Origin of the sequence: Pseudomonas morbosilactucae (assembly GCF_023241665.1) — a bacterium.
Classification (GTDB): domain Bacteria; phylum Pseudomonadota; class Gammaproteobacteria; order Pseudomonadales; family Pseudomonadaceae; genus Aquipseudomonas; species Aquipseudomonas morbosilactucae.
This window is the reverse complement of the sequence record NZ_JALQCX010000035.1, coordinates 1-55,647: the sequence shown is the minus strand read 5'-3', so window position 1 is coordinate 55,647 and position 55,647 is coordinate 1. Positions and strand designations below refer to the sequence as shown.

The window sequence follows — 55,647 nt, the reverse complement described above, 5'->3', positions numbered from 1 at the left end:
CCGGTTTGCCCAGCACCTCGAAGGCCCCTGCTTCAAGGGCCCGGGTTGTGCTGTCGTGCTGGTCGCTCGTGCTGATCAGGGCCAGGGGCGTTTGGGGTTGGCATTGCTGAAGGTGGGGCAGCAAGGTCAACGCGCTGCCATCGGGCAGCTGCGGGTCGGCCAGGCACAAATCAAAGCGTTCCCTGGCCAGCCAGCCACGGGCTTCGTGAAGGCTGCGGGCGCCTTGGCTCTGGAGCTTCATCCTGCCCAGGCTGATTTCCAGGCTGGCGCGGGCGTGTGGATCGTCATCGACCACCAGGACTTTTGGTGCTGAGCCCGTGTACATGCCTGTGTTCATCCGTGAGCCAAGCTGCTGGGGGGAAGTGCTCGCCCTCCTGGCGAGACTTGAAGTTTAGGTGCGCACAGCGCTGCTGCCTTGGGTTTGGTACTCAAGGGCGGGAGTTTTGTGTGGCCAATTGTTCTGTGCGCCTGGTCGTTTGGCGAGGGAGCGCTGAGGGCGGGATAGAGGATATAGATGCCGGCCAGTGAATAGCCGGCAGCACTCAGCGTGGTGGTGAGCCGGGGCCTTGTTCCAGGTGGGCTTGGCTGCAATACCACTGTTGTTGCAAGCCCAGGGCGCGATCGCGGGGCAGGTGCACGCCACAGTGGGCGCAGCGGACCATCGGCGTGGCATGGGGCTCGTTGGGTGGGTTGACGCTGGCGCTCGGGCGTTTGAACTTGCGCCAGAGCCACACCGTCGCGGCGATCAGAATGATCCAGAACAGTAGACGAACCATGACAACCCGCTTTATGAGAAAGGATGGCGCAGTTTAGCCAAGGTCCTGACGCGCGCACAGGACAATAAAAAACGCGGGCATAAAAAAGGGAGACGCTAACGCCTCCCTTTTTGCCAACGCTTGGGTGTCAGTCGAACACACCGAAGGTCATGTAGCTGAACCACGAGCGGTCGCTGTTGTTGCCTTCGGCTTCATGCTGCTCTTCTTCTACCGCGTCGCCGTTGTTTTTAGGCTTGAGCTCGGACGGGATGGAGTCCTTGGCGTCCTGGTACTGCTTCATCACGTCCTGGTTGGCGCGGGTTTCTCCCGGCGGCAGCGGTGGACGGGATTCGATCAGGCCCAGGGTGGCCTTGCTCAGCCAGGAGCGGTTGTCGGCCTCGGCCACCGTCGGCACGAATTGACCGTCCACCAGGCTTGGGTGGTTCGGGTAGTTGAGCTTGAGGGTTTCCAGGCTGGTGGCGGCCAACTCGTCCAGATGCAGACGCTGATACGCCTCAGTCATTACCGCCAGGCCGTCACCGACCGAAGGGGTTTCCTGGAAGTTCTCTACGACATAACGACCACGGTTGGCAGCCGCTACATAGGCCTGGCGGGTCAGGTAGTAGTCAGCCACGTGGATTTCGTAGGCGGCCAGCAGGTTGCGCAGGTAGATCATGCGCTGCTTGGCATCGGGGGCGTAGCGGCTGTTCGGGTAGCGGCTGGTGAGCTGGGCGAACTCGTTGTAGGAGTCGCGGGCGGCACCAGGGTCACGTTTGGTCATGTCCAGCGGCAGGAAGCGAGCCAGCAGGCCGACGTCCTGGTCGAACGAGGTCAGGCCCTTGAGGTAGTAGGCGTAGTCGACGTTCGGATGCTGCGGGTGCAGGCGGATAAAACGCTCGGCGGCGGACTTGGCAGCCTCAGGCTCGGCGTTCTTGTAGTTGGCGTAAATCAGTTCGAGCTGAGCCTGGTCGGCGTAGCGACCGAACGGATAGCGCGATTCCAGAGCCTTGAGCTTGGCGGTGGCGCTGGTATAGCTGTGGTTGTCCAGGTCGGTCTGCGCCTGCTGGTACAACTCGACTTCGCTCAGGTTTTCGTCAACGACTTCCTTCGATGAGCAAGCAGCGGTCAGTGCGAGGATGGCGATCAGCAGCAGGTGTTTCACTTGCATGGCGGCTTGCGTCCCTATGACGGCCGCTGTCTTGGGCGGGGCCGTCCTGTTATGATGAGCGCCCCGTTGAAAGCCTCGGGGCAAAAGACGCCGTATTTAACCACAAGCGCGCAGCCGAAACCAAAGGCTGTGCCGACGCCTAGTCTGAGCATGTCCGATAAAATTGAACTTCGCGCAGAGGTGCCGTCCGAACTGGGCGGCCAACGCCTCGATCAAGTCGCCGCACAATTATTCGCTGAGCATTCGCGCTCGCGCCTTTCCGCCTGGATCAAAGACGGCCGCCTGACTGTGGACGGAGCCGTTATTCGGCCGCGTGACATCGTTCATGGCGGTGCGATTCTTGAGCTGACCGCCGAGCAGGAAGCTCAGGGCGAATGGATCGCTCAAGACATCGAGCTGGATATCGTCTACGAAGACGACGACATCCTGGTCATCAATAAACCTGCTGGCCTGGTGGTTCACCCGGCGGCCGGTCACGCTGATGGCACTTTGCTCAATGCTTTGTTGCACCACATTCCGGACATCATCAATGTGCCCCGTGCTGGCATCGTCCACCGCCTGGACAAGGACACCACCGGTTTGATGGTGGTGGCCAAGACCATTCAGGCGCAGACCCAACTGGTGACCCAGTTGCAGAGCCGCAGTGTCAGCCGCATTTATGAATGCATCGTGATCGGTGTCGTGACTGCCGGCGGCAAGATCAATGCGCCGATCGGTCGTCACGGCCAGCAGCGCCAGCGCATGGCGGTGATGGAAGGCGGCAAGCAGGCGGTGAGTCACTACCGTGTGCTGGAGCGTTTCCGTTCCCACACCCATGTACGGGTCAAGCTGGAAACCGGGCGTACCCACCAGATTCGTGTGCACATGGCCCACATCAATTACCCGCTGGTGGGCGATCCGGCCTACGGTGGTCGCTTCCGCATCCCGCCTGCGGCCAGCATGACCATGGTCGAGTCGTTGAAAAACTTCCCGCGTCAGGCGCTGCATGCGCGTTTCCTGGAACTGGATCACCCGACAACCGGTGAGCGCATGAGCTGGGAATCCCCGCTGCCCGACGATTTTGTCTGGCTGCTGTCCCTGCTCAAGCAGGACCGTGAGGCGTTTATCGGATGAGTGACTGGCTGATTCCTGACTGGCCCGCGCCGGCCGGGGTCAAAGCCTGTGTCACCACCCGTGGGGGCGGCGTCAGCCTGGCGCCGTTCGACAGCCTCAACCTGGGGGATCATGTCGATGATCGCCCTGACGCCGTGGCTGAAAACCGTCGCCGCGTGACCGAACATTTCAAAATCGCGCCGGCCTGGTTGCAGCAGGTTCATGGCGTGGCTGTGGCCCATGCCGACCCTGGCGTGGTGGCCACTGCCGACGCCAGTTGGTCCGCCACACCCGGCATTGCCTGTGCGGTGATGACGGCCGATTGTTTGCCCGCCTTGTTCTGTGACCGCGCCGGTACTCGTGTTGCCGCTGCCCATGCCGGTTGGCGCGGGTTGGCAGCCGGTGTGCTGGAGGCCACCCTTGACCCGTTTGATGTGGCACCGGCCGAAGTATTGGTCTGGCTGGGGCCGGCCATTGGTCCGCAAGCTTTTGAAGTGGGGGCCGAGGTGCGGGAGGTATTCGTTTCGCAACTGGCGGCAACCGCCGAAGCCTTTGTGCCAAGCCAGAACCCCGGGCGCTTTATGGCCGACATTTATCAGTTGGCGCGCCTGCGTCTGGCGGCCTGTGGTGTTACCGCTGTGTATGGCGGTGGTTTTTGTACGGTAACCGACCCACGTTTCTACTCTTATCGCCGCAGTCCGCGCACTGGGCGATTTGCCTCCCTGGTTTGGCTGCAAAGCTAGACTGTTCTGACGTACGTCAACCTGCTGACGCTTGAAACTCCCAGAATCGACCGCATCTACAGAAACATCTGGCAGGTTTCTCTATTTAGGTGTGTCCATCGCTCCGGCCTGCTCAAAAGGAAGGTGACTAATGCGTATAGACCGATTAACCAGCAAGTTACAGCTGGCATTGTCCGATTCTCAATCTCTGGCGGTCGGCCTCGATCATCCGGCCATTGAACCTGCGCACTTGATGCAGGCATTGCTTGAACAGCAGGGCGGCTCGATCAAGCCGCTGCTGATGCAAGTGGGCTTTGACGTCAACAGCCTGCGCAAGGAGTTGGCCAAAGAACTCGACCAACTGCCAAAAATCCAGAACCCCACCGGCGACGTCAACATGTCCCAGGATCTGGCGCGCCTGCTCAACCAGGCCGATCGCCTGGCCCAGCAGAAAGGTGACCAATTCATTTCCAGCGAACTGGTGTTGCTGGCGGCCATGGACGAAAACAGCAAGCTTGGCAAGTTGCTGCTGGGCCAGGGCGTGAGCAAGAAGGCCCTGGAAAACGCCATCAACAACCTGCGTGGCGGCGAGGCGGTGAATGACGCCAACGTCGAGGAGTCGCGCCAGGCTCTGGACAAGTACACCGTCGACCTGACCAAGCGCGCCGAAGACGGCAAGCTGGATCCGGTGATTGGTCGCGACGACGAAATCCGTCGCACCATCCAGGTCTTGCAGCGCCGGACCAAGAACAACCCGGTGCTGATCGGCGAGCCCGGCGTGGGTAAAACCGCGATTGCAGAAGGCCTGGCCCAGCGCATCATTAATGGTGAGGTGCCGGACGGCCTGAAAGGCAAGCGACTGTTGTCCCTGGACATGGGCGCGCTGATCGCCGGTGCCAAGTACCGCGGTGAGTTCGAAGAGCGCCTGAAATCCCTGCTCAATGAGCTGTCGAAGCAGGAAGGGCAGATCATTCTGTTTATCGACGAACTGCACACCATGGTCGGCGCCGGTAAGGGCGAAGGTTCCATGGATGCCGGCAATATGCTCAAGCCCGCGTTGGCTCGTGGCGAGTTGCATTGCGTTGGCGCCACCACGCTCAACGAGTACCGCCAATACATAGAGAAGGACGCGGCCCTTGAGCGGCGCTTCCAGAAGGTCTTGGTGGACGAGCCGAGCGAAGAAGACACCATCGCTATCCTGCGGGGCCTGAAAGAGCGCTATGAGGTTCACCACAAGGTGGCAATCACCGATGGCGCGATCATCGCCGCGGCCAAGCTCAGCCATCGCTACATCACTGACCGGCAACTGCCGGACAAGGCCATCGACCTGATCGACGAAGCGGCCAGCCGTATTCGCATGGAGATCGATTCCAAGCCGGAGGTGCTGGACCGTCTGGAGCGGCGCTTGATTCAGTTGAAGGTGGAATCCCAGGCACTGAAGAAAGAAAGCGACGAAGCGGCGATGAAGCGCCTGGAAAAACTTCAGGAAGAAATTGTCCGTCTTGAGCGCGAGTATTCGGACCTGGAAGAAATCTGGAATTCGGAAAAAGCCGAGGTTCAGGGTTCTGCACAGATCCAGCAAAAAATCGAACAGTCCCGCCAGGAACTGGAAGCGGCCCGTCGCAAAGGCGATCTGAACCGCATGGCCGAGTTGCAGTACGGGGTGATCCCGGATCTGGAGCGCAGCCTGCAAATGGTCGATCAGCACGGTAAGAGCGAGAACCAGCTGCTGCGCAGCAAGGTGACTGAAGAAGAAATCGCTGAAGTCGTTTCGAAGTGGACCGGTATTCCGGTGTCGAAAATGCTCGAAGGCGAGCGCGACAAGCTGATGAAGATGGAAAGCCTGTTGCACCAACGTGTGATCGGTCAGGAAGAGGCGGTCGTGGCGGTGTCCAACGCGGTGCGCCGTTCGCGCGCCGGGTTGTCGGATCCGAATCGTCCGAGCGGCTCGTTCATGTTCCTCGGCCCGACCGGTGTGGGTAAAACCGAGCTGTGCAAGGCGTTGGCCGAATTCCTCTTTGATACTGAAGAGGCGATGGTGCGGATCGATATGTCCGAGTTCATGGAGAAACACTCTGTGGCTCGCTTGATCGGCGCACCACCGGGCTATGTGGGCTATGAAGAGGGCGGTTACCTGACCGAGGCGGTACGGCGCAAGCCTTACTCGGTGATCCTCTTGGACGAGGTCGAGAAGGCGCACCCGGACGTGTTCAACATCCTGCTACAAGTGCTGGAGGATGGCCGCTTGACCGACAGCCACGGGCGTACGGTGGACTTCCGCAATACCGTGATTGTCATGACCTCGAACCTCGGCTCGGTGCAGATCCAGGAACTGGTCGGCGATCGTGAGGCGCAACGCGCAGCGGTGATGGACGCACTGACTTCGCACTTCCGTCCGGAATTCATCAACCGGGTCGATGAAGTGGTGATCTTCGAGCCTTTGGCGCGGGATCAGATCGCGGGCATTACCGAGATCCAGTTGGGACGTCTGCGCAGTCGTCTGGCCGAGCGTGAGCTGAAGCTGGAACTGAGCACGGAGGCGATGGACAAGCTGATCGCCGTCGGTTACGACCCGGTGTATGGGGCTCGTCCTCTAAAACGGGCGATCCAGCGCTGGATCGAAAACCCGTTGGCGCAACTGATCCTCTCGGGTCGTTTCATGCCGGGAGAAACCGCAACCGGCGTTGTGGTCAACGATGAGATCACGTTCGACTGACGGTTCATGTGGCTGATGTCATCAAGGCCTCGCATTGCGAGGCCTTTTTTTCGCCAGGCTGTTGAAGTCTAAGGAAAAGGCTTGTAAAGTGCGCCCCGCAGTCAGTCACCCACAAGGGTTTCAGCTCACTGAGCAGAAATCTGAAATAAGTTGCAAATCATTAACTTGAAAGCAATTTAGGGGGTTGACAGAGGTGTTCTAGGTTGTAGAATAGCGCGCCTCAGACACACGAACGCAGCGATGCGAACGAGGTCTAAGAGCTGTAAGTTTCACCGTTGTAAATTGAAATATGTAGTTCCGTGATAGCTCAGTCGGTAGAGCAAATGACTGTTAATCATTGGGTCCCAGGTTCGAGTCCTGGTCACGGAGCCAATTTCAAACCGGGGTATAGCGCAGTCCGGTAGCGCGCCTGCTTTGGGAGCAGGATGTCAGGAGTTCGAATCCCCTTACCCCGACCATTTTTGGGTCGTTAGCTCAGTTGGTAGAGCAGTTGGCTTTTAACCAATTGGTCGTAGGTTCGAATCCCACACGACCCACCATTTTTGAGACCAGCTCGCTGGAATCAGATCTTAAGAACAGAGGCCAAAAGCGCTGTTCGAAGAAGGCGCCTTTTGAAGGTGCCTTTTTTTTACCGGGGTATAGCGCAGTCCGGTAGCGCGCCTGCTTTGGGAGCAGGATGTCAGGAGTTCGAATCCCCTTACCCCGACCATATTAAAAATCCTCGTATCGAAAGATACGGGGATTTTTTTTGCCTCGAGTTTCCTGGTTCCAAGTCACGACACATCAATTGATGTGGGTTGCGGGCCAGCCCGCTCCAGCAAGGTCTGCCGGAGTGGACTGGCCCGTCCTGCCTACGCCATCAATGCAGCTTCAGGCGCGGGTCGGTGCCTCGGCCAATGCGGCTGCCCAACATCAGCATGGCCGTGCGGAAGGCGCCATACAGGGCCATCTGGTGCATGCGATACAGCGACACGTAGAACATCCGCGCCAGCCAGCCTTCGAGCATCACGCTGCCAGTCAGGTTACCCATCAAGTTGCCCACCGCGGAAAACCGCGACAACGAAATCAGCGAGCCGTAATCGGTGTAGCGGTACTCCGGCAGTTTCTGGCCTTCGAGCCGCAGCTTCAGCGATTTGGCCAGCAGCGATGCCTGTTGATGCGCGGCCTGGGCCCGTGGCGGTACGTTGCGGTCTGTACCGGGTTGCGGGCAAGCGGCGCAATCGCCAAAGGCGAAGATGTTCTCGTCGCGGGTGGTTTGCAGGGTCGGTAGCACCTGCAGTTGGTTGATGCGGTTGGTTTCCAGGCCGTCGATGTCCTTGAGGAAGCCCGGCGCGCGGATGCCGGCTGCCCAAACCTTCAGGCTGGCAGGAATGACCTGGCCATCGGCGGTGATCAGGCTGTCGGCGGTCACTTCGCTGACGGAGGCGTTGGTCAGTACGGTGACCCCGAGTTTCTCCAGGGTTTTATGCACCGGGCCGCCAATACGTTCCGGCAGGGCCGGGAGTACGCGTGGGCCAGCTTCGATCAGGGTGATGTGCATGTTTTCCGGCTTGATCTTGTCCAGGCCGTACGCCGCCAGTTCATGGGCCGCGTTGTGCAGTTCGGCGGCCAATTCGACGCCGGTGGCACCCGCACCGACGATGGCGACGCTGATCTGCTCCAGTTGATCGGTCTGGCCTGCATGGGCACGCAGGTAATGGTTCAGCAGCTTCTGGTGGAAGCGTTCGGCCTGCTTGCGGGTGTCGAGGAACAGGCAGTGCTGGGCAGCGCCCTGGGTGCCGAAGTCATTGGTGGTGCTGCCGACGGCGATCACCAGGCTGTCGTAGCCCAGTTCCCGGGCGGGCAGCAGCTCTACGCCGTTTTCGTCGTAGGTGGCGGCCAGCTGGATCTTCTTCTGCTCCCGGTCGAGCCCGCTCATACGGCCCAGCTGAAACTCGAAGTGGTTCCATTTGGCTTGGGCGACGTAGTTGAGTTCGTCTTCGGAGGAGTTCAGGGAGCCGGCGGCCACTTCATGCAGCAGCGGTTTCCAGATGTGCGTCAGGTTGGCATCGACCAACAGCACGCTGGCTTTACCGCGCTTGCCCAGGGTCTTGCCCAGGCGGGTCGCCAACTCCAGGCCGCCGGCGCCGCCGCCGACGATGACAATACGATGAGTCATAGGGAGATCTCGCAAGGCTAAAAGAAATCGGGGCAGTTACCCGAGCGAGCGCGAGGCAGCTCATAGCGTCAGGTAACTGATAAAGCGGCTCAACAGGCCCAGTGCGACAGTGACCGTCACGACCACCACCAGGAGCAGCCAGGGCCTGAAAGGCCGGCGCTCGACTTGGTGCTGGGACAGTTGCAGGTACTCTTCGACATGGCGTTGGTCGTCGGGGTTCAGGCGGCTGCTCATATAAAGCCTCGTCAGGTAGACGTTGCGACATGTGGGGACGTTACAGTGCGGATCGAACCGTCATTGAACGCAGCATAGACGCTGGCCGGAAGGGGCTGCTCGCCTGACCGGGGAATCAGGGGAATGATTGCGCTTTGTATCATTGGCGCAGCGCCTGCGCCATGCCTGTGAGCTCCCTTTTTTGCGGTTTTTGACCGCAGCTTCAGGAGAAAGGAGGGCAGGGCGTCAGAGGCTGATGCCGACGTCGAACAGGATGCTGCGTCCCAGGTTGCTGCGCAGGAAGTCCGGGGCATCGGGATGGGCGAATAACACCCGGGCGAAGGTTGGCCCCACCAGGGACAGCGAACGCCAGCCCTGGCGCAGGTATTCGGTGGGCGGCGGGAAGTGGCTGTTGAGGTCCAGGGCTTCACGCTTCAGGCTGGCGAAGGCAATGATGTCCAGCTCGCCCAGGTCCATGCCGCGTTCTTTGTAGTTGTGGGCTTTCTTGCGCAGGGTCGGGGCCAGGCGTAACAGCAACTCGTTGGCGGGAATGCGCTTGGGTTTGACTTCGCGACGTACCAGTTGGCTGAGGGAAAAGGCACTGCGTCGGCGTTGCAGCTCGTCGCGCCACTCGTCGTTCAGGCGTCGGCCTTCATCGAGGACGAAAAAGACTTCGAAGCTGGCATCGCGAAACAGCACGTCGGGCGGCTCCTGGCCGGCCGGGGTGAACTCGTCATTGCGGTAGGGAATGTTCAGGCCTTGCAACAGGCGCTGGCAGACCCAACGCTCACGCTCCCATTTGCGGGCATTGGACAGGAACGCGTTGGCTTGTTCGGCCTGAATGGTGAGTAGGCGCAAATAATCTGATTCATCCATGAGGCAAGCTTAGCGCCCAAATGCCGATTGCTGAAAGAACCGCACGCAGTCGGTCACACAGCGGCGGTGTAGACTGCTGGCCGGTACCCATGAGCGATGAGGAGTTGATGGTGAGATTTTTCGCAATCCTATGGTTGAGTCTGCTGCCCCTGTGGGCCCAGGCCCTTGAAGTCGGTGAGCGGCTGGCGCCGTGGACCTTGCTCGATCAGTTCGACCAGGCCTACAGCCTCGATAACCAGACGCAAATCCTCTTGGTGGCCCGCAGCATGGATGGCGCCAAGCTGGTGAACGCAGCACTGGCGGATCGTCCCAAGGGGTATCTGGAGGCACGCCACGCAGTGTTCGTCGCGGATATCCAGCGCATGCCGGCACTGATCGCCAAGATGTTCGCAGTGCCCGCCATGCGTGACTATGCCTACCGCGTGTTACTCGACCGTGACGGACGTGTGGCGCCGCGTTACCCGGGGGCGGCAGACAAGGTGCTGTGGCTGCAACTGAACAATGGCCACCTGCAAGCGCAGCATGAGTACGCGACAGCGGCCGATCTGCGGGCAGCCCTGGATCAGCTCAAGCCATGATCAGCGCGGCGCTGCTGTCGCCGCTCACCTTGGGGGCCGGCTGGTTGCTGTATGTGCCGGTATTGGCCTGGGCAGTGCTGCGGGTGCGTTGGGTTGAGTTGTTTACCGACAGCCGGCGTCAGCATTTGCTGTTCGGCACCGTGTTCGCGTTGTTCATGTTATGGCTGGTGCGTCGGGATTTTGATACCGGGGTGTCTTACCACTTCATTGGCATGACTGCCGTTACCCTGCTGCTGGACTGGCCGTTGGCGATCGTCGGCGGTCTGCTAGCCCAGTTGGGCCTGGTGGCCCTGGGGCGCCAGGACCTGGCGGCGATGGGCGTCAATGGCGCGTTATTGATCCTGTTGCCGGTGCTGGTCACCGAATGCTGCGCGCTGCTGGTGGAGCGGGCGCAACCGCGCAATCCCTTCGTCTATATCTTCTGTTCCGGCTTCTTTGCTGCGGCCTTGTCGGCCCTGTTGTGCCTGCTAATGGGGCTGGCGTTGCTGTGGTTTGACGAGCGTTTCGCCTTGCCGGAATGGCTGGAAGATTTTGTCGGCTACCTGTGGTTGATGATCTTTCCCGAGGCCTTTATCAACGGCATGTTAGTCAGCGCCCTGGTGGTGTTCTGCCCTGAGTGGCTGGAAACCTTCAACCGCACCCGCTACCTCTCTGCGCCTTGGAAGGATGACGATCCTCGTCCTTGATCCATATCAAATACCCGCCTTGTGCACGGTCCCATGCTCTGGAAAATTTTCCGGAGGTCGGTCATGGGTGTCTACCAGTGGGCAAGGCAGGAAGTGTGCAGCAGCCTGGACAAGGCCCTGCAGGAAGGGTTTGATCCGGGGCTGAGCCTGCGCGCCCTGCTCAGCGCCGTGGTGCAGCAGAGCAAGAGCGTGCGCAGTGTCGAGGACCTGGCCGACGAGTTGCAATTTCTCGCGGAGAACCTCGACGACGATCAGGATTACGGCTTTATGCGGCCTTGAGGATCAATGGGCGCGGGGTGGCAGTTCTTCGGAAAACAGCTCGTCTTCGGCATCCGGGCTGACCGGAATCTTGTGTTCTTCCGCCGCCCAGGCGCCCAAGTCGATCAGTTTGCAGCGGTCCGAGCAGAACGGCCGGTTGACGTTGTCGGCCTTCCATTCCACGGGGGCGCCACAGGTTGGGCATTCTACGGTCAAGGGTTGGCTCATGATTGGCCTCCAGGCAAAGTCAGGTAAAAGTGATGCAGGCGTTCGACCTCGCTGTGTAACCAGGCAAGGTCGCGGTCGTTGACCAGCACATCGTCGGCGTGGCGCAGGCGTTCCTCGCGGCTGGCCTGGGCCTTGAGAATCGCCTGGACCTGCTGCTCGCTGATGCCGTCGCGCTGCAAGGTACGGGCGATTTGCAACGGCTGGGGCACATCGATCACCAGCACCCGCTGGGTCATCGCATGCTGTCCGGACTCGATCAGCAGCGGTGACACCAGAATCGCGTAAGGCGATTGGGCACGGGCCAGGTGGGCGACGATTTCCTCGGCAATCAAAGGGTGCAGCAAGGCTTCCAGCCAGCGTCGTTGTTCCGGTACTTCGAAAATCAGCTGGCGCAGGGCCGCGCGGTCCAACTGGCCGTCGGCTTGCAGCACGCCGGGGCCAAAGTGCTCGGCAATCCGCGCCAGGGCCGGGCGCCCGGGCTCGACCACCCAGCGCGCCGCGTGGTCGGCGTCGATGACATGGATACCCAGGTCGATAAAGTGCTGGGCCGCAGCGCTTTTACCGCTGCCGATGCCACCGGTGAGCCCCAGGATCCAGGGTTTGCGTACAGGGTTAGTCATTTGAAACCGACAAACTGCCAATAGAAGTCGGTCATTTGACCACCCCAGAGCAAGGCAATCCAGCCGGCAATGGCCAGAAAGGGGCCAAAGGGAATGGGCGTCGAGCCTTGTGCATTGCGCAAGCGCAGCATGACGGCCCCCAACAGAGCGCCCACCAGGGATGACAGCAGAATGGTCAGCGGCAGGATTTGCCAGCCGCCCCAGGCGCCGAGCATGGCCAACAGTTTGAAGTCGCCGTGGCCGATGCCGTCCTTGCCGGTGATCAGCTTGAACAGCCAATACACCGACCACAGACAGAGGTAGCCGCAAACGGCACCCCACAGCGCGTCATGCAGGCTGACGAACAGCTCGAAACTGTTGGCGATCAGCCCCAGCCACAAGAGCGGCAAGACCAGCGCATCCGGCAGCAGTTGGTGCTCGGCGTCGATCAGGCTCATGGCGATCAGCCCCCAACTGAGCAGCAACAACAGCCCGGCCTGCCAGCCAAAACCGAAATGCCAGGCGACAAAGGCCGAGAGCAGGCCGCAGGCCAGTTCCGTGAGGGGGTAGCGCGGGCTGATGGCGCCTCGGCAGTGGGCGCAGCGTCCCCGCAGCAGCAGGTAGCTGAGCAGCGGAATGTTTTCCCAGGCACGGATGGGCTGCGCGCAATGCGGGCAGTGGGAGTGTGGCAGCAGCAGGTTATAGGTGGGAGCCTGTGGTTCGGGTGGCAAACCGAGGATTTCGTGGGCCTGGCCGCGCCAATCGCGCTCGAGCATCTTGGGCAGGCGCCTGACCAGGACGTTGAGAAAACTGCCCACGATCAGCCCCAGGACCAGGGCGAACAACACAAAGGCCAACGGAGCGTTGGCCAGGACTTCACTCAAAGGCATGTTCAGATCGCTGTACCGAGTTGAAAGATGGGCAGATACATGGCGACGACTAGGCCGCCGACGAGAGTGCCCAGAATGATCATGATAAAGGGCTCCAGCAGGCTGGCCAGGCTGTCAGCCAGGTTATCCACTTCGGTTTCATAGTGTTGCGCGACCTTTTCCAGCATCTGCTCCAGGGTTCCGGATTCTTCGCCGATGGCCGTCATCTGGATGGCCATGCCGGGAAATACACCGCTGCTGCGCATGGCGAAGTTCAACTGCATGCCGTTGGCGACGTTCTGCCCGATGCGTTCGATGGCCTGCTGGAACACGTGGTTGCCGCTGGCTTGGGCCACCGCGCTCAAGGCCTGCAGCAAGGGCACGCCGGCGGCAAAGGTGGTGGCCAGGGTACGCGCATAACGGGCCACCGCAGACTTGTACAGCAAGGTGCCCAGCAGAGGCAATTTAAGCAGGCCGCTGTCCAGGGCATCACGCAGGCGTTTTGAGCGTCTGTGGGCATGGCGCAGGCCCAGCAGGGTACCCAGGCCGCCGAGAGCCAGCATCCACCAGCCGTGCTGCATGAGCTGCGAGAGTGCGATGACCCATTGAGTAAAGGCCGGCAGCGGGGCGTTGATGCCCGCGAACAGGCTCTGGAATTGCGGTACAACCTTGACCAGCAGAATGGCGCTGACGACCGCCGCCACGGCGACTACCGCCAATGGGTAGATCAGACTTTTCTTGACCCTGGCCTTGAGGTTCTCGCTCTTCTCCTTATAGGTGGCCACGCGCTCCAGCAGGGTATCCAGGGCGCCGGCCTGCTCACCGGCCTCCACCAGGTTGCAGTACAACTCGTCGAAGCAGCGTGGGTGTTTGCGCAATGCCGCGGCCAGGCTGTTGCCGGCTTCGATGTCTCGCTTGAGGGCCAGCACTAGAGGGCGCATGCCCGGCGTGTCCAGGCCTTCAGCGATGATGTCGAAGGCCTGCAGCAGCGGCACCCCGGCTTTCATCATGCTGGCCAGTTGGCGGGTGAACAGCGCTATGTCCCGGGCCTTGATCCTGTGCGATGGACGCAGCAGCGGTGCGGATTTGCGCCGGACCCGGTGGGGGGTGATGCCCTGTTGGCGCAGCTTGGCCCTGACCAGGGCTGGAGTCTGGGCACTCAACTCGCCGGCGAGGGGGCTACCGCTGCGGTCGCTGCCTTGCCAGGTGTACACACTGATTCTTGCCGTTCTTGGCGTCATGGTTCGGTCCTGTGTAAAGCCGTGCTCGTCCGTGAGCGCGGGGTGGCGAGCGTGTTTGGCAGACCGCCCGGCGATTGCTTTAAAGCGTAGTTGCAGGCGCCCCCGGAACGGCGCAGCGGGGTGACGGAAATTGTCAGTTTGTGCGAATCCTTGCGTGACACGGCGTCCTTAGAAAACCGTGAAAGCCTTGTTTTACGTGGCTTTCATGGCTGGCACAGGCCGTGCTTTGGCCCCCATGCAACTCATAAAACCTTTGTTTAGGCATGGAGCCTGTCTATGAAGCGTCAGTACGGTTTTACCCTGATCGAGCTACTGGTCGTGGTGGCCATTATCGGCATCCTGGCAACGGTGGCCCTGCCGCTGTATTCCAAGTACCAGGCCCGGGCCAAGGTGATGGCGGCCCTGGCTGAAGCCTCGGCCCTGAAGGTCCACTTTGAGGATGTACTCAACCAGGGCGTCGATCCGACCCTGGAACTGCTGGGCGCTATGGCCCAGAGCGCGAACTGCCTGATGACCGCGACGGGAGCGGCGAGCAGTGGAGAGGGGACGATTGCCTGCACCCTGCTCAATGCCCCAAGCCCGGTATTGAACAAGACCCTGACCCTTACCCGCTCGCCGGTGACGGGGTGGGCCTGTGCCACCTCAGTCGCCGTGGATTACGTGCCCAAGGGCTGCAGCGCAGAGAGTGCTTGAAGGCTTTTCAGTCTTGAGGTTCGACCGATAAAAGGTGGCGCCGCCACAGCGGCTCCACCAGCCCTCGGAGAAACCGCAACTTGCATGCAGATTGGCAGCCGGTCATGCAAATTGCATGATTCCGATTTTTTGTGTTTTTTTTAAGTTATTGATTTATATGTATTTTTATAGCGATCAAAAGTTGGCACAGCGCCTGCAATATCCCTAGTAACCCTGAAGCCAGGACAACGGCTCAGGCTTTCTAAAAGAACAGGAGTTACTCGTATGAAGAAGTTCGCTATCGCTGCCGCAACTGCTACCGCTCTGACCCTGACCATGGCCAACGCAGCATTTGCGCAGACCACTCAACACACTCAGTCACCTATGGTTGTAGCTGCTGGTGAAGTCGACAAGGCCAAAGAGGCGACCTCTGACACCTGGATCACCACCAAAGTGAAAAGCGACCTGGTTACCGAGAAAGGCATTCCTGGTACCGACATCAAGGTAGAGACCAACAAAGGCGTTGTGTCGCTGTCGTCCACTGTTGCGGTCACCGATGCCCAGAAAGCCACCGCTGTTGCGATCACCAAGAAAATCAAAGGCGTTAAAGCGGTTTCCGCTGACGGCCTGAAAGCCGAGTAAGGCGCACGCTTCTTGCCTGGACAGGGAGAGGTCGCGGTAGGCAATACCGGCCTACCGCTTCTCTAAGGTTCATGCGAAGACCACAAGGATGTGGTCATTACAGGCCCCGGCACCATGTGCCGGGGCCTGTTCTATTGGCGTCGGAAAAGTCCGGGGCCGGCTGGCTGGTCGCTTAGGGTTACGTCGCTCTTAGGTTTAATGAGCGTCCCGGTTTTACTCAGCGTCCAAATGCAACGGGGTCACGACGCGACCATCACTTTCCGCTTGCCCCAGGTTGGCGTCGATGAAGTACACACGGTCGTCCGCGAGTTGGCCTTTATCCACCAGGAAGTCCTTGATGCTGCTGGCCCGCTCTTGGCCCAGTTGGCGCAACAGCACGTCGCTGGAACTCCAGAACTGAATCACCCCTTCGCGCAGTTTGGCGCTGCGTTCGTCGCGGCCCAGTTGAGCCCATTCGGCCGGCGGTTGCTGCTTCAGGCGGGTGCGGTAGATGCCTTCCAGCAGCGGCGCTTTTTCATTCTCCGGCACTTGCAGCAGGGATGCCTGCGCCGGGACTTTATCGCCACGACGCTGGAGCATCTTGTAGTAGTTGTACTGGTACTCACGCTCAAGGCGTTGTTCGGCGATAAACGGGCCGTCGCTGCTTTGCGCGCTGGTGCCTTCGATCTCCAGGCGCAGGGTCGGCCGTTCCTTCAGGGCTTTGGACAAGGTGGTCAGCGCCGACTCGGACTCTTTACTCAACTCGCTGGAACCCGGGGCGAAGGACACGTTGCCGAGGTCTTGCGCACCGCCCCCGCCGATCAGCCCGCCAATGAACTTGAACGGTGCCTGGGCTGCCCGCAGGACCAGGTTGCGCAGGGTCTGCCAGACGATCGGCATGACGCTGAACTGCGGGTTATTGAGGTCGCCGGAAATCGGCAGCTCGATGGAAATCTTGCCATCGGTGTCCTTGAGCAGCGCCACTGCCAGGCGGATCGGCAGGTCCACCGCATCGGGGCTGTCGACCTTCTCACCCAGTTGCAGTTGTTCCACCACCAGCTTGTTTTCAGCTTTGAGCTGGCCCTTGGTGATCATGTAGTGCAGGTCGAGGTTGAGCCGGCCTTTGCGAATGCGGAACCCGGCGAACTTGCCCGAGTAGGGGGTCAGGGTGGTCAGCTCGACCCGTTTGAAACTGGTGGCGATGTCCAGTGCTGCCATCGGGTCGAAGGGGTTGACGCTGCCTTTGATGGTGACCGGCGCATAGCGGTCGACTTTGCCCTTGACGTCGACACTGGCCGGTTCGGCTTTGCGGCTGTCGATGGTGCCGATCTGGCCGTTGAGCTGTTGCACGGCGGTGGCGAAGTTGGGCGTCAGGCTTAGGTCGGCAAAGTTCGCCGAGCCGTCGTTGATGGCGATTTCACCGATGTGGATGCCCAGCGGTTTGCTGCTGCCCGACGACTTCTTAGCGCTGGACGAGTTGGCGCTGCCAGCCGGTTGCGGAATCAGCAGGTCATCGACGTTGGTGGTGCGGTCGTCGTTGATGATGAAACGGGCATAGGGCTGGATCAGGTTGACCCGGGTGATGTCGAGGCGGTCACCGTGCTGATAGTTGAGGCCTTCGACCACCACCTGTTTCCACTTCACGAAGTCGCGGGTCTTCAGGGTGTCCAGGGTGTGCAACTGATTGATCTCGGCGCGGCCGGTGATGCTGAAGGTCAGCGGCTCCAGTTTTTTCAGGTCCACCGCAAGGTCGCTGCCGAGCATGCCGCTGCGCAGTTCCAGACGAATGAACGGGCTGATGTAGGACTGGGCCACCCGCAGGTCGATGTCTTTGCTCTGTACCTTGAGCTTGGCGCTGACCGGCTGCAGGTTGACTTCGCCGGTGGCGAGAATCTTACCCTGCTTGCCCAGGCCGGTATCGAGCTTAAGGGTGAAAGGCGACTGGTTGAGGCTGTCGAAATTTTGCAAGTCGAGGTTCAGCGGCCCGACTTCCAGGGCGACTGCGGGTTTGGCCTGGCGATCGGCCAGGTGCACCTGATAGTTGCGCAGTTGCACATCCTTGAGCAGCACTTGCCAAGGCTTGCTCGGCGCAGCGGGAGCCGGCTTGGGTGAGTCGGCGGCGGCCGGGGTCGGCGCCGGGGCCGGTTTGGCCGGTTGGCTGGCGAAGAGCTTCTGCCAGTCCAGTTGACCGTCGGCTTCCAGGGCGGCCCAGGTTTCCAGTTTCTGGCTGCGGACCTTGCCGACGATCACCTGCTGCTTGGCCAGGTCCACCGTGGTTTCACTGACGTCCAGGCGCTCCAGGCGTGCCAGGGGGCGGCCGTCTGGCGCCTTGATGGCGAATGGCGCGACGCTCAGGGAGGTGTTGTCGAGCAGCAGTTCGGTGTTCTTCGACAGGTTGAATTTATAGTGAGTATTGAAATTCAGCACCCCGTCTTCCAGTACCAGCGGCACCGCATCGCGGACGTAGGGCCACCAGGCTTTCATCTTGCCGTCGGTGACCTTCAAGGTGCCTTCAGAAGCGATGGGAGCCAGGCTGAAGTTACCGGCCCAATCGATCTGTCCACCTTCGGGACCGGCCGCCACCAGGGTCATGTCGGCGCTGTCATCGGGCAGGGTGCTGAGGTTTTTCAACTCGAAGTCGAGTTTGTCGTAAAGGAATTCGATGGGCTCGCTGGGGCGCAGGTCCTGGAAGTGCACATAACCGCCGGCCAGCTTGATGCGCTCGATTCTCAGGGGGAAGGGCTTGGCTTCCGGATCGGCCGGGGTCGGTTCGCTGGCTGGTAGCTTGAACAGGCTCAGCAGGTTGAGTTTGCCAGCCTTGTCGAAGAGGATCTCGGTCTTGGGCTTGTCCAGTTCGACATCCGCCAAGTGCAGTGCGCGGGTCCACAGGCTGTCCAACTGCAAATTGGCGTACAGGCGTTCGAAGGCCACATGTTCCTTGCCCGGTTCGCCCAGGGTCAGGCCCCAGACGGTCAGTTCAAGGCTGAACGGGTTGAGTTCGATGCGTTGGATATGGGCCGGTGTGGTCGCGTAGTTGGCCAACTGCTGGTTGGCCACTCGCAAGGCGATGCCCGGCAAAATCAGAAAGCCCAACAGACTGTAAAGGGCCAGGGCAGTCAACAAGGCGCCGATAGCGCGAATCAATCCTTTGGTCATGCGAGGCTTCATCTGTCTGATATCGGAAGTGCCTTGGAGTATGGCACGCGTTTCCGGTTCCGAAACAATCCCTTGGATCAGGATTGTTCAGATTTCACGGACCGTATTCACAACTGCAGGATCAAGGTTTTCAAGGGGGGCTGTTGGTCGTTGGAGGGGAAATCCAGGCCCGGGGTCAGCACCTGGCAGTCGCGGACCGGGCGCCCGGCTTTTTCCGCACAGCGCAGCACTTGGTCACGCCAATCGTCCATGGCGACTTTTGCCAGGTTGTTGCAGCAGATCAGCACCCCGTCCTCGGCCGTGGCCAGCAGTGCCGGCTTGAGCAGGCTCTGATAGTCACGCAGCAGGTCGACTGTGCCGAACGCACTCTTGGCCCAGGCGGGCGGGTCCAGCAGCACCAGGTCGTATTGGCGCTGCTCCAGGCGTGGATAGCTCGGCAGTTTGTGCCCGCGCCGCTGGGTGATGGGCAGGCCGGCCAATTGGCGAATAGCCGGGAAATAATCGGACTGCACGAATTGCATCTCCGGCAGCGCGGGGTTTAGCGCACCGTTCTCTCGGCCTACTGCCAGGTTGCCTTCGGCGAAGTCCAGGTTGCACACCTCCCGCGCACCGCCGGCCGCAGCACTCAGGCCGACGCCGCAGGTGTAGGCAAAGAGGTTGAGCACGCTTTTGCCGGCGCTGTGTTGCTTGACCCAGCCCCGCGCGTTGCGCAGGTCGAGGAACAGCAGCGGGTCTTGCCCGGCATGACGGCCGCGGACCCGATAATTCAGGCCCCACTCGTGACCGACCAGGTCTTGCAGGGCTGCGTCTTCGGCGCGGTACACGCTGTCTTCGCGGTCGATGCGCGAGTTGCCTCGGGAGCGGTCGTTGTAGACTAGCAGGCTGGGCAGGTCCAAGGCCTGTTCGACCGTGGCATGCAGCTCCAGCAGCGCCTCGCGTTCCAGGGGCTGGTGGAAGCTTTGCACCAGCAGTTGCGGGCCATAGCGGTCGATGGTCAGGCCGCCGGCGCCTTCCTGGCTGCCGTGGAACAGCCGGTAGCAGTCGGTGCCTTGCTGATGCAGCTCGGCGAGCAGGTCCTGGCGATGATCGAGGGCGGCGCGCAGCGCCTGATTCAAGGAAGACATGCGTGGCGCCTTGCGATGGATTGGGCGCGGCAGTTTAACAGCGTCGGCGAGTGGGGCGATGTTTTTGCAGCCCTACAGCCCCATGCGCCGCTTTGCTCGTTGTACCGAACCGTTGCGTACCGCCCAGCGCAGCATCGGCGCGCTGCGATTGACGCTGGCGCGAATCAGTTTGCGTTGCAGAGGGCTCTGGGTGATGTCGAGCATGGTGCTGGCCCAATCCGGCAGCAGGTCGATAGCGGCTTGCATCATCAGGGCGCCGAAGGGCTTGGCCAACTGGCTGGGGGCGGGCGCAGCCAGCAGCAGGCGCAGCACCTCGCGGCTGCGCTCGTCGCACAGCAGTTCGGGGCGCAGGCGTTGCAGGTAGTCGGCCACCTCCCGGCGCGAGCGAGGAACCTCCCGGGCACCCAGGCGTTCGGCAATCAGGGCGATTTCGGCGTAGTAACGATCCTGGTCGGCCGCCGATAACTGTGGGTTGCGGTAACGCAGGTGAGCGGCAAGAAAACTGCTGACTTCGGCGACATGCACCCAGGTCAGCAAGTCCGGATCGCTGGCCGCGTAGGGCCGGCCATCGGGGGCCGTGCCGACGATGCGCAAGTGAATGGTGCGCACCTTGTCGATCAGCCATTCGGCGTCCTGGCGCGAACCAAAGGTGGTGCCGGAAATGAACTGGCCGGTACGGCGCAGGCGCCCGAGCATGTCCTGGCGAAAGTTCGAGTGGTCCCAGACACCGGCCAGGGCCAGCGGGTGCAAGGCCTGCATCAGCAGGGCACTGATGCCACCGATCAACATGCTGCTGAAGTCGCCATGCACCTGCCAACTGACCGAGTCCGGGCCGAACAGGCCGGGGTCGCCCTTGGGGTTTTCGAGGTCAAGTTGGCCCAGTGACAGGCCGGACAAACTCATCACCTGGTGTTCGATGCGACTGCGGATGAATTCCATAAGGGTTCGATGCGTGGCTGGAAAAGTAGGCGCGGCTTGCACCGCGCCGCCATCAGATCAGGCGTTCAGGCGTTTGTCGATCAGCCCGTCGACCACGCTCGGGTCGGCCAGGGTCGAGGTGTCACCCAGGGTATCGAGTTCGTTACAGGCGATCTTGCGCAGGATGCGCCGCATAATTTTGCCCGAACGGGTTTTTGGCAGGGCCGGAGCCCACTGGATCAGGTCCGGTTTGGCGAAGCTGCCGATTTCCCGGCTGACCAGTGCCAGCAGTTCCTTCTTCAGTGCCTCGTCGGGTTCAACGCCCTGCATCGGTGTGACAAAGGCATAGATGCCTTGGCCCTTGACGTCATGGGGGTAGCCCACCACCGCCGCCTCGGCGATGTTGTCGTGCAGCACCAGGGCGCTTTCCACTTCTGCGGTACCGATGCGGTGCCCGGACACGTTGATCACGTCGTCAATACGCCCGGTGATCCAGTAGTCCCCATCCTCATCGCGGCGGGCGCCGTCGCCGGTGAAGTAGTAGCCGGGGTAGGGGGCGAAGTAGGTTTCGACCATGCGTTTCGGGTCGCCGTAGACGCTGCGGATCTGCGCCGGCCAACTGGCCTTGATCGCCAGGATGCCGCTGCCGGCGCCCTGGATTTCCTGGCCCTGGTCGTTGAGCAGCACCGGTTGTACGCCGAACATCGGGGTTGAGGCGCAACCGGGTTTGATCCGGGTGCTGCTGACCAGGGGGCTGAGCATGATGCCGCCGGTCTCGGTCTGCCACCAGGTATCGACGATCGGGCAGCGCTGCTGGCCGACGGCATTGAAGTACCACTCCCAGGCTTCCGGGTTGATCGGCTCGCCGACACTGCCCAGCAGGCGCAGGCTGCTGCGCGAGGTTTTTTCCAGCGGCCCGGAGCCTTCACGCATCAGCGCACGCAAGGCGGTGGGCGCGGTGTAGAAAATATTGACTTGGTGCTTGTCCACCACTTCCCAGAAGCGCGAACTGCTGGGGTAGCTGGGCACGCCTTCGAACATCAGGGTGGTGGCGCCATTGGCCAGGGGGCCGTACAGAATGTAGCTGTGCCCGGTGACCCAGCCAACGTCGGCGGTGCACCAGAAGACTTCGCCGTCGCGGTAGTCCAGCACGTACTTGAAGGTCATGGCTGCTTGCAGCAGGTAACCGCCGGTGCTGTGCAGTACGCCCTTGGGTTTGCCGGTGCTGCCGGAGGTATAGAGGATAAACAGCGGGTCTTCGGCGTCCATCGGCTCGGCGGGGCATTGGTCGCTGGCGTCGTTGACTGCCTGTTGGTACCACAGGTCGCGGCCCTGCACCCAGTCCACGGGGTTGTTGGTCCGTGCGACCACCACCACGCTGCTGACATCCGGGCAACTGAGCAGGGCTTTGTCGACGTTGTTCTTCAAGGGCACGAACTTGCCTCCGCGCACGCCTTCATCAGCGGTGATCACGGTCCGGCAATCGGCGTCGCGAATCCGGTCACGCAGGGCTTCGGGCGAGAAGCCACCAAAGACCACTGAGTGCACCGCGCCGATACGGGTGCAGGCGAGCATGGCGTAGGCCGCTTCGGGAATCATCGGCATGTAGATGCATACGCGGTCGCCTTTCTTCACGCCACGGCTTTTCAGTACGTTGGCCAGGCGGCAGACCCGTTGGTGCAGTTCTCGGTACGTAATGCGCTGGGAGTCGTTTGGGTTGTCACCCTCCCAGATGATCGCGGCCTGATCGCCGCGTTTTTCCAGGTGACGGTCGATGCAGTTGTCGCTGACGTTGAGTTGACCACCGCTGAACCAACTGGCGGCACCGGTGCGCATGTCGTGGCTGTGGACCTGAGTCCAGGGTGTGCTCCAACGCAGGAAGCGCTTGGCCTGTTCGGCCCAGAAGGTGTCGGGCTGCTCAATCGACTGGCGGTAGAGGCTTTGGTAGTCGTCTTGGCTGAGTTGTGCCGCCTGGCGGACGGCATCGGCGTGTGGATAACGGCTGATATCGAACATGACGGATCCTTATTCTTGTTTTACGACAAGGCATAAGGGTGCGCAGAAAGGCGGGCAAGGTTCAAGGGGGAGGGTTGCAGGGGCCGGCTGGCCGGCCCCTGCAAAGGTAAAGCGCGGATCAGCCGCGGTGGCGACCGCGGAAGTAGTTGATCAAGCCTTGGGTGGAAGCATCTTCGGCCGGGGTTTCTTCGCTGCCGGTGAGGCGGCTGTAGACGCCCTTGCCCAGTTCCTTGCCCAGCTCCACGCCCCACTGGTCGAAGGCGTTGATGCCCCAGATCACGCTCTGTACGAAGACTTTGTGTTCGTACATCGCCACCAGCGCGCCCAGGCGCCGCGGGCTGATGCGCTCGACCACCAGGGTGTTGCTCGGACGGTTGCCCGGGATCACCTTGTGCGGTGCAAGTTTCTGCACTTCGTCTTCGCTGAGGCCTTTTTCACGCAGCTCGGCTTCGGCCTCGGCGCGGGTCTTGCCGAGCATCAGCGCCTGGCTTTGCGACAGGCAGTTGGCGTACAGCCATTGATGGTGATCGGCCACCGGGTTGAAGCTGACGATCGGCACGATGAAGTCGGCCGGGATCAATTGGGTGCCTTGGTGCAGCAACTGGTGGTAAGCGTGCTGGCCGTTGCAGCCGACGCCGCCCCAGATCACCGGACCGGTGTCGGTGGACACGGGCGTACCGTCCTGGCGTACGCTCTTGCCGTTGGATTCCATGTCCAACTGCTGCAGGTGCTTGGTGATGTTACGCAGGTAGTGGTCGTACGGCAGGATCGCGTGGGCCTGGGAGCCCCAGAAGTTGCCGTACCACACGCCAAGCAGGGCCAGCAGCACCGGCATGTTCTGTTCGAACGGAGCGCTCTGGAAATGCTGGTCCATGGTGTAGGCGCCGGACAGCAGCTCCTTGAAGTTGGACATGCCGATGGCCAGAGCGATAGGCAGGCCGATGGCCGACCACAGCGAGTAGCGCCCGCCGACCCAGTCCCACATCGGGAAGATGTTCTCTTCGCGAATGCCGAAAGCCACTGCCGCCGCATTGTTGCTGGAAACGGCGATGAAGTGCCGGTACAGCTCGGCTTCTGAACCGCCCTGGGCCAGGTACCAAGCCCGGGCTGCCTGGGCGTTCTTCAGGGTTTCCAGGGTATTGAAGGACTTGGACGAGACGATGAACAAGGTGGTTTCAGCACGAATCTTCGCCGACAACTCATGGAACTCACTGCCGTCGATGTTCGCCAGGTAGTGGCAGCGCACGCCTTTGTGGGCGTAGGACAGCAGTGCCTCGGACACCAGTTCCGGGCCCAGGAAGGAGCCGCCGATGCCGATGTTCACCACGTCGGTGATCGGTTTTTCGCTGTAGCCGCGCCACAGGCCGTCGTGGATGCGGCCGACCAGCTCGGTGATCTGGTTCAGTACCTTGTGCACTTCGGGCATCACGTTGACGCCGTTGACCGACAGCTTGTCGCCCACTGGACGGCGCAGCGCGGTGTGCAGGGCCGGACGCCCTTCGGAGGAGTTCACGGTCTCGCCGGAAAACAGTGCCTTGATCGCATCCTTCAGGCCGACTTCGTCGGCCAGGCCCACCAGCAGGTCGCGGGTTTCGCTGCTGATCAGGTTTTTCGAGTAATCCAGAAATAGCCCACAGCTGCTCAGGCTGAAGTGATGAAAGCGCTGTGGGTCGGCATTAAAGGCCTCGCGCATGCTGAAATCCTGCATGGCTTGGCGGTGGTCATTCAACGCTTGCCAGGCGGGCAGAGCGGTAACGTCGTGAGGAGTGCGGTAGTACGCCATCGCTGCGGTTTTCCTTTTGCTTGAACTGCCTTTTGGACACTGAATAGCCCGGAACGTCCTGCGTGGGGGCAGGGTCCAGGTTCGGTCAACCCTGCGCTGACACGATTCATCACGCAGGGCGATTACAGTAACTCCCGCGTGCCGATCTGTCTTGGCTTTGTCTGACCGCTGGCCGGTACTTTTTTATACCGGTGCAGGCTTCCAGAGCTCCAGGCGGGTTTGCGGATGAAGAAATCGGGGAAAGGGCTCAGGCCAACTGAATAGCAAGCGTGCGGCTGGTGTGGCTCAGTTCGTTGCCGGGCGTCCTGTGCAGATGCGCGGCTTGAAGTTGAGCCTGATGGCGTGCCTGAGTGTTCCCGGGGCAGATCCTTGAACGGGGCCTGGCAGTTGTGGCTGCAGGCCCCGGCGGGCGGCAGTTTGCCCGAAGGTGTGACGCCGGGCAATCCGGCGTTTACGCCGGTGTGTCGAGGTTCAGGTGCAGGTTGTCGATCAGTCGTGTGGCGCCCAGGTAGGCGGCCACCAGAATCACCAGGTCGCGATCATCGGCAGTGGCTGGACGCAGGTTCATGGCCTGGCGAATTTCCAGGTAGTCCCGACGGAACCCTTGGGCTTCGAGTTGTTGCTGCTGTTCGGCCAAGAGCTTCGGGTAGTCCCGCTCGCCGTCGCGAATGGCCTGGGCGATCTGGCTCAGGCTGCGATACAAGGCCGGGGCGATGGCCCGCTGTTCTTCGTTGAGGTAACCGTTGCGTGATGACAGGGCCAGGCCGTCGGCAGCACGCACGGTGGGCTCGCCAATGATCTGGATCGGCAGGTTCAGGTCGTGGGCCAGGGCGCGGATGACCGCCAGTTGCTGGAAGTCCTTCTGGCCGAAGACAGCGAGGTCCGGCTGGACCATGTTGAACAGCTTGCTGACCACCGTGGCCACGCCTTCAAAGTGCCCTGGACGGCTGGCGCCGCACAGGCCTTCGGAGAGCTGGGGCACGCTGACCCGGGTCTGCCCGGCCATGCCATCGGGGTACATCTCTTCAACGCTGGGGGCGAACAGCAAATGGCAGCCGGCCTCCAGCAGCTTTTCCTGGTCGGCAAGCAAGGTGCGCGGATATTTGTCCAAGTCTTCGCCAGCGCCGAATTGCAGCGGGTTGACGAAGATGCTCGCGACCACGAAGTCCACACGCTGGGCGGCCTTGGCCACCAGCGCCGCGTGGCCGCTGTGCAAATTGCCCATGGTGGGCACGAAGCCGATGCGTTTGCCTTCATTGCGCGCACGGGCAACAGCTGCGCGCAGTTCGCGCACGGTTTTTACAGTGTTCATGCGGAAAACCCGTGCTCGACGCCTGGGAAGGTCCCGGCTTTGACTTCAGCGACATACGCGCTGAACGCGGCTTGAATACTGTCTTTGCCTTCCATGAAGTTCTTCACGAATTTTGGCGCACGACCGGTGAGGGACAGCCCCAGCATGTCGTGCATGACCAGCACCTGGCCGTCGGTGGCACTGCCGGCACCGATACCGATCACCGGGATTTTCACCGCTTGGGTGATTTCTGCTGCCAGCTCGCTGGGTACGCATTCCAGCAGGAGCATGGCTGCGCCGGCCTGTTCCAGTGCAATGGCGTCAGCGCGCATCTGCCGCGCCTGGTTTTCATTGCGCCCCTGGACCTTGTAGCCGCCGAGGATGTTCACCGCTTGTGGGGTCAGGCCCATGTGGGCGCACACCGGAACACCGCGCTCGGCCAACAGGCGAATCGACTCCGCCAACCACACGGCACCTTCGACCTTGACCATGTGCGCACCGGCCTGCATCAGCTGGGCGCTGTTGTTCAGCGCTTGTTCGGTGGTGGCGTAGGCCATGAAGGGCAGGTCCGCGAGGATCAGGGCACCCTGGTTGCCGCGTTTCACCGCCGCCACGTGGTAGGCCATGTCGGCAGTGGTCACTGGCAGGGTGCTGTCGTGCCCCTGCAGGACCATGCCCAGGGAGTCGCCCACTAGCAGGACTTCGACGCCAGCCTGGCAGCTGGTGTGGGCGAAGGTCGCGTCATAGCAGGTCAGCATGGTGATCTTTTCACCTTTCTGCTTGAGGCTTTGCAGGGTGGTCAGAGTGATGTCTGGCATGAAAAGGGGTCCTCATTCAGGCGCTTTGGAAACTACTGCGAGTAACGCGCGTGATTCTTCGTTATTCAGGCGCACGGTCTTGTGTCGTGCTTATAGAGCCTGGTTTCAAGCGATGTGCCTCAATGGCAGGCGTTCGGCCTGCGCTGCGTGCACCTGACCCGGTGCTCGGCGCAGCTGTAAACAGCGGGTGCCACCGCCCTTATGCAGCTGTGGATGCCGGTTCTTCCCTGGGGTTGCTACGCCTACACATAGCTTGAATTGCGCCCTGTAACGCCATGACGGCGGCAACGGGACGCCTATAGTCGTGAGGAGAACTCGGGAAGTCAATTAGATGTGTTACCGCCTTGTTACGCCGTGGGTGTTACCGCCGTTACTGATGCGATTCAGCTTTCAGGCGAGGCGTTCCAGGCCGACAAATGGGCAGGCGGCAAGCAAATCCTTGAGGTGGCGGCCATCGGGCAGTTGCAGGTTTTCCGGGGCCAGCTCCGCCAGGGGATAGAGGACGAAGGCGCGCGCTGCATATGGTAGTGGGGGACCTTGAGGCGGGGTTCGTCGATCAGACGATCGCCAAACAGCAAGATGTCCAGGTCGAGGGTTCGCGGTCCCCAGCGTTCAAGGCGCTCGCGGCCTTGATCGTTTTCGATGGCTTGCAGCGCATCGAGCAGTGCCAGGGGCGCGAGGTCGCTGTCCAGGGCCGCCACCGCATTGGTGTAGCGAGGCTGGCCAGGCAGCAGGGAGTCGCTTTGATAAAAGGCTGAGGTCCCGACCAATCGGCTTTGCGGCAACTGCGCCAGCGCGTCGATCGCGCTGCGCAGTTGTGCTTCCGGGGCCGCCAGGTTGCTGCCCATGCCGATGTAGATGCGTTCCATCACTTATTCGCCCGATGCACCCGGGGTGCCGGCGGCACGTTTGCGTTTGCTGCCACTGCTGCGGCGACGCTTACGCGGTGCGCCGCTGGCGCCTTCGTCCTTGCCGCTGAGGTCGCGGATCATGTCCCGGCGCCCGGCTTCGTTGGCGTCCTGGTAGTCGGTCCACCATTCACCCAGGCCGTCGGTCTGCTCGCCGGCGCTTTCGCGCAGCAGCAGGAAGTCGTAGCCAGCGCGGAAACGCGGGTTGTCCAGCAACTGGTCGGCCCGTTTGCCGCTGCGCCGCGGCAGGCGCTCCTGCATGTCCCAGATCTCGCGGATCGGCATGGTAAAGCGCTTGGGGATGGCGATGCGTTGGCATTGCTCGGCGATCAGCTCGTGAGCCGCTTCCTGCATGGCCGGTATCGGCGGCATGCCGCGTTCCTGCAGGCGCAGTACGCGAGTCGGCAGGGCGGGCCAGAGCAGGGCGGCGAACAGGAAGGCCGGTGTTACCGGTTTGTTCTGCTTGATGCGCAGGTCGGTGTTGGCCAGGGCTTCGCTGATCAGGGTGTGGGTGTACGTCGGGTTGTGCTCCAGCGCCTCGGCACTGGCCGGGAACAGCGGGTCGAACAGTTGCAGGTCCACCAGCATTTCGAAGGTGTCGGCGGCATGCCCCGAAAGGAACAGCTTCAGAACTTCTTCGAACAGGCGCGCCGAAGGAATCTCCCGCAGCATGGGCGCCAGTTCACGAATCGGCGTGGCGGTGTGTTTCTCGATGCCGAAATCCAGCTTGGCGGCGAAACGCACGGCTCGCAGCATGCGCACCGGGTCTTCCTGGTAACGCTGACGTGGGTCGCCAATCAGGCGCACCAGATGATTGCGGATGTCGTGCACGCCGTTGGCGTAGTCGAGAATGCGCTCGCTGACCGGGTCGTAGTACAGGGCGTTGATGGTGAAGTCGCGGCGCTGGGCGTCCTCTTCGAGGGTACCGTAGACGTTGTCCCGCAGAATGCGCCCGCTCTCGTTGCGCGAGGACTGGTTGCTGTCCTCCTCGTCTTCGTTCTGCGGGTGATTGGCGCGGAAGGTCGCGACTTCGATGATTTCTCGACCAAAGTGGATGTGCACCAGTTTGAAACGGCGACCGATGATGCGCGCGTTACGAAACTCGGCCCGCACTTGCTCCGGCGTGGCGCTGGTGGCGACGTCGAAATCCTTGGGGGTGATATTGAGCAGCATGTCGCGCACGCAACCGCCGACCAGGTAGGCCTGGTAGCCGGCGTTCTGCAGGCGCTCGACGATATTCACCGCATAACGGCTGAACTGGGCGCGCTGCAGCGAATGTTGGCTGCTATTAAGCACTTCAGGCGTGCTGCGTTGGTGTTGCGTACGACGCAAGGGAGAACGGAATGACTGGAACAACTTCTTCAGCATGGGATGCACTGTTTGAAGGAATGTTCGGCCAAAACGAAGAATGACCGCATGATGGGCGGGGATTCTAGCATTTAGTCAGAGGATGGTGTAGGAAGCTGCGGCGAGTTGTGCGGGGCGTCTGAAAGGGCCGTGTTACCTGGCGTTCAGAGCTTATGGGGGTGAATTGCGTGAATCACGGAAACTACAAGGGGAGCCGAAGCTCCCCCAGAAGTAGTTGCGTGCTCTATTTTTATTATTGGTTTCGGGCTTCTTGTTTTTGTTAAACGCCCTTGTCACCCGGTTAACCCGAAGTGACCCTCCCAATCGGGAGCCAAGAGCAAACGGATTGCTTTGATCGCTGTGTTGCAATGATCTATCGATCCAACCAGTTCAGGCTCTGTCTTAGGACAGTTTTTGTTGTTCTCGGCCTGGTTGTGGGGCTAGCCCCAAGTACAACGCCTCTCCAAAAGAATCAGTTAGCTGCGCCTCCGCCGTGTTGTTTTTATTGTGCGTGAGTCGATTCGTCTTATTTTTATTGTCTTGTGCATTGCTTGTTATTGTTTTTGTACTAAGCATATAGCAGATGCCGTGCCAACTTTTTCAAAGCCCAGTAAAACAAGGGGTTAGGGCTAAGAGGGGGTGTTTTGCAGGGCAAAAAAAACCGGGGCTTCGTTACCTTTAGCCCCGGCTTTTGTTACGTGGAATGTTGTGGGTAACAGTTTTTTGCAAAAAATCGAGTGTTACCCACACTCCGGACAGCCCCCATTCAGCTTTCGCTGGCCACCCCGGTCTTGCGCCGTGGAATGCCCAGGCGCTGACGTCGTTCCCACAGGCACTTGCGGCTGACGCCTAGTTTGCGCGCCAGCTCGGTCTCGGTCATGTGGTCCTGATGCTCAAGGACGAAGTGCTGGAAGTAGTCTTCCAGGGACAGGTCTTCGGTGGGTTCGTGGCTGGTGTTACCGGCTTGCGGTGCCAGGCCGATGAACTCCTCGTCCTCCAGATCGCTCAGCTCGATGTCGATGCCCAGCAAGTCGGCGGAGATTTCCGGGCTTTCGCACAGGATGACCGCACGCTCCACCGCGTTCTCCAGTTCGCGCACGTTACCGGGCCAGGAGTAGTGGCGGATCGCCTGTTCGGCATCGGCCGCAAATTTCAGGTCGGTACGGCCTACGCGAGCACTTTGGCGTGCAAGGAAGGCATTGGCGATCTCGTTGACGTCGGCGCCGCGCTCACGCAGGGCTGGCAGTTTCAAGGCGATCACATGCAGCCGGTAAAAAAGGTCTTCGCGGAACTGGCCGATCTTCGACAGGCTCTTCAAGTCCCGGTGAGTTGCCGCAATCAGGCGCACGTCGACTTTCTGCGACTGCACCGAGCCCACCCGACGAATTTCGCCTTCCTGCAGCACCCGCAGCAGGCGGGCCTGGGCTTCCAGGGGCAGTTCGCCGATTTCATCGAGGAACAGGGTGCCGCCGTCCGCCGCTTCGACCAAGCCGGCGCGGCCGGCACTGGCACCGGTAAACGCGCCTTTTTCATGGCCGAACAGTTCGGACTCGATCAGGGTTTCCGGAATGGCCGCGCAGTTCACCGAAATCATCGGTGCCTTGGCGCGTTTGGACAGGTTGTGCAGGGCGCGAGCCACCAGTTCCTTCCCGGTGCCCGACTCGCCCTGGATCAGCACATTGGAGTCGGTGGGCGCCACTTTTCGGATCTTGCTGTACAGGTCCTGCATCGGTGGGCAGGAGCCGATGATGCCGATCTCGCCGTTGCTGTTGTTGGCACCGGCCTTGTCGGCGGTGTTGGCGGCCTTGCCTGCCGGGCGTTCGGCCGGATTGCTCTCGGCGCTTTGCCGGTCACGCAGGATGCGCGCTACGGCCTGGAGCATCTCGTCGTGGTCGAACGGCTTGGCGATGTAATCCACCGCGCCCATTTTCATCGAGTCCACGGCCGAGCGCAGGCTGGCATAGCTGGTCATGATCAGCACCGGCGTGCCTTCGCCGAGTTTGATCAGCTCGGTGCCGGGGGCACCGGGAAGACGCAGGTCACTGACAATCAGGTCGAAGGTGGGGATGCTGAAGCGCTCCTGTGCTTCCTGCACCGAGCCGGCTTCGCTCACTTGATACTGGTTACGCTCCAGCAGGCGACGCAAGGCAGAGCGGATGATGGTTTCGTCTTCGACGATCAGAATATGCGGCATTGATTCAATTCTCTCGACGGTCTCAGTTCACAGCGGACGTCGCTTCGACATGACGCGGTAAGGTCACCCGAATACGGGTGCCGCGTTGGCTGTGTGGATCAGCCGGGCTGTCGATGGTGATTTGTCCATAATGCTCTTCAACGATGGAATAGACCAGTGCAAGGCCCAGTCCGGTGCCTTCGCCAGGGTCCTTGGTGGTGAAGAAGGGTTCGAACAATCGGTCCATGATGTTCTTCGGAATGCCACTGCCTTCGTCCTCCACAATCAGGTCGACCGTGTGTTCGAAAGCCTCGCTCTTGACCCGTACCGCGCTGCCCGCCGGTGAGGCGTCGCGAGCGTTGGACAACAAGTTGATCAGCACCTGGGCGAGCCGTTGCGGATCACCATCGACCCAGTGGTCGGGATCGCACAGGTTGAAAAACTGCACTTCAAAATTGCGCCGGTTCAGGGCCAGCAGACCAATGGCATCTTGGGCGACCTCGGCCAGGCACACCGCTTCGTCATTGTGTTGATGGCTGCCGGCATGGGCGAAGCTCATCAGCGACTGAACGATGCGGGATATGCGCTTGGTCTGCTCGAGGATCTGCCCGCTGATTTCGGTGAGTTCGCCGTCGTCCTCGCGCTCTTCCCGCAGGTTTTGCGCCAGGCAGGCAATGCCGGTCACCGGGTTGCCGATTTCGTGGGCCACCCCGGCGGCCAGGCGGCCAATGCTCGCCAGGCGTTCGGAGTGCACCAGTTTGTCTTCGAGCATCTGGGTTTCGGTGAGGTCTTCCACCAGCAGTACCAGGCCGCTGTTACCCGGTGCCAGGGGCTCGTCGATCGCAGCTTTGTGCAGGTTCAGCCAGCGGGTCTGGCCGTCGAGGGCCAAGTGCTGCTTGTGCAAGTGTTCATCGGGCAGGTTGATAAAACCTTGCAACAGTTCTTTCCAGGGGTTGGCGATGGTGATCAGGCGCGAGCCGACCACGTGCTGGGCCGGGATCCCGGTCAGCTCCTCCATGGCTTTGTTCCACATGAGGATTTCCTGGTCCTTGGCCAGGGAACAGACGCCCATGGGCAGTTCCTGCAGGGTTTGCCGGTGGTAGCGGCGCAGGGCGTCGAGTTCTGCGGCCAGGCCGGTGAGGCGCGAGTGGTAGTCCTCCAGCCGGCTTTCGATGAAGTGGATGTCCTCGGTGACGTAGTTTTCGCCGCCTGCCTTATAAGGCAGGAAGGTTTCCACCATGTCCTGGGCGACGCTCGGGCCCATCAGCCCTGAGAGGTTGGCCTCGATACGGTCACGCAGGCGGCGCAAGGCATAAGGCCGGCGTTCGTCGAAGGGCAGGTACAGGTCGCGCAGCGCCTGCTCGACTTCTTTTTGCGCAGCCTTGGCACCCAGGGGCTTGGCCAACTGGGTGGCGAACTCTTGAGGTGACGCCGCATGCAGTTCCCGGCGTTGTGGCCGGCGCACGTTGTCCACCGCGCAGGCTTCGGCAGCACTGGCTTCCTCGGCACTGGCGTTGGTGAACAGCGAGATCAGGGTGAACATCAGCACGTTGGCCGCCAGCGAGGCGATGGCCGCCATGTGCCAACTGGTGTCGTCGAGCACGTAGATCATGTTCAGCAGGGGAATATAGAAGCCCTGCAGGTTACCTATCAGCGGCAGCAGCATGGTCACCAGCCAGACCAGCACCCCCGCCAGCAAACCGGCGATAAAACCCCGGCGGTTGGCGGTCGGCCAGTAGAGCACCGAAAGCACACCCGGAAGGAACTGCAGGGTGGCGACGAAGGCGACGATGCCCAGGTTGGCCAAGTCCTGCTCGGCCCCCAGCAACAGGTAAAAGCCATAGCCGGCCATGATGATGGCGACGATCAGCGCGCGGCGGGTCCACTTCAGCCAGCGATAGATGTTGCCCTCTGCCGGCGGCTGGTACAGCGGCAGCACCAGGTGGTTGAGGGCCATGCCCGACAAGGCCAGGGTGGTGACGATGATCAAGCCGCTGGCCGCCGACAGGCCGCCGACATAGGCCAGCAACGCCAGGGCCTTGCTGTTGGCGGCAATGCCGATGCCGAGGGTGAAGTATTCGGGGTTGGTGGTGGCGCCCAGCTTCAGCCCGGCCCAGAGAATCAGCGGCACCGCCAGGCTCATCAGCAGCAGGAACAACGGCAGCCCCCAACTGGCGCTGACCAGGGCGCGGGGGTTGAGGTTTTCGGTGAAGGTCATGTGATACATGTGCGGCATCACGATCGCCGAGGCGAAGAACACCAGCAGCAGGGTGCGCCACGGACCTTCCTGCAACGGCGTGTGCAGGGCGGCGAGGGCCGTCTGGTTTTGCAGCAGCCACAGTTCCAGCTGTTGCGGGCCGTCGAAGACGCCATACAAGGCATAGAGGCCGACACCGCCGATGGCGATCAGCTTGATCACCGATTCGAAGGCAATGGCAAAGACCAGGCCTTCGTGCTTTTCCCGGGTGGCGATATGCCGTGAGCCGAAGAAGATAGTGAACAGGGTGATCAGCGCGCAAAAGCTCAAGGCCACCCGGTGCTGCACTGGTTCATGGGTCAGGATGCTGATGGAGTCGGCCACCGCCTGGATCTGCAAGGCCAACAACGGCAAGACCCCCACCAACATGAAGATAGTGGTCAGGGCACCGGCCCAGGTGCTGCGAAAGCGGAAGGCGAACAGGTCGGCCAGGGATGACAGCTGGTAGGTGCGGGTGATCTTGAGGATCGGGTAGAGCAGCACTGGCGCCAGCAGAAAGGCCCCGGAGACCCCGAGGTAGCTGGAGAGGAAGCCGTAGCCGTATTGATAGGCCAGGCCCACCGTGCCGTAGAAGGCCCAGGCGCTGGCATAGACCCCCAGCGACAGGGTGTAGGTCAGCGGGTGGCGAATGATCGAGCGCGGGATCATGCCGCGTTCGCTGATCCAGGCCACCCCGAACAGCACCAGCAAGTAGGCGGCGCTGATCAGGATCATCTGGGTCAGGCTAAAGCTCATCGGCATCTTTTTGGCTCTGCAGGATAAAGGTCACGACGATCAGAATCAGCCAGAGCAGATACGGGCGATACCAGGCGCCTGTAGCATCGATCCACCAATCCATGATGGCGGGGGAAAACAGATAGATCCCCACTACCAGGAGCAGGACCAAGCGATAGATGTACATCTCGGCCTCTCTTTATTGTGTGCGTGCCCGAAAACGTGCGGCGATGGTAACGGATGGGCGCCAAGCTGCAAGGGGCGTCAGCGTATTTGCGCTTCGGGGATGCTCAGTGTGCGTGGAATCTGCGTGGGGGCCCAATGGGCGATGCCCCAACCGAGGACTTCCCGAGGGTTGGCGCCCTCCAGCTCGGGGCCCGGGTTTTGCCCAAGGGCGCGCAGGGCCCTGAGTAACAGTGGGGTGGCTTGGTCTTGCGCCAGCGGCGGCGAGCGGTAGGACTTGCCCAGTTTGTTGCCATCCGGCTGGGTAATCAGCGGCAGGTGCAGGTAGCGCGGTTGCGGCAACCCCAGCAGCTCTTGCAGGTACAGCTGGCGGGGCGTGGAGTCGAGCAGGTCGGCCCCGCGCACGATATCGGTAACACCTTGCCAGGCGTCATCCAGCACCACCGCCAATTGATAAGCATAGAGGCCATCGCGACGGCGAATCACGAAGTCCCCGACTTCCCGGCCCAGGTGTTGGCGGTACTCGCCCTGGACCCGGTCCTGGAAGTGGTAATCGAGTTCCGGTACCCGCAGGCGGATCGCCGCGCCGTCCTGAGCGTGCCCGAGGTTGCGGCACAGCCCTGGGTAGATGCCCTGGTAGGGCTCCAGTTGTTTGCGCGAACAGGTACACGCGTAGGCCAGGCCGTGGTTGAACAGGCGATTGAGCACCTCGGCGTAAGCGTCGTGGCGTTCGCTCTGGCGGACCATCTCGCCGTCCCACTCAAAACCGTAGCGTTCCAGGGCATTGAGGATCGCCGCCTGGGCACCGGGTTCTTCCCGGGGCGGGTCGAGGTCTTCCATGCGCAACAGCCAGCGGCCGCCCACGGCGCGGGCATCGAGGTAGGACGCAAGGGCCGCCACCAGGGAGCCGAAATGCAAGTGGCCGCTGGGCGTGGGGGCGAAGCGCCCGATGTACGAAGGTGATGTGGAGGCAGTCATGGGGGCGGATGCTATGGGGTCTGGCCCCGGCGTGACAAGCGTGTCGGGGGGATTGCCGTGGCGGGCAAGCTTGCTCCAGCAGGGGAAGGCAAGGATGGCAGAAACAAAAACGGAGCGTTTTCACGCTCCGTTCTGTGTTCAAGGCGGCGATTACTTGCCGACTTGTTTTTCCTTGATTTCCGCCAAGGTCTTGCAGTCGACGCACATGTCGGCGGTAGGACGGGCTTCCAGACGGCGGATGCCGATCTCGACGCCACAGGATTCGCACCAGCCGTATTCTTCGTCTTCGATCAATTGCAGGGTCTTGTCGATCTTCTTGATCAACTTGCGCTCGCGGTCGCGGGCACGCAGCTCAAGGCTGAACTCTTCTTCCTGGCTGGCACGGTCGGCCGGGTCGGGAAAGTTGGCTGCTTCGTCTTTCATGTGGTCAACAGTGCGGTCGACTTCCTGCATCAAGTCCTGTTTCCACTTGTTCAGGATCTTGGTGAAGTGCTCGCGCATGGGTTTGCCCATGTACTCTTCGCCTGCCGTTTCAACATAAGGTTCGAAACCGCTGATCGATTGATTCTGTTGCTTTGCTTGGGTGGGCATGAATGGACCGCCTCTACTCTTGTAATCCATTGCGCAGGATTGCTCCATCTCCGACACTTGCCGGCCCTGCGGCTGCAAGCGGGCGAACTTACCAGATCAAATCCGAGCGCGCTACTCCCGGTTGTCGAGCCTGCGCCTGCCGTGGCCCGGGAAAACGGGCAAAGGCCGATCCGATAAGTTGATGGGTCTGATCAAACGTTGATTTTAGTCAAACTTGAGCCAGGTGTTGAGGTTCCTCAGCTCCAGCAAACCGAGGGCTCTGATTGCTTTTGGTTCTCGGGAGTTCCATGGGGTGGGTAGAATCGGTGTTTTGCTCCCTCAATGTAAGGAAGGCTAATGGCTCTGCCCTACAGTGCGCGCAGCCGCGCTATCGAACCGTTCCATGTCATGGCCTTGCTGGCCCGCGCCAATGAATTGCAGGCGGCGGGTCATGACGTGATCCACCTGGAGATCGGCGAGCCGGACTTCACCACCGCCGAGCCGATCATCCAGGCTGGCCAGGCTGCGCTGACGGCGGGCAAGACCCGTTACACCGCGGCCCGCGGGATTCCCGAACTGCGCACGGCGATCTCGGGCTTCTATCAGCAACGCTACGGCCTGGACATCGACCCTGAGCGAATTCTGATCACCCCGGGCGGTTCCGGTGCGCTGCTGCTGGCCAGCAGCCTGCTGGTGGACCCGGGCAAACACTGGCTGCTGGCGGACCCGGGCTACCCCTGCAATCGGCACTTCCTGCGCCTGGTGGAAGGGGCGGCACAACTGGTGCCGGTGGGCCCCGATGTGCGTTATCAACTGACCCCGGACTTGGTCGCGCGCTACTGGGACCAGGACAGCGTGGGTGCCTTGGTCGCGTCTCCCGCGAACCCGACCGGGACCATCCTGACCCGCGATGAGCTGGCCGGCTTGTCCGCCGCCATCAAGGCGCGCAACGGTCATTTGGTGGTGGACGAGATCTACCACGGCCTGACTTACGGCACCGATGCGGCCAGCGTGCTGGAAGTCGATGACAGTGCCTTTGTCCTTAATAGTTTCTCAAAATATTTCGGCATGACCGGTTGGCGCCTTGGTTGGCTGGTGGCGCCACCGGAAGCAGTGGGCGAACTGGAGAAGTTGGCGCAGAACCTCTACATCAGCGCGCCGAGCATGGCCCAATACGCGGCCCTGGCCTGCTTTGAGCCGGCCACCCTGAGTATTCTCGAAGAGCGTCGGGCCGAATTCGGTCGTCGTCGTGATTTCCTACTGCCGGCCCTGCGAGAGCTAGGGTTCGGCATCGCCGTGGAGCCTGAAGGCGCGTTTTACCTGTATGCCGATATCAGTGCCTTTGGCGGCGATGCTTTTGCCTTCTGTCGGCATTTTCTGGAAACCGAGCACCTGGCCTTCACGCCGGGCCTGGACTTTGGCCGGCACCAAGCCGGGCACCATGTGCGCTTTGCCTATACCCAAAGCCTGCCGCGCCTGCAGGAAGCGGTTGAGCGGATCGCCCGTGGCTTGCGGAGCTGGCAAGGCTGATGCGTTTCCATCCACCTCTCGAAGAAGGGCGCTTGTTGCGTCGCTACAAGCGTTTCCTGGCGGATATCGAGACCGCCAGCGGTGAGTTGTTGACCATTCACTGCCCCAACACCGGCTCGATGTTCAATTGCATGGTCGAGGGCGGGCGGGTCTGGTTCAGCCGCTCCAATGACCCCAAGCGCAAATTGCCGGGCACCTGGGAAATCAGCGAAACCCCGCAAGGCCGGCTGGCATGCGTTAACACGGCGCGGGCCAATGCCTTGGTCGAAGAGGCACTGCGGGCTGGTCTGATCACCGAGCTCAACGGGTTTGTCGGGCTCAAGCGAGAAGTGCCTTACGGCCAGGAAAACAGCCGTATTGATTTCCGCCTGGACTTCCCCGACGGCCCGGCCTTTGTCGAAGTCAAAAGCGTCACCCTCGGGTTTGCGGAGTCGGCGGTTGCAGCCTTTCCGGATGCCGTGACCCAGCGTGGCGCCAAGCACTTGCGTGAGCTGGCCTCTCTGGCCCGGGAGGGCGTACGTGCGGTGCAGTTGTACTGCGTCAACCTGACGGGCATCGAGGCGGTGCGGCCGGCGGTGGAGATCGACCCGGGTTATGCCGCCGCCCTGCGAGAAGCCGTGGCCGCCGGTGTTGAAGTGCTGGCTTATGGCGTGCGCCTGACGCCTGAGGAAGTCTGCATCGAGCGTCGGCTCGAGGTGCTGCTCGACGTTTAAAGCTCGACCCAGATTCCCTGGCGGTCTTCACGGCATTCAAGACTGCTCAGGGCCTGCCCGGCGCACGGGCCGGAGACGCACTCACCGTCTTCGATCAAGAACAATGCGCCGTGGGTGGCGCACTGGATCAGGCTGGCGCTGGCGTCGAGGAATTGATTCGCTTGCCACTCCAGGGCCACCCCGCGATGGGGGCAACGGTTGAGGTACACGTACACCTGGTTTTGGCGGCGCACAGCGAAGAGCTTCACGCCGTCGAGTTCAAAACCTCGGCTGCAGCCTTCGGGCAGGTGGTCTGGGGGGCAAAGCAACTTCATGTCTGTCCTTGGTGCGCAGGCTCTAGGCTCGGGTTGTGGTGAATATCACCAGGTGGTTTGAGGAAACATGTCGGCCCTTGACGGCCAAATGAAAACAATTATCAAATGGCCGCCGCGCCCCATAGCGGCACTCGCTGATTCTGATGCCTGGGTTGAAGGTTGTGTCACAGCGAACGCGGCTTTTCAGTGGGCCCATCTTCATTCAAGGAAAGCTTTCTATGCGCCCAAGTGCCAGCGCCATTGCGTTCTGTGTTGCCCTGTTGACGAGCCATTGTGCGAGTGCCGATTCATCGCCGCAGCGCTGGGTGAGCGCGGGCGGTGCGTTGTCCGAGTGGGTCAGTGCGCTGGGCGCCGAGTCGAAGCTGGTGGGGGTGGATACTACCAGCCAGCACCCGTCCTCACTCAAGGCACTGCCGAGCATCGGTTATCAGCGTCAGTTGTCTGCGGAAGGGGTGTTGAGCCTGCGCCCGCAGATTCTGGTGGGCACCGAGGAAATGGGGCCGCCACCGGTGCTCTCGCAGATTCGCGGTGCCGGGGTTCAGGTCGAGCTGTTTTCCGCCCAGGCTGACCTGCCGACCCTGCAGGCGAACCTGCAACACCTGGGGCGGCTGTTGGCCCTTGAGGATCGGGCCGGGCAACTGTTCCAGGGTTATCAGCAACAATTGCAGCAACAACAGGCCTGGGTCGCGTCGGCCCAGACTCGGCACGCAGCTCCGGGCGTCTTGCTGTTGCTGGGGCATGCGGGTGGCAAGCCATTGATTGCCGGCCAAGGCACAGCGGCCGATTGGCTGCTGCAACAGGCTGGCGGTCGCAACCTGGCCACGCACACCGGTTACAAACCGTTCTCGGTGGAGTCCCTGGCCAGTCTTCAGCCTGATGTGCTGGTGTTCTCCGATCGCAGCCTGGCGGGGGAGGCGGCGCGCACAGCCTTGTTCAAGGAAAATCCAATCCTCGCCTCGACGCCTGCTGCCAAAGCCGGTCGAGTCCTGGAGATCGACCCGACTTTGTTGGTGGGTGGGTTGGGGCCGCGCTTGCCGGACAGTATCAAGGCGCTGTCCGCGGCGTTTTATCCCCTTGAGCCAGCCCAGGCCAGCACGACGCAATGAGTCATCAGTTGGCGCCACGCGGGCTGTATCTGGGATTGGGCCTGCTATGCCTGGTGGCGATTTGGTTGTCATTGGCCCTGGGGCCGGTCAGCCTGCCGCTGCTGGATACCCTGCGCGCCGCCCTGCGCTTGCTCGGCGTGCCCATCGATGGGCAGGGGCTGGAGCAGGCTGAGTTGATTCTCGGGCAGATCCGGCTGCCGCGAACCCTGATGGGGTTGGCGGTGGGAGGTGTGCTGGCGCTCTCCGGGGTGGCCATGCAAGGGCTGTTTCGCAATCCCTTGGCCGACCCTGGGCTGGTGGGGGTTTCCAGTGGTGCAGCCCTGGGGGCGGCCGTGGCCATTGTCGGTGGCTCGTTCATGGGCGGTTTGCCGGAGGCGTTCGGCCCCTATTTGCTGTCGTTGTGTGCGTTTCTCGGCGGCTTGCTGGTGACGGCGCTGGTCTATCGCCTGGGGCGGCGCAACGGTCAAACCCACGTCGCCACCATGTTACTGGCGGGGATCGCGCTCACGGCGCTGGCGGGCTCGGCGGTCGGTCTGTTCACCTACCTGGCGGACGATGCCACGTTGCGCACCCTGACTTTCTGGAACCTGGGCAGCCTCAACGGCGCCAGTTATCAGCGCTTGTGGCCGCTGTTGCTGGTCAGCGGCGCTGTGGCCCTGTGGTTGCCCCGTCGGGCCAAGGCCTTGAATGCCTTGTTGCTGGGCGAGTCGGAAGCCAAGCATTTGGGTGTCAATGTCGAGCAACTGAAGCGCGAGCTGGTGTTTTGCACCGCACTTGGGGTGGGAGCGGCGGTGGCCGCGGCGGGAATGATCGGTTTTATCGGGCTGGTGGTGCCGCACCTGATGCGCCTGCTGGCCGGGCCGGATCATCGGACCTTGTTACCGGCATCGATCCTGGCCGGGGCCAGCCTGCTGTTGCTGGCAGACCTGGTGGCGCGCCTGGCCCTGGCGCCCGCTGAGTTGCCAATCGGCATCATCACCGCGTTTATCGGGGCGCCGTTCTTTCTGTATCTGTTGCTGCGAGGGCGCCCTGATGCTCCGGGCAGAAAACCTGCACATTCGCCGCGGTCGGAAAACCGTCCTGGCGGGGATTGACCTGCAACTCCACCCCGGTGAGGTCCTGGGTGTGCTCGGGCCCAACGGCGCCGGCAAGAGCACCCTGTTGGGAGCCTTGAGCGCGGAGTTGCCTGCGGATCAGGGCCAGGTCTGGCTCGACCAGCGGCCTTTGGCCCAATGGGAAGGGGCTGAGCGCGCGCAACGTTTGGCGGTCCTGCCCCAGGCGTCGAGCCTGGATTTTGCCTTTCGGGTCGAGGAAGTGGTCGCCATGGGGCGTTTGCCTTACCAGAGCGGGCGAGTACGTGACGAGCAGATTGTCGTGGCCGCATTGCAGGCGACTGACGCAGTTCATCTGCTGGGCCGCAGCTACCTGGCGCTGTCCGGTGGCGAGCGTCAGCGGGTGCATCTGGCAAGGGTGCTGGCGCAACTCTGGCCGGGTCAGGCGGGGCAGACCCTGTTGCTCGACGAGCCGACGTCGGCCCTGGACCCCTTGCACCAGCACCTGACCTTGCAAGCTGTTCGGGCCTTTGCCGATCGTGGGGCCGCAGTGCTGGTGATCCTGCATGACCTGAACCTGGCCGCCCGTTATTGTGATCGTCTGTTGTTGCTGCAGGATGGGCGCCCTTACTCGCTGGACGCTCCTGCCTATGTACTGCGCGCCGAACCGCTGAAGGCCGTGTTTGGCCTGGACGTACTGGTGCAGGAGCATCCCGAACGGGGGCACCCCCTGATCATTGATCGCTGACGTGATACCTGGAGCCCGTCGATGCGCGTACTTCTATTGCCGGTGCTGTTGCTGCTTTTTGCCTGTCAAAGCCGGCCCACATTGCCGGTGCTGCCCCAGCTTGAGGAGCCGGGACAGATTGTTGATCTGCAAACGGGGCAGCGTCTCAGTCCTGATGAGTTGATTGCACGCCTTGCCGCTGCGCCGCGGGTGATCGTCGGTGAACAGCACGACCACCCCGATCACCATCGCCTGCAGTTGTGGCTGCTGCAGGCGCTGGCAGCCCGACGTCCCCAAGGCAGCTTGCTCCTGGAAATGCTCACCCCTGAGCAGCAACCCAAGGTCGATGGGCTGCGCCAGGCTATGGCCAAGCAGGGGCTGCCGGCGGACCTGCCCAAGGCTTTGGCCTGGCAACCGGGGTGGGACTGGTCCTTGTACGGCCCCATCGTGAGTTTTGCGTTGGTGCAGCCTTATCCGTTGTGGGCCGCCAACCTCGATCGTCTTGAGGTCCGTGGGATTTACGCCAAGGCACCGGTCCTGAGTGGCTCCCATGCGAATGCGCCTTCGGTCAGGCAGGCGTTGTTGGCTCAGGTGCGAACCTCCCATTGCGGGTTGCTGCCGGAGTCGCAATTGCCGGCGATGCTGGCGGTGCAACAGCAGCGCGACCGGCGCATGGCCCAGCGTTTGCTGGATGCGCCAACGCCGGCACTGCTGTTTGCCGGAGCCTTTCATGCGCGCAAGGATGTCGGTGTGCCTGTGCACCTGGCGGATCTGCCACCACCCCGGGACGCCGTGGTGCTGATGCTGGCCCAGCGGGGCGCTGAGGTGATGCCGGCAACGGCGGATTACGTCTGGTACACCGCGCCGATGGCGGACAAGGACTATTGCGCACAACTGCGCCAGTAAAGGCCCCCAAGGTGCTTTTTTGCAGGCAAAAAAAGACCCGGCAAGAGCCGGGTCAAATAACCGTGATTAGCCTGATGAGGAGATAATCTGAGAGCCCGAACCACCGGTCTTCCAGGTTATCAACTGGCCTCGCGACCAGTGGTGATAATCATAACGATTCTCATTTCTAAGTCAATGCGGCATTTTGGCTTTTCTGTATTTTTCATCAAACAAGTGTTTGAAAGCGCCGGGGGCGGGGTTTTAGCGCGCCTGCAGCTGGGTGTTGAGGCGGATGACTTCCTTGTTCAGCAGGTCGATCCGGCGCGCCATGCTTTCAATCAGGCTCTGGGCGATACGCGGATTGTTTCGGGTCAGGCTAAGAAATTGCTCCTTGGGGATCAGCATCAAGGTGCTGGGCTGGCTGGCAATCACGGTGGCGCTGCGTCTCTCCCCGGTAAACACCGCCATGGCGCCGAAGATTTCGTCCTTGGGGACCTCGCCAACTTTATGCCCGTCGACAAACGCCTCGGCGTGCCCCTCGATGATCACGAAAACGTGATCGGCAACGTCGCCCTGGTGGATCAGTGTCTCGCCCTCAAGGACCCGCTTGAAGCTGTTGTTACTGCGAAACTCCGGTTGCTTGAGGCGGGCGATGGCATCCGACAGCAGGGCGGTCTGGCCGATCAGGTACTGCAGGAACAACTCCGAACGCTGCTCATCGGCATACACATGCTGGAACACCGCCGAGCGCAGAAAAGGGATCAGCTTCAGGGGCGTGTCGCAACTGAGGTGCCAGTGAGGCTGTTCCAGCCCTCGACGCAGCCCGAGCAGGTCGCCTTCGTGCAAATAGAAGAGTGGACGCTGATCGATGCTGGCCTGGACCTGGCCGTCTTCCAGCAAGAACAGCCGGTCGCTGGGTAGCGCCTGGGCGAGATCGTCAGTGGGCTCAAGCAATAGAGGGGCGCCCGCCGCCGGCAAACCCGCGAGTAATTGCGCCGGAATGCTTTGCAGGCGGTTGATTAAGGTGTCGGCGTATGCCGGTTGCTCCCCCAGTAGATACATGGCGACCTGCCGGATCAGTTCTTGTGGCGTGAGGAAATAGCATCCAGTTGCTTGTTCAGGGCGTCCTTGCGCTCGGCGGGGATATCGTTCCAGTGCACGTCCATCAAGGCGCCTTCGATGGCGTAAAGCAGCACTTTCGAGGCGCGAAAGCCGCGAGTGCGCACTGCTCGATAGGCATCCACCGCCCCCAGGCGGCGCAAATCCGACGCGCTATGGATGCCCACTGCATGCAGCCATTGTGCGGATGTCTTACCGAGGTTCTTCAGGTGTTGCAGTTCATCATTCATCAAGCCTCCTTGCGACGGCCGAATGCTGAGTGGGCAAGCCTCTGAGGAGTGTAGCGCTCAGCAGGAAACGCGCTGTTCGTTGGTCGGTTTCAACGCAAAAGCTTCTAAGGGGAGGGGAAACAGGCATGACGGCGCAGGCTGAAAGCCTGGGCAATCCAGCGCAAAGCGGGGGCGCTGGATTTGAGGCAACGGTGTCGGTTAGCGGGTGCGGTAACGCAGGCGCGTGCCGAAGTTGACCGACATGAGGATTTCGTCGGCGCTCAGCTCCGGAGGGAAGTAGGCACCGGAAATCTGCGCGTGTGACAGGCTAGCGCCTTCCAGGGGGACGTCGCGCAGGTCGAGGCCACGCAAATCCGCAGAACGGAAGTAGGCGTCGGTGAAGTCGATGCCGTCGGTGTTCAAGTCGCGCAGATCGAGGCCACGGAAGTCACCGCCGCGCAAGTCGATGGGCTGACCTTGTGGGCGCTCGCGATTGAAACCGGTGATGTCGTCTTTGCGTAACAGCTCGTACAGCGGGGTGTCGAGTAGCTTCGGTTTGCACATGGCGGCTTTCTCGGTGTTGGTTTTATGGCGCCAGTATAGTGCCACTATTTTTCAGCCGTGAAGTCTTTACACTTCACGGCTGAAAATACCGGTTTAGAGGCCTGGCAGGCGCTGACGGATGTTCGCTACCAGAGCATCCAGGCTGCCACTTTCATTGGTCTCGACCCGCTTGCTGCGCAGCAGTTCTTCGGCGCTGAGCGCTTCGCGGTTGGCTTGCTGGGCTGCGATCACTTCCAGGGTGGCGTCCGATGGGTCATTGCTGTCGGCTTGGCGTTGCGCCAGCCAGCTGGCGATGACGGCCTCGGGGGCGTTGCAGTCGATGATCAGGCACGGGGCGCCCGTGTGCTCTGCGACTTCGGCGGCGGCGTCGCGTTGGGCACGTTTGAGGTACGTGGCGTCGATTACCACCGGGAAGCCGGCACGCAGAATGACGTCGGCGATTTTATGCAGGTGCACGTAGGTGGCGGTGCTGGCGTCGCTGCTGTAGATGCCGGCGTTGGGATCGTTCTGCACGCTTTGCTCGCCAAACAGACGCTTGCGTTCTACATCGGAGCGCAGGCGGACAGCGCCCAGGGCTTCGACCAGGCGCAGGGCGACGTGGCTCTTGCCTACCGCAGAAACCCCGGAGGTGATGGCCAGGAAGCGCGAAGGGATGGTGCTGTAGCTTTCCGCCAGGTTGGCGTAGTTGCGGTACTGGCGCAGTGAGGTGGCGCGTTGTACGGGGGTGGCATCGGCGGGCATGCTGAACAGGCTGACTTTGGCCCGTACCAGCGCCCGATAGGCCTTGTAGAAGTTCAGCAGTTCCAGGCCTTGATAGTCGCCGGTCAGCTCCAGGTACTGGCTGATAAAGCGCCGGGCCAGGCTCTTCAGGCCGCGGTCTTCCAAGTCCATGGCGAGGAAGCCGGTATCGGCGTAGACGTCAGTGAAGCGGAAGGGCTCGTTGAACTCGATGCAGTCGAAAATCACCACGCGACCGTCGATCACCGTGGCATTGCCCAGGTGGATGTCACCGTGGCATTCGCGGATGAAACCGTCGTTCTTGCGCTGGGCGAACAGCGGCTTGAGGCGTTCGAAGCTGCTTTCGGCCCAGGCTTCCAGGGCTTCCAGTTGTTGCAGGTCGGCCTTGTCGCTGAGGAACGGGCGGATCTGTTCGAAGTTCTGCCGCACCGGCGCCATGACGCTGTCCGGGGTGCCTGCTTCGTGGGCGGCGGGCACGCGTGGCGCGTCGAGGTGGAACCGGGCAATCTGCTGGGCCATCTCATCGATGTGCTGGGTGGTCAGTTCCCCATTGGCTTGCAAGGTGCTGAGCAGCCCGCTCTGAGGGAACTGGCGCATTTTCAGCGCGTATTCGATGACCGGGCCGGTGCCGGCCAGCTCCGGGGCCTCGGCGGTACCAGTGATCGGCAACACTTCGAGATACAAATCCTGGGTCAAACGCTGGTTCAGGCGCAGTTCTTCGCCGCAGAAGTGTTCGCGGGCATCCAGGCTGGTGAAATCGAGGAAACCGAAGTTGACCGGTTTTTTCACTTTATAGACGTAGGGGCCGGTGAGCAGCACCCAGGAAATGTGAGTCTCGATGACCTGAAACCCATCGACGGGGTGCGGGTACAAGGCCGGGTTTTGCAATGCGGCGATCAGTGACTGGCTCACAGGCGATCCTTCAGAGTCGTAGAAAATTCAAGGGCGTCATTATGGCCGCTGGCAGGGTCAACGCAAACCTCGGGTGGCTCCTGTTGAGGATGAATAAAGTGCGTATAATCCGCCGCCATGACTCGTACCCGATCCCCCCGTTCCGCTAAAAAAACACCGTCTCGCGGCCTGCGCCCCTGGCTGGGCTGGGCCCTGAAGCTCAGTCTGGTTGGCTTGGTAGTGCTCGCCGGCTTCGCGGTTTATCTCGATGCAGTGGTCCAGGAAAAGTTTTCCGGCAAACGCTGGACCATTCCTGCCAAGGTCTACGCGCGCCCGCTGGAGCTGTTCGTCGGACAGAAGCTCAGTAAAGAAGACTTCCTCACCGAGCTGGACGCCCTGGGCTATCGACGCGAAAGCGTGGCCAATGGGCCGGGCGCGGCGTCGGTCAACGGCAACACCATTGATCTCAATACCCGCGGCTTCCAGTTCTACGAAGGCCTGGAAAAAGCCCAGCCGGTGCGCGTGCGATTCTCCGGCGACTATGTGGCAGGGCTGTCCGGGGCCGAGGGCTCGAAAGTCGCCGTGGTGCGCCTCGAGCCGCTGCTGATTGGCGGCATTTATCCGAAGAACCTTGAAGACCGCATCCTGATCAATATCGATCAGGTGCCGCCGTACCTGCTGGAAACCTTGGTGGCCGTAGAGGACCGGGATTTCTACAGCCACTTGGGGATTTCGCCGAAGTCCATTGCCCGTGCCATTTGGGTCAACATTTCGGGCGGCAGGATGAGCCAGGGCGGCAGTACGCTGACCCAGCAGTTGGTGAAGAACTTCTACCTCACCAGCGAGCGTAGCCTGACGCGCAAGCTGACCGAAGCCATGATGGCCATGCTGCTTGAGCTGCATTACGACAAGCGCGAAATCCTTGAGGCGTACCTCAACGAGGTATTCGTCGGCCAGGACGGTCAGCGCGCGGTGCACGGTTTTGGCTTGGCCAGTCAGTTCTTTTTCGGCCAGCCCCTGTCTGAGCTGAAGTTGCATCAAGTGGCGTTGTTGGTGGGCATGGTCAAGGGGCCGTCCTACTACAACCCGCGGCGCAACCCTGAGCGTGCTCTGGAACGGCGCAACCTGGTGCTTGATGTGCTTGAGCAGCAAGGCGTGGCGACGGCAGAGCAAGTGGCTGCAGCGAAGAAAATGCCACTGGGTGTGACCACCCGCGGCAAGTTGGCCGACAGTTCGTTCCCGGGCTTTATCGACCTGGTCAAGCGTCAGTTGCGCGAAGACTACCGCGACGAAGACTTGACCGAAGAAGGGTTGCGGATCTTTACCAGTTTCGATCCGATTCTGCAGATGAAGGCCGAAGCGTCGGTCACTGACACCTTCAAGCGTCTGGCCGGTCGCAAAGGTTCGGATGAGGTCGAAGCGGCGATGGTGGTGACCAACCCGGAAACCGGTGAGGTCCAGGCCATGATCGGCAGCCGCCAGGCGAGCTTCGCCGGTTTCAACCGGGCGCTGGATGCGGTGCGGCCGATCGGCTCGCTGATCAAGCCGGCGGTCTACCTGACGGCCCTTGAGAAACCAAGTCAATACAGTTTGACCAGTTGGTTGTCCGACGAAGCCTTCTCGGTTAAGGGCGCGGACGGCCAAGTGTGGAAGCCGCAGAACTATGATCGCCGCTCCCATGGCACGATTTTCCTGTACCAGGGGCTGGCCCATTCCTACAACTTGTCCACCGCACGGCTGGGCCTGGAAGTGGGCGTGCCCAATGTGCTCAAGACCTTGAGCCGTTTGGGGGTGACTCGCGAGTTTCCAGCCTTCCCTTCGATGTTGCTGGGGGCGGGCGGCATGAGCCCGATGGAAGTGGCCACCATGTACCAGACCCTGGCCAACGGTGGTTTCAATACGCCGATGCGCGGGATTCGTAGCGTGCTGACGGCCGAGGGTGAGCCGCTCAAGCGTTATCCGTTCCAGATTCAGCAGCGTTTCGATCCGGGTTCCATCTATCTGATCCAAAGCGCCATGCAGCGAGTCATGCGTGAAGGCACCGGCAGCTCGGTCTACAACGTGTTGCCGAAAACCCTGGCGCTGGCCGGCAAGACCGGCACCAGTAACGATTCGCGCGACAGCTGGTTCGCCGGTTTCAGCCAAGACCTGTTGGCCGTGGTGTGGCTGGGGCGTGACGATAACGGCAAGACGCCGTTTACCGGTGCCACCGGTGCCCTGCAGGTCTGGACCAGTTTCATGCGCAAGGCCGACCCGCTGCCCCTGGATATGCCGCAGCCGGATAACGTGGTGCAGGCCTGGGTCGATTCTCGGACCGGCCAGGGTTCCGATGCCAACTGTCCGGGCGCGGTACAGATGCCGTATATTCGCGGCAGCGAGCCACCTCCCGGCCCGGCATGCGGTGGCGAAAGCCCTGCTTCCGGCGAGTCGGTGATGGATTGGGTCAAAGGCTGGATGAACTAAGCAAAGAGGGTTTGACGTGAACAAGTGGTGGGTTCCAGCTATTACAGCTCTGGCTTTGCTCAATGGTTGTGCCAGCGTGCAACGCGGCTCGATCCCCGTGGTGGATGCCGGTACTGCCGTGTCCAACAGCGAGCGGATTTCGGCCAATGGCGGCTTCCGCCAGACGACCATCAAGCGTCCGGCCCAGGCCCAGGCGATTCCGGAAGATTCCGGTGTGGTGGTGATGGTACCGGGTGGCGGCGCCACGACATCGGCACCGATCAGCACGGCGCCGATCACGCCGGGGCCAATTATCCCGGGCCCGGTGGATGCTGCGCCTATTCAGTCGGCACCGATCAACCAGGGCACCTACAACATGCCTTCCACGTCGGGCAGCATTCCTTCGTCGAGCGTCGGCGGTTTGTCCGCCGATGAGCAGTTGGATGGGCCGGTCCTGGCGTTGCTGACCACCGCACAGCAGCAGCAATCCAATGGCGACCTCAATGGTGCCTCCTCGAGCCTTGAGCGCGCCCAGCGCGTAGCGCCCCGCGAGCCGCAAGTGCTGTACCGCCTGGCTCAGGTGCGCATGGCCCAAGGGGACGCGGCCCAGGCCGAGCAGTTCGCCCGCCGTGGCCTGTCGTTCGCGGGTGGCCGTCCGGACCTGCAGGCCAGCCTATGGGGCCTTATCGCTCAGGCGCGTGAGAAGCAAGGCGATGCCGCCGGCGCTGCTGCGGCGCGCCAGAAAGCCAAGGTTGCCTTGTGATGGATGGGCGTTTCCTGCAGATTGCCGAGCAATTGCTGCTGATCGAGCGGGAGTTGCGGGTGCAGGGCTGGTGGGACGAAGTCGCTCCAAGTGCTGAGGCCTTGTCCAGCCAGGAGCCCTTCAGTGTCGATACCCTGGATTTTGAACAGTGGCTGCAATGGATCTTCCTGCCACGGATGAAGCACATCATCGAGCAGGATTTGCCCTTGCCCAATGCGTCGGGGATCCTCGCCATGGCCGAGATGGTGTATGCCCAGCGGCCGGGGCAGGGGGGCGAGCTACAGCGCCTGCTGGCGGAGTTCGATCGGTTGATCGGCGAAGCGGCCTGAGTCCGCCGGGTAGAAGCCGTGTGGTGAGCCTGTGAGGGTTCATCGCGTGGTTTCCTTTCGCAGGCGGCAAGTTGCAACAAGTTGTACAGGCCCGTAAGGGTTTTCTCCTGCTTTCTCATGCGCTTAGTTGTAATAAAGCTCAGAGATTACTTGACTTGGGCAGGACGAATCAGAACAATCCAAAGTCCGCTGTAGAGGGACTGCCAGAAGCAGACCCACTCAGCAGATCATGAGGCGCACATCCGCGCCGACCTGCTACACCCGCAACGCGTTACCTCGCGCTGGGTGGGAAACCCCCGCAACACTTTGGGGCGCTCCCAATACTTGCTCAGTCAGTGCTGACGTAGTCGGCGACCACCGTCGCTCATGCTCTGCTGAGAAGTAAACCTATTAAGACCCGCCTCCTTTAATGAGGGCGGTATTCTGGCGTTTTAGAGGTGAACAACGTGGAGCTTTTATCTGGCGGTGAGATGCTCGTCCGCTTTTTGCGTGACGAAGGCGTCAAATATATCTATGGGTACCCGGGTGGTGCTCTTCTTCATGTCTACGATGCCCTGTTCAAAGAACCGGAAGTGACCCATATCCTGGTACGTCACGAGCAGGCTGCTACCCATATGGCTGACGGTTATGCCCGTGCCACCGGTAAAGCCGGTGTGGTACTGGTGACTTCCGGCCCGGGCGCGACCAATGCCATTACCGGTATTGCCACCGCCTACATGGACTCGATTCCGATGGTGATCATTTCCGGTCAGGTGCCCAGCACCATGGTCGGTACCGATGCGTTCCAGGAAACCGACATGATCGGTATCTCCCGGCCGATCGTGAAGCACAGCTTCATGGTCAAGCATGCTTCGGAAATCCCGGAAGTCATGAAGAAGGCTTTCTACCTGGCGCAATCCGGTCGTCCGGGCCCGGTGGTGGTCGATGTCCCTAAAGACATGACCAACCCGGCTGAAAAGTTCGAATACGTTTTCCCCAAGAAAGCCAAGCTGCGCTCCTACAGCCCAGCTGTGCGCGGTCACTCCGGGCAAATTCGCAAGGCAGCAGAAATGCTCCTGGCGGCCAAGCGTCCTGTGCTTTATGCAGGCGGCGGCGTGATCCTCGGCGGCGGTTCTGCACCGCTGACCGAACTGGCAAAAATGCTCAACCTGCCGGTCACCAATACTTTGATGGGCCTGGGTGCGTATCCGGGTACCGACCGTCAATTCGTCGGCATGCTCGGCATGCACGGCAGCTACACCGCCAACCTGACCATGCACCACGCTGACGTGATCCTGGCCGTGGGTGCGCGCTTCGACGACCGTGTAATCAACGGCCCGGCGAAGTTCTGCCCGAACGCCAAGATCATCCATGTCGATATCGACCCGGCGTCCATCTCCAAGACCATCAAGGCAGACGTGCCGATCGTGGGTCCTGTGGAGAGCGTGCTGACCGAAATGGTCGCGGCACTCAAGGACATCGGTGAGACCCCGAACAAAGACACGGTTGCCAGCTGGTGGAAGCAGATCGACGAGTGGCGCGGTGATCGCGGCCTGTTCCCTTACGACAAGGGCGACGGCAGCATCATCAAACCGCAAACCGTGATCGAAACCCTCTGCGAAGTGACCAAGGGCGATGCCTTTGTGACCTCCGACGTGGGCCAGCACCAGATGTTCGCGGCGCAGTACTACCGGTTCAACAAGCCCAACCGTTGGATCAACTCGGGCGGCCTGGGCACCATGGGCTTCGGTTTCCCGGCGGCCATGGGCGTCAAGCTGAGCTTCCCTGAGTCCGATGTGGCCTGTGTCACTGGCGAAGGCAGTATCCAGATGAACATCCAGGAACTGTCGACCTGCCTGCAGTACGACTTGCCGGTCAAGATCGTCAACCTGAACAACGGTGCGCTGGGTATGGTGCGTCAGTGGCAGGACATGAACTACGGTAGCCGTCACTCGCACTCCTACATGGAATCGCTGCCTGACTTCGTCAAGCTGGCCGAGGCCTATGGTCACGTGGGCATGCGCATCACGTCGCTGAAGGATCTGAAGCCGAAGATGGAAGAAGCGTTCGCCATGAAAGATCGCCTGGTGTTCCTCGATATCCAGGTTGATACCAGCGAGCACGTCTACCCGATGCAGATCAAAGACGGCTCCATGCGCGATATGTGGCTGAGCAAGACGGAGCGTACTTAATCATGCGGCACATTATCTCCTTGCTTCTGGAAAACGAACCGGGCGCCTTGTCCCGCGTTGTCGGCCTGTTTTCCCAGCGTAACTACAACATCGAAAGCCTGACCGTGGCGCCGACCGAAGACCCGACCCTGTCGCGTCTGACCCTCACTACGGTAGGGCATGATGAGGTCATCGAGCAGATCACCAAGAACCTGAACAAGTTGATTGAGGTGGTCAAGCTGGTGGACCTGTCGGAAAGTGCTCACATCGAGCGCGAACTGATGCTGGTCAAGATCAAGGCCACTGGCGCCCAGCGCGCCGAGGTCAAACGCACTACCGATATTTATCGTGGGCAGATCGTTGATGTCAGCGCCAGCGTGTATACCGTTCAACTGACCGGTACCAGCGACAAGCTCGACAGCTTCATTCAATCGATCGGCACCGCCTCGATTCTGGAAACAGTACGCAGTGGCGTCACCGGGATTGCCCGTGGCGACAAAGTACTGAGCATCTAACTCAAATTAGCGAATGGCCTGAACGGCCGGATATAGGGGAAATTCATGAAAGTTTTCTACGATAAAGACTGCGACCTGTCGATCATCCAAGGTAAGAAAGTTGCCATCATCGGCTACGGTTCCCAGGGTCACGCTCAAGCGTGCAACCTGAAAGACTCCGGCGTTGACGTGACCGTTGGCCTGCGTAAAGGCTCGGCTACCGTTGCCAAGGCTGAAGCCCACGGCCTGAAAGTGACTGACGTTGCTTCTGCTGTTGCTGCTGCCGACCTGGTCATGATCCTGACCCCGGACGAGTTCCAGTCCTCGCTGTACAAGAACGAAATCGAGCCGAACATCAAGAAAGGCGCCACCCTGGCCTTCTCCCACGGCTTCGCGATCCACTACAACCAGGTTGTGCCGCGCGCTGACCTCGACGTGATCATGATCGCGCCGAAAGCCCCGGGCCACACCGTGCGTTCCGAGTTCGTGAAGGGCGGCGGTATTCCTGACCTGATCGCTATCTACCAGGACGCTTCCGGCAACGCCAAGAACGTTGCTCTGTCCTACGCAGCTGGCGTGGGCGGCGGCCGTACCGGCATCATCGAAACCACTTTCAAGGACGAGACTGAAACCGACCTGTTTGGCGAGCAAGCTGTTCTGTGTGGCGGTACCGTTGAGCTGGTCAAAGCCGGTTTCGAAACCCTGGTTGAAGCTGGCTACGCGCCGGAAATGGCCTACTTCGAATGCCTGCACGAACTGAAGCTGATCGTTGACCTCATGTACGAAGGCGGTATCGCCAACATGAACTACTCGATCTCCAACAACGCCGAGTACGGCGAGTACGTGACCGGCCCAGAAGTGATCAACGCCGAATCCCGTCAAGCCATGCGCAACGCTCTGAAGCGCATCCAAGACGGCGAGTACGCCAAGATGTTCATCAGCGAAGGTGCTACCGGCTACCCATCGATGACCGCCAAGCGTCGTAACAACGCTGCGCACGGTATTGAAGTCATCGGCGAGCAACTGCGTTCGATGATGCCGTGGATCGGTGCCAACAAGATCGTCGACAAAGCCAAGAACTAAGTTCGAGACTTGTCAGGGAAAACGCGGCTTCGGCCGCGTTTTTTCGTTTGGGCGGACAGGTTCTGGTATAAAGCTGCATCCCTTGTGGCTGAGTCAGGCCCTTGGGTGCCGTCGAAATTTTTCACACCCGTTGCAAGGTAATGTCCATGAGCGAACGTCCCGAAGAGCCAAACCAGGCCTCTGACGCCGAAAGCCTGCTGCCCATCGATGAACATGTCGAAGAAGGGCATGACGCGGAAGGCCGTAAAGTCCGGCATCGTGGTATCTATCTGCTGCCGAATCTGTTCACCACTGCGAACCTGTTCGCGGGGTTCTATTCCATCATCAATTCCATGAGTGCCCAGAGTGCCTTGAGCGCCGGGGACTCAGCGTCTGCGAGCAAGTACTTCGCGTTTGCTGCGATCGCGATTTTCGTCGCCATGGTGCTCGATGGCCTGGACGGGCGCGTCGCTCGGATGACCAATACCCAGAGCGCCTTTGGTGCCGAGTATGACTCGCTGTCTGACATGGTTGCGTTCGGCGTCGCGCCAGCACTGCTGGCTTTCGGTTGGGCCTTGGGCGACATGGGTAAGGTCGGCTGGATGGTCGCCTTCATCTATGTAGCAGGCGCGGCGCTGCGTCTGGCGCGCTTCAACACTCAAGTGGGGACGGCGGACAAGCGCTACTTCATCGGCCTGGCCAGTCCGGCTGCAGCGGGTGTGGTGGCCGGTATTGTCTGGGCGTTCAGTGACTACGGTATCCAGGGTTCGAAGATGTCATTCCTGGTGGCGCTGATGGTGGCGGCTGCGGGCATGCTGATGGTCAGCAATATCAAGTACAACAGCTTCAAGGATCTGGATCTGAAGGGGCGTGTACCCTTTGTTGCGATCCTGGCGGTGGTATTGGTGTTCGCCGTGGTGTTCAGCGATCCTCCGCGTATTTTGCTGCTGATCTTCCTGGTCTACGCGGCTTCGGGTCCTATCCAGTATTTATTGCACCTGCGTCGTCGCAAAAGCGTCGAGTGATGTAATTTCCCCCATACTCCGCAGTCTATTGGTACATCTGTCCTCCAATACTGCGGAGTTGCCATGTTGATCAAAGTCTCCAAATCGTCTGACTGTAAAGAGTCGGATGTCACGCCAGAATCCCTCTATTTTTCTCGTCGCAGTCTGTTGGGCGGCGCCGTCGCCGGTTTGGCACTGGGCAGCGTTCCAGGGTGGGCGATTGCCGACGAAGTGGCGCGCTATGCCGACGTCGAGCCGGGCAAGGCGCCTGCATGGTTCACCGAAAAGCTGCCGGCCACTCAATGGCAGGCTGTTACGGTCAAGAACGAGGCGATCACGCCGTTCAAGGATGCGACGCACTACAACAACTTCTATGAGTTCGGTACCGACAAGGGGGATCCGGCGGCTAACGCGGGTTCACTAAAGACTGAGCCATGGAGTGTTGTTGTCGACGGGGAAGTGGGTAAGCCCGGTCGTTATGCGTTGGAAGACTTCATGAAGCCTTATCAACTGGAAGAGCGGATTTACCGTCTGCGCTGTGTCGAGGCGTGGTCAATGGTGATTCCCTGGATAGGCTTCCCCATTTCGGCGTTGCTCAAGCAAGTGGAGCCAACCTCCAAAGCCAAGTTCATTCGTTTTGAAACGCTCCAGGATCCCAAAAGCATGCCGGGCCAGCGTTCGGGTTTCGCCTTGATTGATTGGCCTTACGTAGAAGGGCTGCGGCTGGACGAGGCGATGAATCCGTTGGCGATTCTTGCGGTGGGTATGTATGGGCGTGAACTGCCTAACCAGAATGGTGCGCCACTGCGTTTGGTTGTTCCGTGGAAATATGGCTTCAAGAGCGTGAAGTCCATCGTGCGTATCAGTCTAGTGGCCGAGCAACCCAAGACCACTTGGCAAAGCATCGCTGCCGATGAGTATGGGTTCTACGCCAACGTGAACCCGACAGTCGATCACCCTCGCTGGACCCAGGCGCGCGAACGTCGGCTGCCCAGCAGTCTGTTTAGCCCTAACGTGCGTGACACGCAGATGTTCAACGGCTACTCGGATGAAGTAGCTGCTTTATACAGTGGGCTGGATCTGCGGAAGAACTACTGATGCGTTATCCACTTTGGCGTGTGGGCGTTTTTATCGCAGCAGCGATATGGCCGTTGTTTTGGTTGTTTCAAGCCTTGGCGTCTGCTTTGGGGCCGGACCCGGGGAAGGTGCTGGTCGATCGTCTGGGGTTGGGGACGTTGATCCTGTTGTTGGTGACCTTGAGCATGACGCCGTTGCAAAAGCTAACGGGGTGGGCTGGGTGGATCGCGGTGCGGCGTCAAGTGGGCTTGTGGTGTTTCGCTTACGTGGTCCTGCATTTGAGCGCTTACGCGGCGTTTATTCTTGGGTGGGATTGGTCGCAGCTAGGCGTGGAGCTGCGTAAGCGGCCGTACATTATTGTCGGTAGCCTCGGTTTCCTTTGTTTGCTCGCTTTGGCGGTAACGTCCAATCGTTACAGTCAGCGTCGACTTGGAGTGCGCTGGAAGAAGTTGCATCGACTGGTTTACTTGATCCTCGGGTTGGGGTTGCTGCACATGCTCTGGATTGTTCGGGCTGATCTCAAGGAGTGGGCAGTCTATGCCTCTATAGGTGCCTTGTTATTGCTGTTGCGTGTGCCGCCAGTGACTCGACGAATTCCTCGTCTGATCGCTAAAAAAGCATCTTCTGCAACAAAAGTGTAATTAGGTGTTGACGGCAGATTCTATGGGCCTATAATTCGCCCCACTTCCGGCGCAGTCGAAACGGAAAACTCCTTGAAACTCAACGAGTTACGCAGTTTTCGACAGCGACTTGCTTCAGTTTATCGAGGCCCAGAAGGAGTTGATGGAGC

50 protein-coding genes, 4 tRNA genes and 2 pseudogenes (1 of these 56 only partly in view) are annotated in these 55,647 nt (G+C 61.0%); 27 read left to right on the top strand and 29 right to left on the bottom strand.

The annotated features are described in order from the left end of the window. From M1B35_RS19350 to M1B35_RS19340, 3 genes are all read right to left on the bottom strand, one after another. Positions 1-325, bottom strand: partial view of a sigma-54-dependent transcriptional regulator gene (locus M1B35_RS19350; RefSeq protein ID WP_268262794.1) — the start only. 1,013 nt of this gene lie to the left of the window's left edge; the window shows 325 of its 1,338 coding nt (coding positions 1-325); it begins with the start codon at positions 323-325; its stop codon lies off the left edge, out of view. A gap of 217 nt (positions 326-542) precedes the next feature. Beyond that, positions 543-776, bottom strand: coding sequence for a PP0621 family protein (locus M1B35_RS19345; protein ID WP_268262793.1), 234 nt, complete (start codon positions 774-776; stop codon positions 543-545). 127 nt (positions 777-903) lie between these two features. Further along, the gene (locus M1B35_RS19340) at positions 904-1,923 is read right to left on the bottom strand and encodes an outer membrane protein assembly factor BamD (RefSeq protein WP_123334909.1); all 1,020 of its coding nucleotides are present in this window, start codon (positions 1,921-1,923) and stop codon (positions 904-906) included. A gap of 150 nt (positions 1,924-2,073) precedes the next feature. Between M1B35_RS19340 and rluD the strand changes: the two genes are divergently transcribed. From rluD to M1B35_RS19305, 7 genes are all read left to right on the top strand, one after another. Beyond that, positions 2,074-3,036 carry a 23S rRNA pseudouridine(1911/1915/1917) synthase RluD gene (gene rluD, locus M1B35_RS19335; RefSeq protein ID WP_123334911.1) on the top strand — a complete coding sequence of 321 codons (963 nt, stop codon included), beginning with the start codon at positions 2,074-2,076 and terminating at the stop codon, positions 3,034-3,036. Further along, complete coding sequence (pgeF, locus tag M1B35_RS19330) at positions 3,033-3,758, top strand: peptidoglycan editing factor PgeF (RefSeq protein WP_268262792.1); 726 nt, start codon at positions 3,033-3,035, stop codon at positions 3,756-3,758. The genes rluD and pgeF overlap by 4 nt, the downstream gene beginning before the upstream one ends. A 130-nt stretch (positions 3,759-3,888) precedes the next feature. Further along, the gene (gene clpB, locus M1B35_RS19325; RefSeq protein WP_268262791.1) at positions 3,889-6,453 is read left to right on the top strand and encodes an ATP-dependent chaperone ClpB; all 2,565 of its coding nucleotides are present in this window, start codon (positions 3,889-3,891) and stop codon (positions 6,451-6,453) included. 296 nt (positions 6,454-6,749) lie between these two features. Next, positions 6,750-6,825: transfer RNA gene (locus tag M1B35_RS19320), tRNA-Asn, on the top strand. Between the two features lie 9 nt (positions 6,826-6,834). Then, positions 6,835-6,911 (top strand) — tRNA-Pro (locus M1B35_RS19315). 5 nt (positions 6,912-6,916) lie between these two features. Beyond that, positions 6,917-6,992: transfer RNA gene (locus M1B35_RS19310), tRNA-Lys, on the top strand. A gap of 93 nt (positions 6,993-7,085) precedes the next feature. After that, a tRNA-Pro gene (locus tag M1B35_RS19305) sits at positions 7,086-7,162 on the top strand. 150 nt (positions 7,163-7,312) lie between these two features. Here the strand turns inward: M1B35_RS19305 and M1B35_RS19300 are convergent. The 3 genes from M1B35_RS19300 to M1B35_RS19290 form a co-directional block, all read right to left on the bottom strand. Beyond that, positions 7,313-8,611 carry an NAD(P)/FAD-dependent oxidoreductase gene (locus tag M1B35_RS19300; protein WP_123334917.1) on the bottom strand — a complete coding sequence of 433 codons (1,299 nt, stop codon included), beginning with the start codon at positions 8,609-8,611 and terminating at the stop codon, positions 7,313-7,315. A gap of 60 nt (positions 8,612-8,671) precedes the next feature. Beyond that, entirely contained in the window at positions 8,672-8,845 is a 174-nt protein-coding gene (locus M1B35_RS19295) for a DUF3094 family protein (protein ID WP_123334919.1), read from the bottom strand. 225 nt (positions 8,846-9,070) lie between these two features. Then, entirely contained in the window at positions 9,071-9,700 is a 630-nt protein-coding gene (locus tag M1B35_RS19290) for a DUF1780 domain-containing protein (RefSeq protein ID WP_123334921.1), read from the bottom strand. A gap of 107 nt (positions 9,701-9,807) precedes the next feature. Between M1B35_RS19290 and M1B35_RS19285 the strand changes: the two genes are divergently transcribed. From M1B35_RS19285 to M1B35_RS19275, 3 genes are all read left to right on the top strand, one after another. Further along, positions 9,808-10,278: an FAD/FMN-containing dehydrogenase gene (locus M1B35_RS19285; protein WP_425273428.1), complete on the top strand. Its 471-nt coding sequence runs from the start codon at positions 9,808-9,810 to the stop codon at positions 10,276-10,278. Then, positions 10,275-10,964, top strand: a complete 690-nt coding sequence (locus M1B35_RS19280; protein ID WP_123334923.1) for an energy-coupling factor ABC transporter permease — start codon at positions 10,275-10,277, stop codon at positions 10,962-10,964. Before M1B35_RS19285 ends, M1B35_RS19280 begins: the two co-directional genes overlap by 4 nt. A gap of 63 nt (positions 10,965-11,027) precedes the next feature. Beyond that, entirely contained in the window at positions 11,028-11,243 is a 216-nt protein-coding gene (locus tag M1B35_RS19275; RefSeq protein WP_268262789.1) for a hypothetical protein, read from the top strand. Positions 11,244-11,246: 3 nt separating this feature from the next. Here M1B35_RS19275 and yacG read toward each other — a convergent pair whose 3' ends face one another. From yacG to M1B35_RS19255, 4 genes are read right to left on the bottom strand one after another with little or no spacing between them, the layout of a single operon-like run. Then, entirely contained in the window at positions 11,247-11,450 is a 204-nt protein-coding gene (yacG, locus tag M1B35_RS19270; protein WP_123334927.1) for a DNA gyrase inhibitor YacG, read from the bottom strand. Further along, on the bottom strand, positions 11,447-12,070 hold the full coding sequence (gene coaE / locus M1B35_RS19265; protein ID WP_268262788.1) for a dephospho-CoA kinase: 624 nt from the start codon (positions 12,068-12,070) through the stop codon (positions 11,447-11,449). Before coaE ends, yacG begins: the two co-directional genes overlap by 4 nt. Next, on the bottom strand, positions 12,067-12,939 hold the full coding sequence (locus M1B35_RS19260) for a prepilin peptidase (RefSeq protein ID WP_268262787.1): 873 nt from the start codon (positions 12,937-12,939) through the stop codon (positions 12,067-12,069). The genes coaE and M1B35_RS19260 overlap by 4 nt, the downstream gene beginning before the upstream one ends. A gap of 2 nt (positions 12,940-12,941) precedes the next feature. Continuing rightward, the gene (locus M1B35_RS19255) at positions 12,942-14,159 is read right to left on the bottom strand and encodes a type II secretion system F family protein (RefSeq protein WP_123334933.1); all 1,218 of its coding nucleotides are present in this window, start codon (positions 14,157-14,159) and stop codon (positions 12,942-12,944) included. A 276-nt stretch (positions 14,160-14,435) separates the two neighbouring features. On the opposite strand from M1B35_RS19255, the gene M1B35_RS19250 reads away from it, so the two are divergent. Next, on the top strand, positions 14,436-14,852 hold the full coding sequence (locus M1B35_RS19250) for a pilin (protein WP_123334935.1): 417 nt from the start codon (positions 14,436-14,438) through the stop codon (positions 14,850-14,852). Positions 14,853-15,116: 264 nt separating this feature from the next. Continuing rightward, a complete protein-coding gene (locus tag M1B35_RS19245) occupies positions 15,117-15,473 on the top strand; it encodes a BON domain-containing protein (protein ID WP_123334937.1) in 357 nt (118 codons plus the stop codon). Positions 15,474-15,686: 213 nt separating this feature from the next. On the opposite strand, the gene M1B35_RS19240 is transcribed toward M1B35_RS19245, so the two are convergent. The 14 genes and pseudogenes from M1B35_RS19240 to dksA form a co-directional block, all read right to left on the bottom strand. Beyond that, entirely contained in the window at positions 15,687-18,608 is a 2,922-nt protein-coding gene (locus M1B35_RS19240) for a DUF748 domain-containing protein (protein ID WP_268262786.1), read from the bottom strand. A gap of 107 nt (positions 18,609-18,715) precedes the next feature. After that, a complete protein-coding gene (locus tag M1B35_RS19235; protein WP_268262785.1) occupies positions 18,716-19,732 on the bottom strand; it encodes a class I SAM-dependent rRNA methyltransferase in 1,017 nt (338 codons plus the stop codon). A gap of 72 nt (positions 19,733-19,804) precedes the next feature. Continuing rightward, the gene (locus tag M1B35_RS19230) at positions 19,805-20,671 is read right to left on the bottom strand and encodes an oxygenase MpaB family protein (protein WP_268262784.1); all 867 of its coding nucleotides are present in this window, start codon (positions 20,669-20,671) and stop codon (positions 19,805-19,807) included. A 57-nt stretch (positions 20,672-20,728) separates the two neighbouring features. Continuing rightward, positions 20,729-22,666: an acetate--CoA ligase gene (gene acs / locus M1B35_RS19225; protein ID WP_268262783.1), complete on the bottom strand. Its 1,938-nt coding sequence runs from the start codon at positions 22,664-22,666 to the stop codon at positions 20,729-20,731. A 118-nt stretch (positions 22,667-22,784) separates the two neighbouring features. Then, positions 22,785-24,449: a glucose-6-phosphate isomerase gene (gene pgi, locus M1B35_RS19220; RefSeq protein ID WP_123334947.1), complete on the bottom strand. Its 1,665-nt coding sequence runs from the start codon at positions 24,447-24,449 to the stop codon at positions 22,785-22,787. A gap of 451 nt (positions 24,450-24,900) precedes the next feature. Next, positions 24,901-25,761, bottom strand: a complete 861-nt coding sequence (panC, locus tag M1B35_RS19215) for a pantoate--beta-alanine ligase (RefSeq protein WP_123334948.1) — start codon at positions 25,759-25,761, stop codon at positions 24,901-24,903. Next, entirely contained in the window at positions 25,758-26,558 is an 801-nt protein-coding gene (gene panB, locus M1B35_RS19210; protein ID WP_268262782.1) for a 3-methyl-2-oxobutanoate hydroxymethyltransferase, read from the bottom strand. Before panB ends, panC begins: the two co-directional genes overlap by 4 nt. A gap of 390 nt (positions 26,559-26,948) precedes the next feature. Then, positions 26,949-27,427 (bottom strand): annotated as a pseudogene (gene folK, locus M1B35_RS19205) (2-amino-4-hydroxy-6-hydroxymethyldihydropteridine diphosphokinase). 3 nt (positions 27,428-27,430) lie between these two features. Beyond that, complete coding sequence (locus tag M1B35_RS19200; RefSeq protein ID WP_123334954.1) at positions 27,431-28,834, bottom strand: polynucleotide adenylyltransferase PcnB; 1,404 nt, start codon at positions 28,832-28,834, stop codon at positions 27,431-27,433. Positions 28,835-29,579: 745 nt separating this feature from the next. After that, on the bottom strand, positions 29,580-31,007 hold the full coding sequence (locus M1B35_RS19195; protein ID WP_123334957.1) for a sigma-54-dependent transcriptional regulator: 1,428 nt from the start codon (positions 31,005-31,007) through the stop codon (positions 29,580-29,582). Between the two features lie 22 nt (positions 31,008-31,029). Next, a complete protein-coding gene (locus M1B35_RS19190; RefSeq protein WP_185039332.1) occupies positions 31,030-33,984 on the bottom strand; it encodes a sensor histidine kinase in 2,955 nt (984 codons plus the stop codon). Beyond that, complete coding sequence (locus M1B35_RS19185) at positions 33,968-34,144, bottom strand: hypothetical protein (protein ID WP_003176118.1); 177 nt, start codon at positions 34,142-34,144, stop codon at positions 33,968-33,970. Before M1B35_RS19185 ends, M1B35_RS19190 begins: the two co-directional genes overlap by 17 nt. Before the next feature lie 77 nt (positions 34,145-34,221). Continuing rightward, on the bottom strand, positions 34,222-35,118 hold the full coding sequence (gene gluQRS, locus M1B35_RS19180) for a tRNA glutamyl-Q(34) synthetase GluQRS (protein ID WP_268262781.1): 897 nt from the start codon (positions 35,116-35,118) through the stop codon (positions 34,222-34,224). A 150-nt stretch (positions 35,119-35,268) separates the two neighbouring features. Beyond that, positions 35,269-35,709 (bottom strand): RNA polymerase-binding protein DksA, encoded by a 441-nt coding sequence (gene dksA, locus M1B35_RS19175; protein WP_007924645.1) that lies wholly within the window; start codon positions 35,707-35,709, stop codon positions 35,269-35,271. A 336-nt stretch (positions 35,710-36,045) separates the two neighbouring features. Here dksA and M1B35_RS19170 point away from each other — a divergent pair, with 336 nt between their 5' ends. Further along, positions 36,046-37,218 carry a pyridoxal phosphate-dependent aminotransferase gene (locus M1B35_RS19170; RefSeq protein ID WP_123334963.1) on the top strand — a complete coding sequence of 391 codons (1,173 nt, stop codon included), beginning with the start codon at positions 36,046-36,048 and terminating at the stop codon, positions 37,216-37,218. Next, a complete protein-coding gene (gene sfsA / locus M1B35_RS19165; protein WP_268262780.1) occupies positions 37,218-37,931 on the top strand; it encodes a DNA/RNA nuclease SfsA in 714 nt (237 codons plus the stop codon). The genes M1B35_RS19170 and sfsA overlap by 1 nt, the downstream gene beginning before the upstream one ends. Here sfsA and M1B35_RS19160 read toward each other — a convergent pair. Continuing rightward, positions 37,928-38,245, bottom strand: a complete 318-nt coding sequence (locus tag M1B35_RS19160) for a Rieske (2Fe-2S) protein (protein WP_268262779.1) — start codon at positions 38,243-38,245, stop codon at positions 37,928-37,930. The two genes, sfsA and M1B35_RS19160, sit on opposite strands and share 4 nt — an antisense overlap. A gap of 218 nt (positions 38,246-38,463) precedes the next feature. Between M1B35_RS19160 and M1B35_RS19155 the strand changes: the two genes are divergently transcribed. The 4 genes and pseudogenes from M1B35_RS19155 (at position 38,464) to M1B35_RS19140 (ending at position 42,036) form a co-directional block, all read left to right on the top strand. Then, positions 38,464-39,351, top strand: a complete 888-nt coding sequence (locus M1B35_RS19155) for a heme/hemin ABC transporter substrate-binding protein (RefSeq protein WP_123334968.1) — start codon at positions 38,464-38,466, stop codon at positions 39,349-39,351. A 50-nt stretch (positions 39,352-39,401) separates the two neighbouring features. After that, positions 39,402-40,379: pseudogene (locus tag M1B35_RS19150) on the top strand (FecCD family ABC transporter permease); the annotation flags it as partial. 4 nt (positions 40,380-40,383) lie between these two features. Further along, a complete protein-coding gene (locus M1B35_RS19145; RefSeq protein ID WP_268262778.1) occupies positions 40,384-41,151 on the top strand; it encodes a heme ABC transporter ATP-binding protein in 768 nt (255 codons plus the stop codon). Between the two features lie 21 nt (positions 41,152-41,172). Then, positions 41,173-42,036: a ChaN family lipoprotein gene (locus M1B35_RS19140; RefSeq protein ID WP_268262777.1), complete on the top strand. Its 864-nt coding sequence runs from the start codon at positions 41,173-41,175 to the stop codon at positions 42,034-42,036. A gap of 240 nt (positions 42,037-42,276) precedes the next feature. On the opposite strand, the gene M1B35_RS19135 is transcribed toward M1B35_RS19140, so the two are convergent. The 4 genes from M1B35_RS19135 to M1B35_RS19120 form a co-directional block, all read right to left on the bottom strand. Continuing rightward, positions 42,277-43,077 carry a Crp/Fnr family transcriptional regulator gene (locus M1B35_RS19135; protein WP_268262776.1) on the bottom strand — a complete coding sequence of 267 codons (801 nt, stop codon included), beginning with the start codon at positions 43,075-43,077 and terminating at the stop codon, positions 42,277-42,279. A 14-nt stretch (positions 43,078-43,091) separates the two neighbouring features. Next, positions 43,092-43,364, bottom strand: coding sequence for a TfoX/Sxy family protein (locus M1B35_RS19130; protein WP_064392505.1), 273 nt, complete (start codon positions 43,362-43,364; stop codon positions 43,092-43,094). Between the two features lie 198 nt (positions 43,365-43,562). Then, positions 43,563-43,907 carry a pentapeptide repeat-containing protein gene (locus M1B35_RS19125; protein ID WP_123334978.1) on the bottom strand — a complete coding sequence of 115 codons (345 nt, stop codon included), beginning with the start codon at positions 43,905-43,907 and terminating at the stop codon, positions 43,563-43,565. A 93-nt stretch (positions 43,908-44,000) separates the two neighbouring features. Then, positions 44,001-45,557, bottom strand: a complete 1,557-nt coding sequence (locus M1B35_RS19120) for a bifunctional aminoglycoside phosphotransferase/ATP-binding protein (RefSeq protein WP_268262775.1) — start codon at positions 45,555-45,557, stop codon at positions 44,001-44,003. Positions 45,558-45,674: 117 nt separating this feature from the next. On the opposite strand from M1B35_RS19120, the gene mrcB reads away from it, so the two are divergent. The 9 genes from mrcB (at position 45,675) to msrQ (ending at position 55,498) form a co-directional block, all read left to right on the top strand. Continuing rightward, the gene (gene mrcB, locus M1B35_RS19115) at positions 45,675-47,999 is read left to right on the top strand and encodes a penicillin-binding protein 1B (RefSeq protein WP_123334982.1); all 2,325 of its coding nucleotides are present in this window, start codon (positions 45,675-45,677) and stop codon (positions 47,997-47,999) included. Positions 48,000-48,015: 16 nt separating this feature from the next. Further along, positions 48,016-48,741: a tetratricopeptide repeat protein gene (locus M1B35_RS19110; protein WP_123334984.1), complete on the top strand. Its 726-nt coding sequence runs from the start codon at positions 48,016-48,018 to the stop codon at positions 48,739-48,741. After that, entirely contained in the window at positions 48,741-49,070 is a 330-nt protein-coding gene (locus M1B35_RS19105) for a YqcC family protein (RefSeq protein WP_123334986.1), read from the top strand. Before M1B35_RS19110 ends, M1B35_RS19105 begins: the two co-directional genes overlap by 1 nt. A 446-nt stretch (positions 49,071-49,516) precedes the next feature. Then, complete coding sequence (locus tag M1B35_RS19100) at positions 49,517-51,241, top strand: acetolactate synthase 3 large subunit (protein ID WP_123335004.1); 1,725 nt, start codon at positions 49,517-49,519, stop codon at positions 51,239-51,241. A 2-nt stretch (positions 51,242-51,243) separates the two neighbouring features. After that, the gene (ilvN, locus tag M1B35_RS19095) at positions 51,244-51,735 is read left to right on the top strand and encodes an acetolactate synthase small subunit (RefSeq protein WP_123334988.1); all 492 of its coding nucleotides are present in this window, start codon (positions 51,244-51,246) and stop codon (positions 51,733-51,735) included. 45 nt (positions 51,736-51,780) lie between these two features. After that, the gene (ilvC, locus tag M1B35_RS19090; RefSeq protein ID WP_007909969.1) at positions 51,781-52,797 is read left to right on the top strand and encodes a ketol-acid reductoisomerase; all 1,017 of its coding nucleotides are present in this window, start codon (positions 51,781-51,783) and stop codon (positions 52,795-52,797) included. A 146-nt stretch (positions 52,798-52,943) separates the two neighbouring features. Then, positions 52,944-53,801, top strand: a complete 858-nt coding sequence (pssA, locus tag M1B35_RS19085; protein WP_123334990.1) for a CDP-diacylglycerol--serine O-phosphatidyltransferase — start codon at positions 52,944-52,946, stop codon at positions 53,799-53,801. A 63-nt stretch (positions 53,802-53,864) separates the two neighbouring features. Further along, positions 53,865-54,878 (top strand): protein-methionine-sulfoxide reductase catalytic subunit MsrP, encoded by a 1,014-nt coding sequence (msrP, locus tag M1B35_RS19080; protein WP_268262774.1) that lies wholly within the window; start codon positions 53,865-53,867, stop codon positions 54,876-54,878. Further along, the gene (msrQ, locus tag M1B35_RS19075; protein ID WP_268262773.1) at positions 54,878-55,498 is read left to right on the top strand and encodes a protein-methionine-sulfoxide reductase heme-binding subunit MsrQ; all 621 of its coding nucleotides are present in this window, start codon (positions 54,878-54,880) and stop codon (positions 55,496-55,498) included. The genes msrP and msrQ overlap by 1 nt, the downstream gene beginning before the upstream one ends. Positions 55,499-55,647 lie beyond the last annotated feature (149 nt).

What these genes read in the sequence shown, in the direction of transcription:
- M1B35_RS19295 (WP_123334919.1), bottom strand. Translation starts at nt 8,845, where the DNA reads ATGAGCAGCCGCCTGAACCCCGACGACCAACGCCATGTCGAAGAGTAC.
- M1B35_RS19185 (WP_003176118.1), bottom strand. Translation starts at nt 34,144, where the DNA reads ATGTACATCTATCGCTTGGTCCTGCTCCTGGTAGTGGGGATCTATCTG.
- M1B35_RS19135 (WP_268262776.1), bottom strand. Translation starts at nt 43,077, where the DNA reads ATGTATCTACTGGGGGAGCAACCGGCATACGCCGACACCTTAATCAAC.
- msrQ (WP_268262773.1), top strand. Translation starts at nt 54,878, where the DNA reads ATGCGTTATCCACTTTGGCGTGTGGGCGTTTTTATCGCAGCAGCGATA.
- M1B35_RS19145 (WP_268262778.1), top strand. Translation starts at nt 40,384, where the DNA reads ATGCTCCGGGCAGAAAACCTGCACATTCGCCGCGGTCGGAAAACCGTC.
- clpB (WP_268262791.1), top strand. Translation starts at nt 3,889, where the DNA reads ATGCGTATAGACCGATTAACCAGCAAGTTACAGCTGGCATTGTCCGAT.
- rluD (WP_123334911.1), top strand. Translation starts at nt 2,074, where the DNA reads ATGTCCGATAAAATTGAACTTCGCGCAGAGGTGCCGTCCGAACTGGGC.
- sfsA (WP_268262780.1), top strand. Translation starts at nt 37,218, where the DNA reads ATGCGTTTCCATCCACCTCTCGAAGAAGGGCGCTTGTTGCGTCGCTAC.
- M1B35_RS19290 (WP_123334921.1), bottom strand. Translation starts at nt 9,700, where the DNA reads ATGGATGAATCAGATTATTTGCGCCTACTCACCATTCAGGCCGAACAA.
- M1B35_RS19245 (WP_123334937.1), top strand. Translation starts at nt 15,117, where the DNA reads ATGAAGAAGTTCGCTATCGCTGCCGCAACTGCTACCGCTCTGACCCTG.
- M1B35_RS19255 (WP_123334933.1), bottom strand. Translation starts at nt 14,159, where the DNA reads ATGACGCCAAGAACGGCAAGAATCAGTGTGTACACCTGGCAAGGCAGC.
- ilvN (WP_123334988.1), top strand. Translation starts at nt 51,244, where the DNA reads ATGCGGCACATTATCTCCTTGCTTCTGGAAAACGAACCGGGCGCCTTG.
- panC (WP_123334948.1), bottom strand. Translation starts at nt 25,761, where the DNA reads ATGAACACTGTAAAAACCGTGCGCGAACTGCGCGCAGCTGTTGCCCGT.
- M1B35_RS19140 (WP_268262777.1), top strand. Translation starts at nt 41,173, where the DNA reads ATGCGCGTACTTCTATTGCCGGTGCTGTTGCTGCTTTTTGCCTGTCAA.
- M1B35_RS19240 (WP_268262786.1), bottom strand. Translation starts at nt 18,608, where the DNA reads ATGACCAAAGGATTGATTCGCGCTATCGGCGCCTTGTTGACTGCCCTG.
- M1B35_RS19195 (WP_123334957.1), bottom strand. Translation starts at nt 31,007, where the DNA reads ATGCCGCATATTCTGATCGTCGAAGACGAAACCATCATCCGCTCTGCC.
- M1B35_RS19130 (WP_064392505.1), bottom strand. Translation starts at nt 43,364, where the DNA reads ATGAATGATGAACTGCAACACCTGAAGAACCTCGGTAAGACATCCGCA.
- M1B35_RS19170 (WP_123334963.1), top strand. Translation starts at nt 36,046, where the DNA reads ATGGCTCTGCCCTACAGTGCGCGCAGCCGCGCTATCGAACCGTTCCAT.
- panB (WP_268262782.1), bottom strand. Translation starts at nt 26,558, where the DNA reads ATGCCAGACATCACTCTGACCACCCTGCAAAGCCTCAAGCAGAAAGGT.
- mrcB (WP_123334982.1), top strand. Translation starts at nt 45,675, where the DNA reads ATGACTCGTACCCGATCCCCCCGTTCCGCTAAAAAAACACCGTCTCGC.
- coaE (WP_268262788.1), bottom strand. Translation starts at nt 12,070, where the DNA reads ATGACTAACCCTGTACGCAAACCCTGGATCCTGGGGCTCACCGGTGGC.
- M1B35_RS19340 (WP_123334909.1), bottom strand. Translation starts at nt 1,923, where the DNA reads ATGCAAGTGAAACACCTGCTGCTGATCGCCATCCTCGCACTGACCGCT.
- pgi (WP_123334947.1), bottom strand. Translation starts at nt 24,449, where the DNA reads ATGGCGTACTACCGCACTCCTCACGACGTTACCGCTCTGCCCGCCTGG.
- pssA (WP_123334990.1), top strand. Translation starts at nt 52,944, where the DNA reads ATGAGCGAACGTCCCGAAGAGCCAAACCAGGCCTCTGACGCCGAAAGC.
- M1B35_RS19280 (WP_123334923.1), top strand. Translation starts at nt 10,275, where the DNA reads ATGATCAGCGCGGCGCTGCTGTCGCCGCTCACCTTGGGGGCCGGCTGG.
- gluQRS (WP_268262781.1), bottom strand. Translation starts at nt 35,118, where the DNA reads ATGACTGCCTCCACATCACCTTCGTACATCGGGCGCTTCGCCCCCACG.
- M1B35_RS19125 (WP_123334978.1), bottom strand. Translation starts at nt 43,907, where the DNA reads ATGTGCAAACCGAAGCTACTCGACACCCCGCTGTACGAGCTGTTACGC.
- M1B35_RS19300 (WP_123334917.1), bottom strand. Translation starts at nt 8,611, where the DNA reads ATGACTCATCGTATTGTCATCGTCGGCGGCGGCGCCGGCGGCCTGGAG.
- M1B35_RS19230 (WP_268262784.1), bottom strand. Translation starts at nt 20,671, where the DNA reads ATGGAATTCATCCGCAGTCGCATCGAACACCAGGTGATGAGTTTGTCC.
- M1B35_RS19260 (WP_268262787.1), bottom strand. Translation starts at nt 12,939, where the DNA reads ATGCCTTTGAGTGAAGTCCTGGCCAACGCTCCGTTGGCCTTTGTGTTG.
- msrP (WP_268262774.1), top strand. Translation starts at nt 53,865, where the DNA reads ATGTTGATCAAAGTCTCCAAATCGTCTGACTGTAAAGAGTCGGATGTC.
- M1B35_RS19275 (WP_268262789.1), top strand. Translation starts at nt 11,028, where the DNA reads ATGGGTGTCTACCAGTGGGCAAGGCAGGAAGTGTGCAGCAGCCTGGAC.
- M1B35_RS19190 (WP_185039332.1), bottom strand. Translation starts at nt 33,984, where the DNA reads ATGCCGATGAGCTTTAGCCTGACCCAGATGATCCTGATCAGCGCCGCC.
- M1B35_RS19160 (WP_268262779.1), bottom strand. Translation starts at nt 38,245, where the DNA reads ATGAAGTTGCTTTGCCCCCCAGACCACCTGCCCGAAGGCTGCAGCCGA.
- M1B35_RS19345 (WP_268262793.1), bottom strand. Translation starts at nt 776, where the DNA reads ATGGTTCGTCTACTGTTCTGGATCATTCTGATCGCCGCGACGGTGTGG.
- pgeF (WP_268262792.1), top strand. Translation starts at nt 3,033, where the DNA reads ATGAGTGACTGGCTGATTCCTGACTGGCCCGCGCCGGCCGGGGTCAAA.
- M1B35_RS19105 (WP_123334986.1), top strand. Translation starts at nt 48,741, where the DNA reads ATGGATGGGCGTTTCCTGCAGATTGCCGAGCAATTGCTGCTGATCGAG.
- M1B35_RS19200 (WP_123334954.1), bottom strand. Translation starts at nt 28,834, where the DNA reads ATGCTGAAGAAGTTGTTCCAGTCATTCCGTTCTCCCTTGCGTCGTACG.
- acs (WP_268262783.1), bottom strand. Translation starts at nt 22,666, where the DNA reads ATGTTCGATATCAGCCGTTATCCACACGCCGATGCCGTCCGCCAGGCG.
- M1B35_RS19285 (WP_425273428.1), top strand. Translation starts at nt 9,808, where the DNA reads ATGGTGAGATTTTTCGCAATCCTATGGTTGAGTCTGCTGCCCCTGTGG.
- M1B35_RS19155 (WP_123334968.1), top strand. Translation starts at nt 38,464, where the DNA reads ATGCGCCCAAGTGCCAGCGCCATTGCGTTCTGTGTTGCCCTGTTGACG.
- dksA (WP_007924645.1), bottom strand. Translation starts at nt 35,709, where the DNA reads ATGCCCACCCAAGCAAAGCAACAGAATCAATCGATCAGCGGTTTCGAA.
- M1B35_RS19235 (WP_268262785.1), bottom strand. Translation starts at nt 19,732, where the DNA reads ATGTCTTCCTTGAATCAGGCGCTGCGCGCCGCCCTCGATCATCGCCAG.
- M1B35_RS19250 (WP_123334935.1), top strand. Translation starts at nt 14,436, where the DNA reads ATGAAGCGTCAGTACGGTTTTACCCTGATCGAGCTACTGGTCGTGGTG.
- ilvC (WP_007909969.1), top strand. Translation starts at nt 51,781, where the DNA reads ATGAAAGTTTTCTACGATAAAGACTGCGACCTGTCGATCATCCAAGGT.
- yacG (WP_123334927.1), bottom strand. Translation starts at nt 11,450, where the DNA reads ATGAGCCAACCCTTGACCGTAGAATGCCCAACCTGTGGCGCCCCCGTG.